Annotated in this window: 46 protein-coding genes and 2 pseudogenes (2 of these 48 only partly in view); 33 read left to right on the forward strand and 15 right to left on the reverse strand. The window is 68.9% G+C overall.

The genetic code is table 11. From position 1 onward, the window contains the following. Together KS03_RS11790 and KS03_RS11795 are read left to right on the forward strand one after the other, a co-directional pair. Positions 1-436, forward strand: partial view of a DUF2827 domain-containing protein gene (locus KS03_RS11790; protein ID WP_012733311.1) — the final stretch only. It extends 716 nt beyond the left edge of the window; only the last 436 of its 1,152 coding nucleotides appear in the window; its start codon lies beyond the left edge, outside the window; the stop codon is at positions 434-436. A gap of 51 nt (positions 437-487) precedes the next feature. Next, complete coding sequence (locus tag KS03_RS11795; protein WP_012733310.1) at positions 488-1,015, forward strand: DUF4019 domain-containing protein; 528 nt, start codon at positions 488-490, stop codon at positions 1,013-1,015. A gap of 48 nt (positions 1,016-1,063) precedes the next feature. Here KS03_RS11795 and KS03_RS11800 read toward each other — a convergent pair whose 3' ends face one another. After that, positions 1,064-1,717 carry a hypothetical protein gene (locus KS03_RS11800; protein WP_012733309.1) on the reverse strand — a complete coding sequence of 218 codons (654 nt, stop codon included), beginning with the start codon at positions 1,715-1,717 and terminating at the stop codon, positions 1,064-1,066. 744 nt (positions 1,718-2,461) lie between these two features. Between KS03_RS11800 and KS03_RS11805 the strand changes: the two genes are divergently transcribed. Continuing rightward, the gene (locus tag KS03_RS11805) at positions 2,462-3,508 is read left to right on the forward strand and encodes an aldo/keto reductase (RefSeq protein WP_012733308.1); all 1,047 of its coding nucleotides are present in this window, start codon (positions 2,462-2,464) and stop codon (positions 3,506-3,508) included. Between the two features lie 188 nt (positions 3,509-3,696). Here KS03_RS11805 and KS03_RS11810 read toward each other — a convergent pair whose 3' ends face one another. The 3 genes from KS03_RS11810 to KS03_RS11820 form a co-directional block, all read right to left on the reverse strand. Further along, positions 3,697-4,839: a DUF2827 domain-containing protein gene (locus tag KS03_RS11810; RefSeq protein ID WP_012733307.1), complete on the reverse strand. Its 1,143-nt coding sequence runs from the start codon at positions 4,837-4,839 to the stop codon at positions 3,697-3,699. A 170-nt stretch (positions 4,840-5,009) separates the two neighbouring features. After that, positions 5,010-5,240 (reverse strand): hypothetical protein, encoded by a 231-nt coding sequence (locus KS03_RS11815; protein WP_012733306.1) that lies wholly within the window; start codon positions 5,238-5,240, stop codon positions 5,010-5,012. A gap of 171 nt (positions 5,241-5,411) precedes the next feature. Beyond that, positions 5,412-6,317, reverse strand: coding sequence for a hypothetical protein (locus KS03_RS11820; RefSeq protein ID WP_012733305.1), 906 nt, complete (start codon positions 6,315-6,317; stop codon positions 5,412-5,414). A gap of 79 nt (positions 6,318-6,396) precedes the next feature. On the opposite strand from KS03_RS11820, the gene KS03_RS11825 reads away from it, so the two are divergent. Beyond that, positions 6,397-6,738, forward strand: coding sequence for a hypothetical protein (locus KS03_RS11825; RefSeq protein WP_012733304.1), 342 nt, complete (start codon positions 6,397-6,399; stop codon positions 6,736-6,738). A 118-nt stretch (positions 6,739-6,856) separates the two neighbouring features. On the opposite strand, the gene KS03_RS11830 is transcribed toward KS03_RS11825, so the two are convergent. After that, positions 6,857-8,272, reverse strand: a complete 1,416-nt coding sequence (locus tag KS03_RS11830) for an MFS transporter (protein ID WP_012733303.1) — start codon at positions 8,270-8,272, stop codon at positions 6,857-6,859. A 141-nt stretch (positions 8,273-8,413) separates the two neighbouring features. Further along, on the reverse strand, positions 8,414-8,725 hold the full coding sequence (locus KS03_RS11835) for a hypothetical protein (RefSeq protein ID WP_232252192.1): 312 nt from the start codon (positions 8,723-8,725) through the stop codon (positions 8,414-8,416). 35 nt (positions 8,726-8,760) lie between these two features. On the opposite strand from KS03_RS11835, the gene KS03_RS11840 reads away from it, so the two are divergent. Beyond that, entirely contained in the window at positions 8,761-10,344 is a 1,584-nt protein-coding gene (locus KS03_RS11840; RefSeq protein WP_012733302.1) for a methyl-accepting chemotaxis protein, read from the forward strand. A gap of 188 nt (positions 10,345-10,532) precedes the next feature. Continuing rightward, positions 10,533-10,961, forward strand: a complete 429-nt coding sequence (locus KS03_RS11845; protein WP_017433144.1) for a hypothetical protein — start codon at positions 10,533-10,535, stop codon at positions 10,959-10,961. Positions 10,962-11,399: 438 nt separating this feature from the next. Here KS03_RS11845 and KS03_RS31330 read toward each other — a convergent pair whose 3' ends face one another. Next, a complete protein-coding gene (locus KS03_RS31330) occupies positions 11,400-11,618 on the reverse strand; it encodes a hypothetical protein (RefSeq protein ID WP_144415946.1) in 219 nt (72 codons plus the stop codon). Between the two features lie 358 nt (positions 11,619-11,976). On the opposite strand from KS03_RS31330, the gene KS03_RS11850 reads away from it, so the two are divergent. The 21 genes and pseudogenes from KS03_RS11850 (at position 11,977) to KS03_RS11945 (ending at position 38,949) form a co-directional block, all read left to right on the forward strand. Beyond that, on the forward strand, positions 11,977-13,899 hold the full coding sequence (locus KS03_RS11850) for a methyl-accepting chemotaxis protein (RefSeq protein WP_039202937.1): 1,923 nt from the start codon (positions 11,977-11,979) through the stop codon (positions 13,897-13,899). A gap of 931 nt (positions 13,900-14,830) precedes the next feature. Continuing rightward, positions 14,831-15,799 carry an ABC transporter substrate-binding protein gene (locus tag KS03_RS11855; protein ID WP_012733300.1) on the forward strand — a complete coding sequence of 323 codons (969 nt, stop codon included), beginning with the start codon at positions 14,831-14,833 and terminating at the stop codon, positions 15,797-15,799. Between the two features lie 87 nt (positions 15,800-15,886). After that, positions 15,887-17,401: a sugar ABC transporter ATP-binding protein gene (locus tag KS03_RS11860; RefSeq protein WP_012733299.1), complete on the forward strand. Its 1,515-nt coding sequence runs from the start codon at positions 15,887-15,889 to the stop codon at positions 17,399-17,401. Then, positions 17,398-18,438, forward strand: coding sequence for an ABC transporter permease (locus KS03_RS11865; protein WP_012733298.1), 1,041 nt, complete (start codon positions 17,398-17,400; stop codon positions 18,436-18,438). The genes KS03_RS11860 and KS03_RS11865 overlap by 4 nt, the downstream gene beginning before the upstream one ends. Further along, complete coding sequence (yjfF, locus tag KS03_RS11870; protein WP_012733297.1) at positions 18,435-19,517, forward strand: galactofuranose ABC transporter, permease protein YjfF; 1,083 nt, start codon at positions 18,435-18,437, stop codon at positions 19,515-19,517. The genes KS03_RS11865 and yjfF overlap by 4 nt, the downstream gene beginning before the upstream one ends. Then, positions 19,514-20,524 carry an aldose epimerase family protein gene (locus KS03_RS11875; protein WP_012733296.1) on the forward strand — a complete coding sequence of 337 codons (1,011 nt, stop codon included), beginning with the start codon at positions 19,514-19,516 and terminating at the stop codon, positions 20,522-20,524. Before yjfF ends, KS03_RS11875 begins: the two co-directional genes overlap by 4 nt. A 119-nt stretch (positions 20,525-20,643) precedes the next feature. Then, positions 20,644-21,726 carry an aldose epimerase family protein gene (locus tag KS03_RS11880; RefSeq protein WP_012733295.1) on the forward strand — a complete coding sequence of 361 codons (1,083 nt, stop codon included), beginning with the start codon at positions 20,644-20,646 and terminating at the stop codon, positions 21,724-21,726. Positions 21,727-22,406: 680 nt separating this feature from the next. After that, positions 22,407-23,924, forward strand: coding sequence for a sensor domain-containing diguanylate cyclase (locus tag KS03_RS11885; protein WP_012733294.1), 1,518 nt, complete (start codon positions 22,407-22,409; stop codon positions 23,922-23,924). A 222-nt stretch (positions 23,925-24,146) separates the two neighbouring features. Beyond that, complete coding sequence (locus tag KS03_RS11890) at positions 24,147-25,892, forward strand: methyl-accepting chemotaxis protein (RefSeq protein ID WP_012733293.1); 1,746 nt, start codon at positions 24,147-24,149, stop codon at positions 25,890-25,892. A 350-nt stretch (positions 25,893-26,242) separates the two neighbouring features. Next, positions 26,243-26,799, forward strand: a pseudogene (locus KS03_RS33395) (IS6 family transposase). Further along, positions 26,789-26,965: pseudogene (locus KS03_RS33400) on the forward strand (NAD(P)H-dependent oxidoreductase); the annotation flags it as partial. The pseudogenes KS03_RS33395 and KS03_RS33400, both read left to right, overlap by 11 nt. Before the next feature lie 129 nt (positions 26,966-27,094). Then, positions 27,095-28,342 (forward strand): ROK family protein, encoded by a 1,248-nt coding sequence (locus tag KS03_RS11900; RefSeq protein ID WP_012733292.1) that lies wholly within the window; start codon positions 27,095-27,097, stop codon positions 28,340-28,342. Beyond that, positions 28,329-29,882: a sugar ABC transporter ATP-binding protein gene (locus tag KS03_RS11905; RefSeq protein ID WP_012733291.1), complete on the forward strand. Its 1,554-nt coding sequence runs from the start codon at positions 28,329-28,331 to the stop codon at positions 29,880-29,882. The genes KS03_RS11900 and KS03_RS11905 overlap by 14 nt, the downstream gene beginning before the upstream one ends. Before the next feature lie 40 nt (positions 29,883-29,922). Beyond that, positions 29,923-30,960, forward strand: coding sequence for an ABC transporter permease subunit (locus KS03_RS11910; RefSeq protein ID WP_012733290.1), 1,038 nt, complete (start codon positions 29,923-29,925; stop codon positions 30,958-30,960). 82 nt (positions 30,961-31,042) lie between these two features. Then, positions 31,043-31,984, forward strand: a complete 942-nt coding sequence (locus KS03_RS11915; RefSeq protein ID WP_012733289.1) for an ABC transporter substrate-binding protein — start codon at positions 31,043-31,045, stop codon at positions 31,982-31,984. Positions 31,985-32,737: 753 nt separating this feature from the next. Beyond that, on the forward strand, positions 32,738-33,082 hold the full coding sequence (locus tag KS03_RS11920) for a YXWGXW repeat-containing protein (protein WP_012733288.1): 345 nt from the start codon (positions 32,738-32,740) through the stop codon (positions 33,080-33,082). Positions 33,083-33,100: 18 nt separating this feature from the next. Continuing rightward, complete coding sequence (locus KS03_RS11925; protein ID WP_012733287.1) at positions 33,101-33,658, forward strand: RNA polymerase sigma factor; 558 nt, start codon at positions 33,101-33,103, stop codon at positions 33,656-33,658. Between the two features lie 13 nt (positions 33,659-33,671). Further along, positions 33,672-34,109 (forward strand): hypothetical protein, encoded by a 438-nt coding sequence (locus KS03_RS11930; protein WP_012733286.1) that lies wholly within the window; start codon positions 33,672-33,674, stop codon positions 34,107-34,109. Then, positions 34,106-34,588 carry a periplasmic heavy metal sensor gene (locus KS03_RS11935; protein ID WP_012733285.1) on the forward strand — a complete coding sequence of 161 codons (483 nt, stop codon included), beginning with the start codon at positions 34,106-34,108 and terminating at the stop codon, positions 34,586-34,588. The genes KS03_RS11930 and KS03_RS11935 overlap by 4 nt, the downstream gene beginning before the upstream one ends. Before the next feature lie 227 nt (positions 34,589-34,815). Next, positions 34,816-36,576 (forward strand): DUF3300 domain-containing protein, encoded by a 1,761-nt coding sequence (locus KS03_RS11940; protein ID WP_017433210.1) that lies wholly within the window; start codon positions 34,816-34,818, stop codon positions 36,574-36,576. Positions 36,577-37,035: 459 nt separating this feature from the next. Further along, a complete protein-coding gene (locus tag KS03_RS11945; protein ID WP_169511645.1) occupies positions 37,036-38,949 on the forward strand; it encodes an acid phosphatase in 1,914 nt (637 codons plus the stop codon). Positions 38,950-39,111: 162 nt separating this feature from the next. Here the strand turns inward: KS03_RS11945 and KS03_RS11950 are convergent, their stop codons facing one another. From KS03_RS11950 to amaB, 5 genes are all read right to left on the reverse strand, one after another. Then, positions 39,112-40,920 (reverse strand): methyl-accepting chemotaxis protein, encoded by a 1,809-nt coding sequence (locus KS03_RS11950; protein WP_012733282.1) that lies wholly within the window; start codon positions 40,918-40,920, stop codon positions 39,112-39,114. A gap of 177 nt (positions 40,921-41,097) precedes the next feature. Beyond that, positions 41,098-42,285, reverse strand: a complete 1,188-nt coding sequence (locus KS03_RS11955; RefSeq protein WP_012733281.1) for a porin — start codon at positions 42,283-42,285, stop codon at positions 41,098-41,100. A gap of 22 nt (positions 42,286-42,307) precedes the next feature. Further along, positions 42,308-44,728: a glycoside hydrolase family 31 protein gene (locus tag KS03_RS11960; protein WP_012733280.1), complete on the reverse strand. Its 2,421-nt coding sequence runs from the start codon at positions 44,726-44,728 to the stop codon at positions 42,308-42,310. A gap of 29 nt (positions 44,729-44,757) precedes the next feature. Continuing rightward, complete coding sequence (locus tag KS03_RS11965; RefSeq protein WP_012733279.1) at positions 44,758-46,065, reverse strand: MFS transporter; 1,308 nt, start codon at positions 46,063-46,065, stop codon at positions 44,758-44,760. Positions 46,066-46,682: 617 nt separating this feature from the next. Next, positions 46,683-48,218, reverse strand: a complete 1,536-nt coding sequence (gene amaB / locus KS03_RS11970) for an L-piperidine-6-carboxylate dehydrogenase (protein ID WP_039201506.1) — start codon at positions 48,216-48,218, stop codon at positions 46,683-46,685. 276 nt (positions 48,219-48,494) lie between these two features. Here amaB and KS03_RS11975 point away from each other — a divergent pair, with 276 nt between their 5' ends. Next, complete coding sequence (locus KS03_RS11975; RefSeq protein ID WP_012733277.1) at positions 48,495-49,184, forward strand: TetR/AcrR family transcriptional regulator; 690 nt, start codon at positions 48,495-48,497, stop codon at positions 49,182-49,184. Between the two features lie 38 nt (positions 49,185-49,222). Here KS03_RS11975 and KS03_RS11980 read toward each other — a convergent pair whose 3' ends face one another. Further along, positions 49,223-51,013: a phospholipase D-like domain-containing protein gene (locus KS03_RS11980; RefSeq protein WP_012733276.1), complete on the reverse strand. Its 1,791-nt coding sequence runs from the start codon at positions 51,011-51,013 to the stop codon at positions 49,223-49,225. Positions 51,014-51,269: 256 nt separating this feature from the next. Then, complete coding sequence (locus tag KS03_RS11985) at positions 51,270-52,031, reverse strand: DeoR/GlpR family DNA-binding transcription regulator (protein ID WP_012733275.1); 762 nt, start codon at positions 52,029-52,031, stop codon at positions 51,270-51,272. Between the two features lie 210 nt (positions 52,032-52,241). Here KS03_RS11985 and KS03_RS11990 point away from each other — a divergent pair, with 210 nt between their 5' ends. The 5 genes from KS03_RS11990 (at position 52,242) to KS03_RS12010 (ending at position 56,445) form a co-directional block, all read left to right on the forward strand. Next, the gene (locus tag KS03_RS11990; RefSeq protein ID WP_012733274.1) at positions 52,242-52,436 is read left to right on the forward strand and encodes a hypothetical protein; all 195 of its coding nucleotides are present in this window, start codon (positions 52,242-52,244) and stop codon (positions 52,434-52,436) included. A gap of 117 nt (positions 52,437-52,553) precedes the next feature. Continuing rightward, positions 52,554-53,417, forward strand: coding sequence for a DMT family transporter (locus tag KS03_RS11995; protein WP_012733273.1), 864 nt, complete (start codon positions 52,554-52,556; stop codon positions 53,415-53,417). A 59-nt stretch (positions 53,418-53,476) separates the two neighbouring features. Beyond that, positions 53,477-54,340 (forward strand): ammonia-dependent NAD(+) synthetase, encoded by an 864-nt coding sequence (nadE, locus tag KS03_RS12000; RefSeq protein ID WP_012733272.1) that lies wholly within the window; start codon positions 53,477-53,479, stop codon positions 54,338-54,340. 28 nt (positions 54,341-54,368) lie between these two features. Continuing rightward, entirely contained in the window at positions 54,369-54,992 is a 624-nt protein-coding gene (locus KS03_RS12005; RefSeq protein ID WP_012733271.1) for a LysE family translocator, read from the forward strand. A 280-nt stretch (positions 54,993-55,272) separates the two neighbouring features. Continuing rightward, positions 55,273-56,445, forward strand: a complete 1,173-nt coding sequence (locus KS03_RS12010) for a porin (RefSeq protein ID WP_012733270.1) — start codon at positions 55,273-55,275, stop codon at positions 56,443-56,445. A gap of 219 nt (positions 56,446-56,664) precedes the next feature. Here the strand turns inward: KS03_RS12010 and KS03_RS12015 are convergent, their stop codons facing one another. Further along, positions 56,665-57,671, reverse strand: the 3' portion of a protein-coding gene (locus tag KS03_RS12015) for a S10 family peptidase (protein ID WP_012733269.1). It continues 670 nt past the right edge of the window; the window shows 1,007 of its 1,677 coding nt (coding positions 671-1,677); its start codon lies beyond the right edge, outside the window; it ends in the stop codon at positions 56,665-56,667.

Genomic DNA, 57,671 nt, shown 5'->3' on the forward strand with positions numbered 1-57,671 from the left:
GTTCGTGCGGGTATGCAACACGCTGCACCTGAAGGACCACACCACCTTCGTGCATTTCGCGCGCAGCCTCGACCTCGTCAATCACGGCCTGGCCAGCTTCGAGGGCCGCTTCGCGATCTACGAATTCATGTCGCAATACGGCGACGCCGTGGTCTCCCACACGTGGGAGAACGCCCAGAACTACCTCTATTACGAGCTGCTGTATGGCGGCTATCCGCTCGTCCACAACTCGCCCTACCTGGGCGAATGCGGCTACTACTATCCGGACTTCGATTGCCAGGAAGGCGGCCGGCAGTTGCTGCGCGCGTACCGCGAGCACGACGCGAATCTCGATGCCTACCGCGAGCGCACCGCCCGTTTGCTGCACTCGGTCGACATCCACAACCCCGACAACGTGGCGGCCTACACCGAAGCGCTCGCCGCCGTCTATCGCTGACGCGCGGCCTTGCCACCCCTTTCACGCCTTTCGAACCAGCCAGGAGGCCTCTTGAAAGCGACTCTAGTACGATGCGCGGCCGCATGCTTGGCCGCCGGCGCGGCAAGCCTCGCGCACGCCCAGACGCCGGCGCCCGAACCCGCTGCCCCCGCTGCCCCCGCCGCACCGGCGCTCTCGCTGGCGCCCGTCAACGCCGGCGCCTCGGCCGACGAACTGCTGCGCGATGCCGACTATGCGCTGCGCCTGCTCGACACGGGCCGCTATCAGGACCTGTGGAACGACGCGGCGCCCTTCGTCAAGCAGCGCTACAATCCGCAGCGCTTCGCGAACGACACGCGGCTGTCGCGCGAGGCCGTGGGCGCGATCAAGAGCCGTGGCTGGGCCGCCGTCACGCGGATCATCTACAGCGGCGCGAAGGATGTGCCGGACGGCCTCTACGCGAACGTCGACTACGCAACCACGCAGGCCTCGGGCAAGGTCGTCTATGAAAAAATCAGCTTCCGGCTCGAAAACGACGGCCGCTGGCATCTGACGGGCTACCTGCCGCGCGTCGCGCAGGGCCCGATTCCGGGCAGTTGACGGCGCGCGCGGCGGCCGGTGCGGCACCGCACCGGCGCCGCCGCCGGCTCAGGCCTGGGCAGCGCTCAGGTTGCGCTCGCAGTCTTCCCAGTAGCGCAGCGGGTCCTGATGCTGCGGGAAGTGTAGGTTGAGCCAGCCGGAAAGCCGCGCCCAATCGGGATGACTGGCGCCCGAAAGCGACGACCAGATCGACGAGCGTTCGAGGATCTGCCCGCTCGCGCGATCGCGGATCAACAGGCTGCTCATGCCGGTCGAGCTGTTCGATTGGGTTTCGACCAGGTAGCGCGTCAGCAGCCGCACCTCGGCATCCTCGGCCCAGCCGTAGACGGCACGCACCACGTTCGACGGGTCGCGAAGCTCGATCGGCCCGGTGGCGGGGCGCACCGCCTTCCATCCCTCGGGAAATTCGGCCACGATTTCATGGCCGGACTCCCGCACCCACCTCACGCGCCAGGCCAGCACGATCGCCTTGCACAGCGCGGCCAGCGAGGCATACCCGGCCGGCACGACGAACGCGACCGGCAGCGTGATCAGGTTGTCCTTCCACAGGGTGGCCTTCTCATCGGGGCGGCGCGTCGTGTCGAACGGGCTGGCCTCGAACGGATTCACCGGCCGGCTGGCACTGCTGGTCCCCGCGGCCGGCAGCCCGGCAAACAGGCGCTCGGCGTCCTGACGGGTAAGTTTCGGTTTCCCTTGTTTCATGAGACCTTTCACCAACACATTTCCTTGAAGCCGATCGGGTCGGCACTGGTTGCCGGCCTGGGCCGGCATGGGTTTCTGTTCGTTCGGGCCGCGCCGTCCGCGGCGCGGCATCATGAGCCATGCGCGCATCCGGGCGGCGGGCGCCTTGAAAATCGGCCTGACGGAATACCCTGCCCGGCTGGCATGACCGGGCTGGCGCAGCGGCCAGGCCGCGGCACTCGCCGTCGATATTGCGCCGCCCGCAACCGGATAAGGTTTGAAAACGGCGGAATGATTTGGGCGCAAGCCACGCATGCGCGAACCGATCGGCGCATGCCTTTCGCAAAGCGGAATAAACCTTGATTCCCGTATCCGGTCGATGAAAGCCGGTGAGGCGCGCTGCAGTTGCCGCCCCGGTGCCGCACCTTGGCCGAATTAAATACCTGGCCCGGCGCTTCGAACCCGCGCGGGTTCGCCATTCGTTGCGCAATGATCCGTGAAACCGGCCGACGTGGCAATTGCCGTTTCGACATGCCCGGACCCAAGGCCAGGCCGCAATCGACACCGGTATTGCAATGATACGCCCGTGCGCCGGACTGCGAGCGCCGGCGAATCACCATCGGCGCGCTGGCAATCTGCCTTTCCCGCATTATGCCGCCGGGAAATAATAGTCCATTCAAACCAGCGCCCTTTATCGCGCGGCGCCGAAAGCGCATAGTACGCGATTCCTGGCCGGCGCCGCCGGCCCGTCGATGGAGATATCAGATGCGTTACAACCAGCTTGGCAACACCGGACTCTTCGTGTCCGAGATCTGTCTGGGCACCATGACCTTCGGCCACACGGAACAGGCCGGAATCTGGGGCGACATCGCGGGCGTGGACCAGACGACGGCCGACACGATCGTGCGGCGCAGCCTGGCGGCCGGCGTCAACTTCATCGATACGGCCAACGTCTATTCGTTCGGCGCATCGGAGCGGATGCTTGGCCAGTCGCTGAAAAACCTGGCGGTGCCGCGCCAGGAGGTGGTGCTCGCCACCAAGGTGTTCGCGCCGATGGGCAGCGGCCCGAACGATCGCGGTTCGTCGCGCGGCCACATCCTGGCGTCGGTGGAGGCCAGCCTGCAACGCCTGCAGACCGATTACATCGATCTTTACCAGGTCCACGCGAACGACCCGGTCACGCCGATCGACGAGACGCTGCGCGCGCTCGACGATCTGGTTTCGCGCGGCCTGGTGCGCTATATCGGCGTGTCGAACTGGCAGGCCTGGCGCATCGCCAAGGCGCTCGGCATCGCCGAACGGCGCGGCTTCGCGCGTTTCGAAACGGTGCAGGCCTATTACTCGATCGCGGGCCGCGACCTCGAACGCGAGCTGGTGCCGATGATGCAGGAGGAAAAGGTCGGGCTGATGGTGTGGTCGCCGCTCGCGGGCGGCCTGCTGTCGGGCAAGTACGGCCCCGGCTCGACCGAGGCGGGCGGGCGCCGCACCAGCTTCGATTTCCCGCCCGTCGACAAGGATCGCGCCTGGGCCTGCGTGGCGGCGATGCGGCCGATCGCGCAGAAGCACGGCACGAGCGTGGCCGCGATCGCGCTCGCCTACGTGCTCGCCAAGCCGTTCGTGACGACGGTGATCATCGGCGGCAAGCGCCTCGAGCAGATCGAGCAGAACCTGGGCGCGGTCGGCCTGAAGCTCGATGCCGACGATCTCGAGACGCTCGATGCCGTCAGCGCGCTGGCGCCGGAGTACCCGGGCTGGATGCTGAGCCGGCAATCGGCCGGCCGCGTACCGCAGCCGTTCGAGCCGAAGGCCTAGCAAGCCGCGCGCCGCCGGCCCGGCGCGCTCGCCCCGCCCCAGCACCAGCACCAGCACCAGCCGCGCCGGTTCGTGGCCCAAGCCCATCGAACATGCCGTGATCCACCCGCCTCGCGCGTTCCTCACCGCCGCGCCTTGCGGGCACCGGCCCGGCAGCCCGGGCCGGCATGGCGGCCGGTCGGCCTGCGTCACCCGGCGCCGCGCACCAGGTTTTCGACCAGCAGATCGTAGTCGGCCACCAGCGCCGGATTCTCCGACGTATAGCGGCGCAGCAGCTCGCGCTGCCGGCTGGTGTACTGCTCCCAGCCGGCGTCGTGTTCGCGCAGCACGCGCGCCAGCAGGTCGGCGCCGGCCTGCACGTCGTTCTCCGGGTAGTAGTAACCGAGGTCGGCGGCGAGATGCGCGTTGTGGACCAGCGGATAGCCCTGCCAGCAGACGTCGAAATAGAAATAGTTGAGCGGGTTCTCCCACTGGTGCGAGACCACCACGTCGGTGAACTCGGACAGGAACACCGGCGTGTCGTAGCGGCCGACGAAGCTGGCCTTGCCGGCGCGCACGATGTCGAGGTAGTTCATCAGCAGCACGAACTCGCGGCTGTGATGCGCGAGATGCTCCGCGTTCGTCACGTGCGCGAACGCGATCGTGTCGGGCTCGCGGCGGAACACCTCGTCGATGATCAGCATCGGATAGACGCAGAACTTCACGACATCGTGGTTCGGCTCCATCACGGTGAGCCGCCTGCCCGGCTGCCCGTTGGGACGGTACTCGCCGTTCTCGCGCAGCGCCTGCGCGCGCGCGGTCAGGAACATCGGGTCCCAGACGAACGGCACCACGCGGCCCGGGCAGCGCCGCAGCGACTGCAGGAACGGCAGCGAGGACGGCGCGATCTGCGGGATGGCCCAGATCTCGTCGTAGCCGCGGTTGATGAACAGCGTGTCCCACAGCCTGCGGCCGAACAGGATCGACTGCGTGGCGTGGATGTACTCGAAGCCGCAGCAATAGCTGACGATCTTCACGCCGCGCGACTTCAGATAGGCCGTCTGCTCGCCGTCGATCTGGCCGCCCAGCTCGATCAGCACGTCGAGCGAATCCTTGGCCTCGGCGAACGGGCGCGTGTCGAAGCGGCGGCGGTCCCAGGGCAGCGCGTCGGTGAGCGGCGTGGCGGTGGTATTGACGAGCGTTACCCGGTAGGCGCGCGGCGAGCTCATCAGCAGCTTCGCGAGGAACAGCGCGTTCTGCTTGATGCCGTTGATCCAGAGGCTTTCGTTCGGCTCGTGCAGGCCGATGGTGATGCCGATACGCAGACCGTTCAAATCGACAGGGGCAGTCATCGTGGGCAGGCAAGGAGAAACCGGAAGCACACCGGGGCGCCGCCGAAGCGAGGGTCGGCCGCGCGGAGGGCATGAGTCATCGGCCGCAGTCTACCCGACCTGCCGCGCCGGATGGTGATGGCCGGCCACGCACGGCGCGCCGGCGAGCCCGGCCGCGCCGCACGCCCGATTCAGTAATGCCGCGTGCCGCGCACGCTGACGGCGGTATCGAACAATTCCTGTGCCCGCGCCAGTTCGTCGAGCGCATGGTCGAGCCGCGATTGGGCGGCCGCGCGCTCGGCGGAATCGACGCTCTCGTCATGGTCGCCGCGCACCGCGCGAAACGCGCGATCGACCTTGCGCGTCGCCTCGAAGAAGCGCTGGGCGGCGAGCGCCTCGCGTGAATGACCGATGTTTGCCATGCACCTTCCTCCTCGGGCCTGCCACCCGGCCCGCCAGGGGCGAGCGCTCCCTCGCGGGAACGCTCGCGGACAAGAATCGCGTCCGCCGCCGCGCCATCTCACGTGGCGCGGCGGCGGACGCCCTCCGGGCCGGACCGCAAGCCGAGCGGGCGGCCAGCGCGCCGCCCTTGGCTACGGCAGCAGGCTGCCCTGTGGATCGCCTGCCGTGCCGAGCACCGGCACCGGCTCGAGCGCGGAAAAATCGAACAGGTCGCGCGTGAGCCCGCGCGCGTGTTCCGCCGGCGGCCGGCCGCGCAGCCGCTTCACGAAATCCGTGTACACGGCCGCCGGCTCGACCGCCGGCAAGTCGAACAGGTCGCGCGTGAAGCCGCGCGACTGGGTGCCGGCCGAGCGCCCGCGCAGGCGTTCGACCAGTTCGACATAGGCTTCGAAATCGCCCTCGCGCGCGGCCTTGCCGATCCGCGCCAGCTCGCGCAGCTTCAGCACCGACGGCTGCGCGAGCCGCACCGTGTAGGGCGCGTCCAGCTCGACCGCGAGCGCCACCGGATAGCTGCGCGCACCCGGCTGCGCCGCGCGCGCCACGCAGTCGACCACCGCCGCCGCCTGGGCCGCGCCGAGCGGCCTGCCGGTGCCGGCGCTGCGCAGGTGGGCGGGCGTGACGCGCAGGCGCGTGCCCACCCCGAGCGGCGCCGGCGACGCGCAGACCAGCGCGTAGTGCTGCTCGCGCCGCCGCCCCGAGGGCAGCGTGGCGCGGCTCGTGATGAAGGTGTACGGCGGCAGTTGCCGCACCTGCCCGAGCGCATCCACCCAGGCGTTCCAGAGCAGCATGCCGCGCGATCCGGGCTCCAGCGCACGCGCGCGGCCGGCCGGCGGCGTGAACAGCGCCATCAGCGAGCCCGCCCGGTGCGCGGCCATCTGCACGCTGCTGCCGAGCGACTGCCCGATGCCCCACAGGAACCGCCCGCCGCCGAGCCGCCGCTCCCACTCCTTGCGCAGCACGGTGGTCGACAGATCCTCGCCGGCTTCGGCGCCGATCCTGGTCCAGCAAAACGTCGGGGGCAGGTGTTTCAGTGTCATCAACTCTCTCTCGGGCGTGGCCACCCGATCTTGCGAGGGGCATTTCAATAACCGCTACTGTATAGTTATAATGCATGACATGGAAGCCCCGAACGCCAATTTTTCAGTTCAGGAGCTGCTCGACAGGCTGCGGGCAGATCCGCGCTCGTCCAGCGAAATAGCAAGGCTTTGCGGCGTAAGCCAGCCTACCGTGTCGCGTCTTCGGCTGTCCGGCGGGCAGCGTCTCAGGCGCAGCGATCCATTCATCAAGCTATGCAATTTCTACGGAATGGAAGCCCCCGCCGCGGGGGCGCGCGGCGGCAGCTACGACGAGCGCCTGCGTGACGCGATCGTCGACGCCTGGGACGGCTCGGACGAGCACGGCCGTGCGCTGATGGTGGTGATCCAGGGGCTCAAGGGCCTCAGCTCGAAGCCCGGATGACGGCCGCGCGGCGGCACGAATGCGGCGGCCAACGACGACGCGCCCGGGGCTGGCCCCGGGCGCGTCGTCGTTGGCGAAGCGAAACCGCGCGAAGGCAGCGGGCGGCGCCCGCCCGCTTTCAGTGCGAGATCCTTTCCAGCGCGATGCCGCGCGTGCGCGGCCCCATCAGCCCGATCGACGCCATCACGATCAGCATCGCGGCCGAGATGAACGCGAACACGCCCGCCGTGCCGAAGCCGTTCAGCACCGCGGCGATCACGAACGACGTGAAGATCGCCGAGAAGCGGCTCCACGAATAGACGAAGCCGATCGCGCGCGCGCGGATCGCGGTGGGAAACAGCTCGGCCTGATAGGCGTGGAAGCTGTACGACATGATGTTGTTGGCGAGCGTGAGGCCGATGCCGAGCAGCACCAGCGGCGCGGCCGAACCGCTGCGGCTGAACGCCAGCCCGCAGACGATCGCCGCGCCCGCCATCGCCACGATCACGCTCTTGCGCTCGAAGCGGTCGCCGATCGCGAGGCCGATCAGCGGGCCGACCGGCGCGGCCAGCGCGATCACCCCCGAGTACATCAGGCTGGTGGTGATGGTGATGCCCTGCTTGATCAGCAGCGTCGGCACCCAGTTCGCAAAGCCGTAGAAGCCGACCGTCTGGAACACGTTGAAGACCGTCAGCATCACGGTGCGCTTGCGGTACGGCGCCACCCACATGTCGGCGAAGCGGCCGCGCGCCGCCACCGGCTCGGCCGGCCCCGGCGGCGGCAGCGGCCGGCCGTATTCGGCGGCCACCTGCGCCTCGAGCGCGCGCATCACGCGATCCGCCTCGTCGAGCCGGCCCTGCTGCGCGAGCCAGCGCGGGCTCTCCGGCAGCGCGCGGCGAATCCACCAGACGAAGATCGCGCCGTGCGCGCCGATCAGCACCACCCAGCGCCAGCCGTCCAGGCCGAACGGCGCGCGCGGCACCAGCAGGTAGGCGAGGAACGCGACCACCGGCACCGCGCAGAAGCCCACCGCCTGCTCGCAGGCGAACGCGCGGCCGCGGATCTGCTTGGGCACCAGCTCCGAGATGTAGGTGCCGATGGTCACCATCTCGACGCCGAGCCCGAGGCCCACCATGAAGCGCCAGAAGTTGAGGCCGCCCGCCGTGTCCTGAAACGCCATCACGAGGTTGGCCGCCGTGTACCAGAGCAGCGACCAGGTGAACACGCCGCGCCGCCCGAAACGGTCGGCGAGGAAGCCGCAGGCGAGCGTGCCGATGAACAGCCCCGCGAACAGCGCGGCGATGAAGCTCGCCACGCCGGTGGTGCCGAACAGCCCGTGCGTGGCCGGGCTCAGGATGCCGCCCTTCACGAGGCCCGGCGCCACGTAGCCGCTGTAGAGCAGATCGTAGAGTTCGAAGAAGAAGCCGAGGCTCAGCAGCACCACGAGCTTCCAGACGGTGCGGGTCGGCGGCAGGCGGTCGAGGCGCGCCGCGATCGCGCCGGCATCGGGCGGCGCGGCGTCGGCGACGGTCGCGTGTCGGTGTTCGGTGGCCATGCCGGTCGTCTCCATCGGTCTTGTCGTGAGGTCCTGTCGTCGCGCGCCGGCCGCCGCGTGGCAGCGCGGCCGGTGCGTCGCGCATTGTACCGGGCCGGCCGGCCCGCAAGGCCGCGGCCGCGGCCGCGAGGATGCCGAGGACTATGCCGCCGCGGTCTCGACGGCCGGCGTGCGCAGCCGGTCCAGCAGCGCGCGGCGTGTCGAACGCTTGGCTCTGATCGCCGGCGCGCGGCAGCGCCTCGCGGCCCTCCGGCCATACAGCCATGCACGCAGCCACAACCAGGCGCGCTCGCGAACCAGGCCGCTCGCGCCGGCGAAGGCTTGCACATCGCGCGCGTTGATACGGCCCATCGATTGATGGCCCGGCCTGCCGTTCGCGATCGCCCGGAGCCGACCATTTTTCCTGCGGCATAGTGCGCGCAAAACTTCAGTAACCAAAACAGTTGCCGACATTACCGATACAGACCACCACAATCGGGGAGAAAACCATGAAAAACATGACCGTAGGCCAGAAGCTCACTGGCGCGTTCGGAATCGTCATACTGATTTCGCTGATCGGCAGCGCGATCTCCATCGTCAATTTCCTGCGCCTGAACGACGCCAACGGATGGAACATTCATAGCTATCGCGTGCTGCGAGCGAACGACGAGATGTTGGCCAACATGGTCAACATGGAGACGGGAGTACGCGGCTACGTGATTTCCGGGGACGACAAATTTCTCGATCCCTATGTGGCCGGCCAAGGCCAGTTCACCAAATCGTACGAGCTCATCCACGGCCTCACCTCGGACAACGCCGCCCAGCAACAGCGCCTGGAGGAGCTGCTGCAGCTGCGCAACAAGGTGGGCAGCGTCGCCGAGAAGCTGATCGCGCTGAGGCGCGACGTCAACGCGGGAACCCAGCCGCTGAGCGCGCTCACGGATGAATTCAAGCTCGGCAAGGACAAGCAGTTCATGGATCGCTACCGTGCGGTGTCTGCCGATGTCGGCAATGCCGAACAGGCCCTGCTCGACCAGCGCTCCGGCCAGGTCGCCACGATGACCAACGCCACCATGTTCACCTTGACGGCCGCCGGCCTGGTCACGATCACCCTCGCGATCGTGTTGGGCATCGTCATTACGCGCGGCATCCTGCGGGCGCTGGGCGGCGAGCCCGCCGCGGCCGCGAGCGTGGCCAGCCGCATCGCGCAGGGCGACCTCTCGGTGGCGGCGCCGGTTCGCGACAAGGATCAGAGCAGCCTGATGGCGTCGCTGGAGGGCATGCGGCAGCAACTGAGGGGCATCGTCGCGGGCATCCAGTCGTCCGCCGAGTCGATCAAGTCGGCCGCGGGTGAAATCGCCCAAGGCAATCTGGACCTGTCGCAACGCACCGAAGAGCAAGCCGCCTCGCTGGAGGAAACCGCCGCGAGCATGGAGCAGTTGACCTCGACCGTCCGGCAGAACACCGATAGCGCGAAGCAGGCCAACATGCTCGCCACCAATGCGTGCGACGTGGCGGTGCGCGGCGGTAACGTCGTGGACCAGGTCGTCGAATCGATGAAGTCGATCTCGGAAAGCTCCGGCAAGGTATCGCAAATCATCACGGTGATCGAGGGCATTGCCTTCCAGACCAACATCCTGGCACTCAACGCCGCGGTGGAAGCCGCGCGCGCGGGCGAACAGGGCCGAGGGTTCGCCGTCGTGGCAGGCGAGGTGCGCACGCTCGCCCAGCGCAGTGCCAGCGCCGCCAAGGAAATCAAGGATCTCATCGAAAGCTCGGTCGATCACGTGGCAACCGGCGGCGAGCAGGTCAATCGGGCGGGCACCACCATGTCCGAGATCGTCAAGTCGGTGCGCCAGGTGACCGACATCATGGGCGAGATCGCCTCGGCATCCGACGAGCAGGGCACGGGCATCGAACAGGTCAACACCGCGGTCAGCCAGATGGACGCGGTGACCCAGCAAAACGCGGCGCTGGTGGAACAGGCCTCGGCCGCGGCGCAGGCCATGGCCGAACAGGCCGCCACGCTTCGCGACGCGGTGGCCTTCTTCCGGATCGGCACGGCCGACGGCAGAGGCGCGGCCTGGCACTAAGCCGGCGCCACCGGGTGGCAAAAGCCGCCCGCTGGCGCGACCCGGCGCGGCGGCCCGAGCGGCCGCAGCCAAGCGGCACCGCGAAGGTCGCCGCGCCCGGCTTGCGGTGGAAGTTGACACTTTCGGCACATTGTTAAATTGCAAAGCGCCAAGAATGGCGCTGACAGCATCGACATGCAGGAGACGTGATGAACGACACCCGGACTGAGCCGCCTCCGTTCGACATCTGGGAGTGGTGCGCGCTGCTGTTCGCACTCGAGCCGATTGCCGACGAGCTTGCCCGCACGTATGTGAGGTGTTACCCGCACAAGCCGATGACGTGGTCCACGCTGCGCCGGCTCGAACTCGAAGCGCTGGACCGTCTCGACTGTTTTCCTCGGCAGAATCCCGGCCTGCTCGCATCGCTGCGTAGCGACATCGTCACGATGTGCCTTCCTGCCACCGACACGCCCGTGGACCTGGACAACGACCATTTCGTCCCCGTGGTTGCCGCGCAGCTGTGGAGCGCCTATCTTCGCCTGAAAGAGCGGCGGCAGCCGGTGCCGGTGGCCTGGCGATCGCGTGCCGAGCGCGCCGATTACACGGCAAGCCCGGCGATCGCGGGCGCGCTGGCGTAGCGAAGCCGCAGCCGGCTGCTCGTCGTCCCGATTCGTCGAATCATTCGGATACCCAACCAAATCGGCGTATCCGCCGCGTTGCCGCCAGATTGCGCGGCCGGCAACGTGTTCGCCGGCGTCCGGCGCTGCCGGGCTGGACCCGGCTGCCGCCGTCATCGGCCCGCGGCCTGCCGGCCACTGGCTTGGCCGCGCCCGTTCCGGGCGCTCGACTCGGGTGCTCGACTCGGGTGCTCGCACGAGCCCTTGACCCGGGCCGATTCCCCGCTCTGCGCATGAGCCAGGCCGCCGGTGCCGCAGCCTCGCCCGGCAACCGCACAGGCGGCTCGCGCGCGACCGCGACGGCTGCCGACCTCGGCCAGCCGGCCCCCTCGGCGGGCCCGACGACATCGAACCATGCGGACCGGCGCGTCCTGCCCGGTCCGATGCGGCCGTTCGCCCTCAAGATATGTTCGGCCTTGCCGATATCCCCATAGCGCCCGTCTCCGAAGCCGATTCAAAAATCCCGTTCAGCATGTCTGAAGCAATTTCATCAGACATATATTTCATCAGACAAGTGGGCAGCCGGGTTTTTAGAAATGCTTCGTGAATGTCCGCGCGATTAACACAACGAATGTGCGGACGACGCAAATTGCGGAGGTCGAGAGTGGTGGCGTTCAAGGCCCTGACGATACGTGACGTGTGCGCCTCGCGATTGGGCGTTCACGGTCGCGATGCCGCGCTCGCGCGGCGCTCGCCGATGTCGCTCGAAGTCGTGGCGCGCGTCGGCGCAGACCATGCCGGCTTGCCGGAGCGCCCGGCCACGCGCGCCTCGAAACGGAATCGAATCCACTGCCAACAGCCGTTGCGCGACGCGCGGGCGCCCCGAAGGGGCGCGTCGCGCCGAACGTCACGCCCGTCCCGAGTCCACCAATCGTCGAGGAAATAAACCGCCCCCCCCACGGGGCTCTTGAGTTGGCAGCTTAGCCATGCCGTTCGCAATGGCTCGTCCGATACCGTCACTATCTCGATACCACCCATGCCTTCCTACTCGAATCTATCAATCCAGGCACGCTTCACGTTGATTATCGTGGCCGTCTTCATCGGGCTGCTGATCGCAACGTTCGCCGTCATCCGTCTGGTGGTCACGCCGAATCTCGCCATTCTCGAGGGGCACGTCGTCTCCGGCGAGGTCGACGAGATTTCCGTGCTCGTCAGCGAACAGCTGCGCAAGGTGGAAGCCCAGCAGCGCACCATCACCGAGACGGTTCCGCTGCTGTCGAGCGACCAGATCGACACCCTGCTGCCGGTGCTGGTGAATCAATACGGCGACCCGAACGTCTTCGGCGGCGGTATCTGGCCGCTGCCGAAAAAGCGCGATGCGACGCGCGACCGGTTCAGCACCTTCTACGCCCGCGATGCATCGGGTACGCTGGTGGTCAACACGCACTGGAACCAGCCCGACTCCCTCAAGTACTGGGAGCAACCCTGGTACAAGAACGGCGAGGATGCGCCGAAAGGCCATTGCCTCTGGGCCAAGGCGTATCAGGACGATGCGAGCCCGCAGCCGCGCACCAATTGCGCCATGGGCATCTACAAGGACGGCCAGCTGTACGGCGTCGCCACCATCGACGTCACGCTGGGATTCTTCAACCGTCTCGTCTCGCAGATGGAGCAGAAGATCCAAGGCCAGGTCCTGATCGTCGAGCGCGACGGCAAAATCGTCAGCAACAGCGCCGGCACGCCGGCGAACAGCATCCTGAAGAATCTCTCCGAGATCCAGGCCGACAGCCCGATGGCCGCGGAAATCCTGCGCCAGCTGTCGCAGGGCAATATCGAACGCAGCGGCAAGTATCTGGCCGACGGCGTCTCTCGCACGCTGTTCCTGCAGCCGATTCCCGATAGCCCCTGGCTGATCGCCACCAGCGTGCCGACCGCGTTGCTGATGAAAAACAGCACGCGGATCCTGCAGCAGCTGGCCGCCGTGCAGATTCCGCTGGCCCTGGCCCTGCTGATCGTCGTGCTGCTCGGCATCCGGACGCTGATGAAGCGGCTCGGCATGCTGCGCGAGAAGATCGACGATCTCTCCTCGGGCGATGCCGACCTGACGCGCCGGTTGCCGGAGACGGGCGGCAAGGAATTCGCCGCGGTGGCGGCCAGCCTGAACCGTTTCGTCGATCGCCTGCACGACATCGTGGTGCAGGTGGTGGCGGGCACGCAGTCGGTCACGCTCGGCGCGCGCGAGATCGCGAACGGGAATCGCGATTTGTCGGCGCGCACGGAGCAGCAGGCCGCAGCGCTCGAGCAAAGCGCGGCAAGCATGACCCAGCTGACCCAGACGGTGCGCCAGAACGCCGACAACGCCCGGCAGGCCAACACGCTGGCCAGCGGGGCGACCGACGTGGCCAATAACGGCAACGAGGCCGTCCAGGGCATGGTGCAGACGATCGACCGCATCAGCGACAGCTCGGGCCGGATCTCCGAGATCACCGGCGTGATCGAGGGCATCGCGTTCCAGACCAACATCCTCGCGCTGAACGCGGCGGTGGAGGCCGCGCGCGCCGGCGAACAGGGCCGGGGCTTCGCGGTGGTGGCGAGCGAGGTGCGCAGCCTGGCGCAGCGCTCCGCGGCCGCGGCCAAGGAGATCAAGGAGCTGATTTCCTCGTCGGTGGCGATGATCGGCGACAGCACCCGGCAGGCCTCGCAGGTCGGCGAAACGGTGGCCGAGGTCAAGCAGTCGATCCGGCGCGTGGCCGACCTGGTCGGTGAAATTACCGCGGCGTCGGCGGAGCAGGCGCGCGGCATCGAGCAGGTCAGCGAGGCGGTCGGGCAGATGGACGGCGTGACGCAGCAGAATGCGGCCCTGGTCGAGCAGGTCACGGAGGCGGCGAAGTCGCTGGAGGATCAGGCCGAAAACCTGATGCGCGTGGTCGGCGTGTTCAAGATCCGCGCGCAGCGCTGATCCGCCCGCGCCCTGAGCTTCCCCCTCTGCATGCATGCAGCGGCGCCGGGCGTTCGCGTCCGGCTGTCGTGAAGCGCGATTTCCTCCCGCCGCAGCATGCGCTGAGGCGGGCCAGGCGCTGCCGGGTTCCACCGGATTTCGCGCGCCCTTCCCCTCTGCACCAGTCTCACGCGCTCCGGCATCCTCGCGATCCGCTCCGGCGCAAATGGCGCGCACCCAGGCCAGGAGGCCCGCCGGGCGGGTTTCGGTGTTTACGCGGATACGGGAAACGATATCGGAAGCGCTTGATATTTCATTTGTAGGCTATGAAGCTTCTCTTTAGACTGCACGCAAATCGAGCCACTCTCACGGACGAGCGATGTCGGACACGCAATCCAATCTGCGATCCCAACAACGATGGTTCGGCAGCACGGACAACAGCGGCTTCCTCTATCGAAGCCGGGTGAACCGTGCGGGTATTCCCGACCATGCAGCCGGTGACGGGCCGATCCTGCGCGATACGCGACCGGCACCGACGCATAGGCCAAGGACGCGATCGTGACAGTGCCGCTGAGCGCCGGGCTGCTGATCGGCACCGCCGGACTCCAGAACGAACCCCTCTCCGATACGCCGCCGCCGGGCCGGCGCCCGGCCCCTGGCCAGCGGGCGCACCGCGCCCGGAAGGCGGCGGCCGTGCCGGGAGCCGGGCGCGCATGAGGCGCGCCGCGCCCCGGCCAGCGGTTGGCCGCGCGCCGCCGGGCCCGAGTTCGCCGGGCAGACGGCCGTTCATCCAGTTCCGATCCGCGGCGGCCTGGTGCTGCCGTCGGCCCGGTTCGACCCGTTGCGGCGCGGCAGGCAGGCGGTATGACCGTCGCGGGCGCCCGGAAGACGCGCTGTCGGCAGCGCGGGCATGACCAGTAAGAAATACAAACCCAATCAACAGGAGACGACGATGAAACTGATCAGAAAGTTTGCGGTGGGTACGCTGGTGGGCGCGGTGTTGGCGCTGGCCGCGGGCACCAACGCCTCGGCCGAGGACAAGCCGATCACGCTGGGATTCTCGCAGGTCGGCGCGGAAAGCGCCTGGCGCACCGCCAATACCATGTCGATCAAGAGCGCCGCTAAGGAAGCCGGCATCAATCTCAAGTTTTCCGACGCACAGCAGAAGCAGGAAAACCAGATCCGGGCGATACGCTCCTACATCGCGCAGAAGGTCGACGTGATCGCGTTTTCGCCGGTCGTCGAATCCGGATGGGGGCCGGTGCTGGATGAAGCCAAGCGCGCCAAGATCCCCGTCATCCTCACCGACCGCGGCGTCGACGTGAAGGACCCGTCGCTGTACGTGACGATGATCGGCTCCGACTTCATGGAGGAAGGACGGCGCGCCGGACGCTGGCTCGAGGAACGCTACAAGAACGAGCCGGGCCCGATCAACATCGCCGAGCTGCAGGGCACGGTGGGCTCCGCGCCGGCCAACGACCGCCATGCCGGCCTGATGGAAATCATCAAGAACGATCCGAAGTTCAAGATCATCGCGTCGCAAAGCGGCGATTTCACGCTGGCGGGCGGCAAGCAGGTGATGGAAGCGTTCGCCAAGACCTACGGCAAGCAGATCAACGTCGTGTACGCCCATAACGACGACATGGCGCTGGGTGCCATTCAGGCCATGGAGGAAGCCGGCATCAAGCCCGGCAAGGACGTGACGGTCGTCTCGTTCGACGCCACGAAGGCCGGCTTCGAGGCGATGAAGGCGGGCAAGATCAACGTGGACGTCGAATGCAGCCCGCTGCTCGGACCGCAGCTGATGAGCGCGGTGAAAGACGTGGTGGCCCACAAGCCGGTTCCGCGGCGCATCGTGACCAACGAAACCATTTTCCCGATGGACGTCGCGGCGAAGCTGCTGCCGACCCGGAAATACTGAGGCGCGTGTCACGCGGCCCGGCGCGCGGCGCCGGGCCGTGTTCGGCTATTTCCACTATCTGGCGGACACTGACGTGCGGTGAACACAATGATGCAGACCCCCATGCTGGAAATGACCGGGATCGACAAGACGTTCCCGGGCGTGAAGGCGTTGCAGCAGGTGAATTTCCGATTGTTCCCCGGCGAGGTCCACACGCTGATGGGCCAGAACGGCGCGGGTAAATCGACGCTCATCAACGTGCTGACCGGCGTGCTCTCGCACGACGGCGGCGAGATCCGGCTGGGCGGCGAAGCGGTGCGATTCGCCGCGCCGATCGAGGCCGAGGCGGCCGGGATACAGACGATCTATCAGGAAGTCAATCTGTGTCCGAACCTCTCGGTTGCCGAGAACATCTTCGCCGGGCGGCAGCCGGTCAAGCGCGGCGCGATCGACTGGCGGACGATCCGCACGCGCGCCCGCGAGATTCTCGCCGGCCTGAACCTGACCATCGACGTGACGCGCTCGCTCGAGGCCTATCCGATCGCCGTCCAGCAGATGGTGGCGATCGCGCGGGCCGTCTCGGTGGAGGCGCGCGTGCTGATCCTCGACGAGCCGACCTCGAGCCTCGACGACGGCGAGGTCGAGCGGCTGTTCGCGGTGCTGCGCCAATTGAAGGCCTCGGGCATGGCGATCCTGTTCGTGACGCACTTCCTTGAGCAGACCTACGCGGTGTCGGACCGGATCACGGTGATGCGCAACGGCGAGCGGGAAGGCGAATACCTGGCCAAGGATCTGCCGATGGACGAGCTCGTCGCCAGAATGACCGGGCATGTGCGGATGAGCGAGCGCCTGAAGGACGGCGGCGCCGCCGGCGCGCGGGCCGAGCACACGGCGGCGCCGTTCCTCGCGATGCAGGGTGTGGGCCGCCGCGGCCTGATGAATCCGGTCGATCTGACCATCCGGCCCGGTGAAATCCTGGGCCTGGCGGGGCTGCTCGGCTCGGGCCGCACCGAGACCGCGCGGCTGGTGTTCGGCGCGGAGCGCGCCGACAGCGGCTCGATGACGGTGGGCGGCGACACGGTGAAGCTTTCGTCGCCGCGCGACGGCGTTCGACACGGCATCGCCTATTGTCCCGAGGACCGCAAGAAGGAAGGCATCGTCGCGGCGCTGTCGATCCGCGAGAACATCGTGCTCGCGCTGCAGGCCCGGCTCGGCTGGTGGCGCATGATGAGCCTCGCGCGCCAGCGCGAGCTGGCGCAGCGCTACATCGCGCAGCTCGGCATCAAGGCGCGCGACGCGGAGCAGCCGATCGGGCTGCTCTCGGGCGGCAACCAGCAGAAGGTGCTGCTGGCCCGCTGGCTTGCCACCGAGCCGAAGCTGCTGATTCTCGACGAACCCACGCGCGGCATCGACGTGGCCGCGAAATTCGACATCATGGATCGCGTGCTCGCGCTCTGCGCCAAGGGCCTCTCGATTCTCTTCATCTCCTCGGACGTCAGCGAGGTAGTGCGCGTCAGCCATCGGATCGCGGTGCTGCGCGACCGGCACAAGGTGGCCGAGGTGACGGGCGAATCGCTGTCGGAGGACGAGGTCTATCGGTTCATCGCAGGAGGCCAGTCATGAAACGCATTCTCGGGCGGCTCGACCACCCGCTCGTCTGGCCGGCGCTGACGCTGGCACTTCTGCTCGCCCTGGACGTCGTCTATCGGCCCAGCTTCCTGGCGGTGACGATGCTCGACGGCCATCTGTTCGGCGCGCCGATCGACATCCTGAACCGCGCGGCGCCGCTCGTCATCGTGTCGCTCGGCATGACGCTCGTGATCGCCACGCGCGGCATCGACATCTCGGTGGGCGCGATCGTCGCCATCGCCGGCGCGACCGCGGCGGTGATCCTGCAGGCGGACCCGTCCCACCTCGCCCAGGCGCTCATCGCGGCGGCCGGCGTGGGGCTGCTGGCAGGCTTCTGGAACGGCTTGCTGGTGGCCTTCGTCGGCATGCAGCCGATCATCGCCACGCTCATCCTGATGGTGGCCGGGCGGGGCGTGGCGCAACTGCTCACCGACGGCCAGATCATTCCGATCGGCGTCAGCGGCTATCTGCGGCTCGGCGACGGCTATCTCGCGACGATCCCGTGTTCCGTCTGGATCGCGGCCGCCGTGGTGACGCTCTCGGCGCTGCTCGTCAATCGCACGGCGCTCGGCCTCTTCATCCGCGCCATCGGCGTGAACCCGGTGGCGACGCGTCTGGTCGGCCTGCGATCCGGCATGATCGTGTTCAGCGTCTATGCGTTCTCGGGGCTCACGGCGGCCATCGCCGGCATCATCGCCAGCTCGAACGTGCGCAGCGCGGACGGCAACAACGCCGGCCTGCTGCTCGAGCTCGACGCGATCCTGGCCGTGACGCTCGGCGGCACGTCGCTGATGGGCGGCCGCTTCAGCATGGCAGGCACCGTGCTCGGCGCACTCACCATCCAGACCCTGACGTACACCACCTACTCGATCGGCGTGCCGCCCGAGGCGACGCTGGTCGTGAAGGCCGTGGTCGTGATCCTGGTCAGCGTGATCCAGTCCGACGCCGCGCGAGGGCTGCTGATGCGGCCGATCCGAAAAGCGCTTCATGGCGCGCGCGCGCGCCTCATCAACGGTTCGACGACATCATGAAAACGTTGACTCGCTACCTGGGCGATCCCCGTACCCTGCCGATCGTCGTGACGATCGTGCTGTTCGCCGCGCTGTTCGGCTTCGGCTCCGTGATGTACACGGGCTTCTTCTCCATGCAGGTGCTGACGGGCCTGCTGGTCGACAATGCCTTTCTGCTGATCGTCGCGATCGGCATGACGTTCGTGATCCTGTCCGGCGGCATCGATCTGTCGGTCGGCGCGGTGGTGGCCTTGACCACGATCCTGTGCGCGGTGGGCGCCGAGTGGATGCATTGGCCGTTCTGGGTCATCGTGCCGCTCGTGCTCGCCTTCGGCGCGCTGTACGGCGCGGCGATGGGCGCGCTGATCCACTACTGCCGGCTTCAGCCGTTCATCGTCACGCTTGCCGGGATGTTTCTGGCGCGCGGCGTCTGCTTCCTGATCACGACGCAGTCGATCACGATCGACGAGCCGACGTTTCGCGCCATCGCGCGCCTGAGCGTGCCGGTGGGCGGGGGAACGCTGAACGCCGGCGCGCTGATCGCCCTCGCCACGCTCGGGCTGGCGATTTACGTCGCCCATTTCACGCGCTTCGGGCGCAACGTCTATGCCGTCGGCGGGAACGAGCGCTCCGCGCTGCTGATGGGCCTGCCGGTGGCGCGCACGAAGGTCGGCGTCTATGCGATAAGCGGGCTGTGCTCGGCGCTCGGCGGCGTCGTGTTCACGCTCTACGTGCTGTCGGGCTACGGGCTGCAGGCGCAGGGCATGGAACTGGACGCGATCGCGGCCACCGTGATCGGCGGTACGCTGCTGACGGGCGGCGTCGGCTACGTGATCGGCTCGTTGTTCGGGGTCGGCATTCTCGGCACCATCCAGACGCTGATTATTTTCGACGGCACGCTCAGTTCGTGGTGGACCCGGATCGTGATCGGCGCCCTGCTCTGTATTTTCTGCCTGCTGCAGCGGATCATCGAGCGTCATGCGCGGCGGCGGCAGTCGGGCGGCTCCGGAACGGACGCGAAAGCGGCCCGCCCGGCGACGCATCCGGCCCGCGGAGACGACGAGGGCAAGCAAACCGCCCTGGTCGGCACGGGGCCGTGACCTTGTACGGCAGCGACACCGCCGGCGGACGCGGCGCGAGCCTGGCAGCCGACCCGGCCGGCTCGCGCAAGGCGGTGGCGGCGGAGGGCGCAACGGCGGCGGCGCGCTCGCGGCCCGGCCGGGCGGCAGCGGCCGAGCGGCGCCTGAGCGTGGCCAACGCCTGCCTGAGGCTGGAAGCCGTGGCCGGCGCGCGGGGCGGCCTGACACGCTTCGATTGGAATGATCGCGGTGCCTGGACGCCCGTGTTCGACGGCACGCCGCCTGCGGCAGCCGACGCCGGCGCACCGGCGCTCGCCTGCTATCCGGTGTGCCACGTGCGAGGCCACTCGCGCCCGGGCACGCGCAGCCAGCGGCCGCGACCCGCCGGCCCGGCGGGCCCTGCCCTGCCCGGCCCCGCCACCGGGGCGACATGGCAGGTCGAACGGCTGGCCGGGGCCGGATTGCGGCTCGCCATGCGCAACCTCGCGGAGCTGCCCTACGCCCTCGTCCAGGAGTTCGAGCTCGACGGGCCGACGCTCACCGTGCGCATCGAGTTCGAGAACGCGGCCAGCACGCCGGTAAGGGTCGCCACCGGCCTCTGCACCTCGCTGGTTCGCGATGCCGACACCTCGATGTGCGCGCCTGCCAGCGGGCTATGGTTGCCATCCGGCAGCGGCGCCGGGCGGCACCACGTGCCGACGCCGCCGGCCTGGCAATTCGGCGTGAGTTATCCGCTGCCGCCGGCGCGGGTCGAGCATCTTTTCACGGGCTGGGGCGGACGGGCCGTATTCGCCTGGCCGGCCCGCCACTACGCGCTCGAGGTCGCCGCGGACGCGCGCGCCTATTGGCTGCATGCGAGCGCGCAGCCGGCGCGTTTCTGCTTTCACGCGCTCGGCGGCCCCGCCGAGGGGGCCGGCCTTGCCGATCGCGACGACGATGCCGTGTGGGTCGATGCCGGCGCGACGCTGTCCCGCCGCTTCCGGTTCACCGTCGAGCGCACCGGCACGCTGACCCGGACCCCGCGGTAACAAGCGCGGGGCCGGCGCGACCGCTCCGGGGCGGACCGGCGGACCGGCGAATCGACGCCAGCCGCGCAGCGAGCGGCCGGCGCATCGCGAATGAACGTTCAACCTGAAGGAGACGAGCCGTGTCGACCGAAAACCCGAACGCCGCGCAACGCGTGACCGCCAGCGACAGCAGTTCACTGAGCGACGGCAGGACCGTGCAGACTTTCGTGCTGCGCAATGCGAAGGGCGCCAGCGTGCGAATCAGCGAACTGGGCGGGACGCTCTTGTCGTGGATCGCGCCCGACCGGCACGGCAACCCGGGGGAGATCCTGCTCGGCCACGATACGCTCGACGATTATCTGAGCTCGCGCGCGTACCTGGGGGCGCTGGTCGGGCGGTGGGCCAACCGGATCGAGTCGGCGCGCTTCCGGCTGGACGGGGTGGACTACCAGTTGCCCCCGAACGAAGGCGACAACCTGCTTCACGGCGGGCAAGCCGGTTTTCACCAGCGGCTCTGGCATGCCCGGCCGGCCGGCGACTCGTTGCTGATGCGGCTCGATTCGCCGGACGGCGAAGGCGGTTTCCCGGGCCAGTTGCAAGTCGAGGTGCGCTACCGGCTGAGCGACGACGGCACGCTGGAAATCGACTATCTGGCGCAGGCCGACCGGCTGACGCCGGTGAACCTGACCAATCATGCGTATTTCAATCTGACGGGGCAGCCGGATCGGGACGTCCGCGACCATCGGCTGACGATCCATGCCGATTCGTATTTCGCGGTCGACGGCGCGCTGATTCCGCAGCAACGCGAGCCGGTCGAGCGCAGCCCCTTCGACTTCCGCCGCGCCGCGCCGATCGGCCCGGGGCTGGACGTCGAGCACGCCCAGATCCGGCTGGCGGGCGGCTTCGACCATTGCTACGTGCTCCACGCCGCCGGCCCCTCGGCGGGAACGCCCGCCGTGCGCGAAGTGGCGCGTCTCGAGGAGCCGGAAAGCGGACGCGTGCTGACCGTGTCGACGGATCAGCCCGGCTTGCAGTTCTACAGCGGCAACTTCCTCGAAGGCGTGGCCGCACGCGGCGGAAAGGCGTATCGCCGGCATGCCGGCTTGTGTCTCGAAACCGGCGGATTCCCGAACCAGATCAACATGGCGGACCGGGACGCGGTACTGGTGATGCCGGGACGGCCGTATCGCCAGCTCACCCGATACCAGGTCAGTGCCGGCTAGCGGATCGCGGCAAGCGCGCGCCCGGCGGCCCGGCCCGCTGTTGCCATGCAAGCTGGCGAAATCGGGCCGTGCCGTGGCGCGCCCATCCCGTGCCGCGAAAGACAAGGCCATCGCCCGTCGAATCGCTGCGGCGGCGGGCCGTTTCATACTCGGCACATACGAGTGTGGTATTGATCCTGGTTAGGAACCGCGCCGGCGCCGTGCCCCGCAGCGAACGGCGGAGCCATCGCATGAGTCCGCGCCGCAGCGCGACGGACCCGGTGGCGCCTGTCAGATATCGAAGCCGCCGGCAGGCCGGAGCTTTTGTCTGACCTAATCGATTGGGCAAGCCAATGAGCCATCGCCGAGCCCAATGGATCATCAGCAGTTCACGCCGCCGCCACGTCGCCCCGATGCTCCCCGGTATCGCCACGCGGCCCTCGTCGGTGGCCCGGCCTCGTTCGGCCGGCTTCGATCCCTCCCCCCCATTGGCCCGGCCATGCGCCCGCGCGCGCCAGCGCGGCTGGCTCCCTGCCGCCGCGGCCGTTCGGCCCGCGCCGCGCGTCAGACGCGGCCACCCGCTGCGACGACCACTCATTCGGTCGGGATTGCATATATTAATTTCATGCCGGCTCGGCCGTTAACACCGCCTGCCGCGTCAGTGCCGCGCGTCGATTCGTTGGCTTTCATCTGAAGAGAGTATGTCCGCCTCAACCTCACTAGGTAAGATCGCCGACTGGGCCGGAAGGAATTTTCTCGTCATCGGCGTGCTGGGCACGTTGATGTCGGTCGCGACATCGGCAATCAGTGTCATGACGCTTTGGGCCGCGCACGACGAAGTCATCACCCATGCTCACGAGAACTCACGCAACGTGACGGCAGTGCTGGCCAGCGAAATAGCAAGGACGGTAGAAACCTCGAACATGGCGCTGATGAGCCTGGCCACGAATCTCAGCAATCCTGCGTTCCGCAACATGGACCCCCGCCTGCGGCACGACCTTCTGTTCGACAGGACCGCCGCGCAACACATCACCGGGATGGGCGTGACCGATGCCGAAGGCCGGGTGATCGACGGCTGCTGCAGTCCCACGCATCGGTGGGATCTGAGCGACCGTGATTACTTCAAGGCGCCGCGCGACAAGCCCGACATCGGGCTTTACGTGTCGGAGCCCTATGAAGCGCGTTCACGCGGCGGCACGCGCTCGATCGCGCTGTCGCGCCGCATCGACGGAGCCGGCCATGCTTTCAACGGCATCGCGGTGGTCGCCATCGATCTGGCCTACTTCAGCCAACTCCTCGAGCGTTTGGATGTGGGCGCTCATGGCATCAGCGCCATCGTGCGCTCCGACGGCATCATTCTCGCGAGAAATCCGCCCGTCAGCGCGAGCCAGATGGCCAGCTTGCGCCGCTCCAACACGTTCGCGGGGATGACCCAGCACGATTCGGGTTTCTATGTCGCGCGTTCGAGCGTCGACGGCACGATACGGCTCTATACGTACCAGCGCGTGCCCGGCACCCCGCTGATCGCCGTCGTCGCGCCCGCGCAAAGCGACGTGCTGGCGGGAATCACCCGTATGGCCTGGAAGGTCGGGGTCTCCGCCGGGACCATCAGCGCGCTGTTCTGTGCGGCGGTCTGGCTGCTCGCCTTCGTACTGCGTGACAATCTGAACAAGCAGCGAAAGCTGACCGAACTGAGCCGCACCGACGCGCTGACGGGCCTGCTGAACCGCCGGGCCCTGGATGCCGTGCTGGCCGACGAGTGGCAGCGGGTCCAGCGCGGCAATACCTGCATGTCGGTGCTGTTCATCGACGCCGACCATTTCAAGCAGTACAACGACATCCATGGCCATGCCAAGGGCGACACCGCCCTGCGCTTCCTGGCGGCATGCATCAGCCGGCATGTCCGGCGCCATGGCGACATCGCCGCGCGCTACGGCGGCGAAGAATTCGTCGCCGTGCTGGTCAATACCGATACGCATGGCGCATTGACGGTGTCCGAAGCCATTCGAGAGGATATCGAAAGAAACCGGCTTGCCGATTTTCCCGAACCGATTCCCGCCCTGACCGTCAGCATAGGCTGCGCCACCGGCCGCCGGGGGAAGCCGGCGTCGGTCGAGGCGCTCTGCCGCCAGGCCGACCTGGCGCTCTACCAGGCCAAGCGAAGCGGACGAAACCGGGTGGGCGCGGCCCCGGCGGAGGATGGCGAGGCACGCGCCTGAGCAGACGCACGCGGTCTGCCCGGGCGCGGCGCCCGGGCGTGCCGGCATGCGGCCTCGGCGGGAGGGCGCGCAGCGTCGGGGAACCGGGGTTAACCGCAAATTCGGCCCGCAAACCTCAAGAAACCGCGCCGGCTGCCGTTAGCACGACTTGCGACAGACGCCCCGAATACCGACAACGTAAGGTCGGCTTCTCCCAACCCCTCACGATAGGCTTATCCAAAGATGCAATGGCTTTCCAATCTCAAGCTTAGCCAGAAGCTGGTCGGCGCGTTGGTGCTTTGCGCACTCGTCACCGCCATCGTGGGCGCGGTCGGTCTGGTCAAGGTGCGCGAAGTCGCGACCATGCAGACCGACATGTACAACCTCGAATTCGTCCCGGTACGTCAGGACGGCACGGCCGCATGGCAGGCCGCTTCGCATTTCCGCCGCCTATATTCCTACATTTTGAACCCGGACCCGGCTGGCCGGGCCGACACGCTCCGGCTGAACCGCGCTGGCGAAGCGGCGATCCTCGCCGCGTTCGATTACGAACGCGCGCACGCGAGCTCCGACGCGCAAAAGCAGCTGATCAGCGATTTCGACACCACCTGGCCGGCCTACATGAGTTCCGTCGCCAAGGTCGAGGCGCTCGCCGACCAGGCCGACCAGACCGGCGCCCTGGCCGAATTGAAATCGACCACCGACCCGCTGCACGTCAAGCTGCGCACGCTGCTGATCAAGCTGTCGGACTTGCGCGACGAACTCGCGCGCGCGCGCGTCGCCGACGGCGCCGCCCTGGTCACGTCGGTGACCTGGTGGATCCTGGGCTGCGCGCTCGTCGGCGTGGCGGTGGCGATCGGCCTCGGGCTGATGGTGACGCGCACCGTGCTGCAACAGATCGGCAGCGAACCGGCCGCGGTCGCGCAGGTGGTCGAGCAGATCGCGAACGGCGATCTGAGCAAGCGCATCGAGACCGACAACGTCCACCGCCACAGCATTCTCTACGCGGTGGCGCGCATGCAGGAGCAGCTCGCGACGACGATCGGCTCGGTTCGCGAAGGTGCCGAGTCGGTCAGCGTCGCCTCCAAGCAGATTGCGAGCGGCAACATCGATTTGTCGTCGCGGACCGAGGAACAGGCGGCATCGCTCGAGCAGACTGCCGCGAGCATGCTGGAGCTGACCCAGACGGTTGGCCAGAACAGCGAAAGCGCGCGCCATGCGAATACGCTCGCCGTGCAGGCCGCGAGCGTCGCCGATACGGGCCACCACTCCGTCGAAAGCATGGTGCGCACGATCAGCGAGATCAGCAGCAATTCGACGAAAATCTCCGAGATCACCGGCGTCATCGAAGGCATTGCATTCCAGACCAACATCCTGGCGCTGAACGCGGCGGTGGAGGCCGCGCGCGCCGGCGAGCAGGGGCGCGGGTTCGCGGTCGTCGCAAGCGAGGTGCGCAGCCTCGCGCAGCGCTCGGCCAGCGCGGCCAAGGAAATCAAGGAGGTGATCTCGACCTCGGTCGCGATGATCCAGAGCGGCACCGAGCAGGCGTCGGAAGTCAGCAAGACGATGGCCGACGTCAAGGAAGCGATTCGCCGCGTGTCCAATATCGTCGGCGAGATCACAGCGGCCTCGGAGCAGCAGAACCAGAGTATTCATCAGGTCAGCCAGGCCGTGACGCAAATGGACGAGACCACGCAGCAGAACGCGGCGCTCGTCGAAGAGGCGGCGGCGGCCGCGCAGTCGCTCGAAGCGCAGGCCGCCAAGATGAAGCAGACCGTCTCGGTATTCCATGTCGGCGACAAGCGAACCTCGGTGCCCGCTCCGACGCCTGCAGCGGCGCCTGCACCGGCGCGCGCGACGGTGCCGCCTGCGGCACGCGTGACCAAGGCGCCGCCGCCGAAGCGCGCGGCCGCGCTACCGAGACCCGTCGCCATCGCGCCGTCGAAGCCGGTGGCCCAGGCAGCCGATGGCGACTGGGATACGTTCTGACGCGGCAGCCGCCGCAGCGTCCTATCGCGAAAGCATGTCGGGGCGCCGCGCCGAGTTCGGGCTCACGCCCGGCCGGCCTCGCCCGCCGCGTGCCGCGGCGCGCCCGGGGCGCGCTGCGATGAGCCGGCGCGGCTTGGTGGCTCGCATACCGGGACGGCTGCCACTTCTCCATGCAGGGCCGCCTCCGTTGGCGCCTTCGCGCTGGGTGGGCGAACCCGCCACCGGCGATATCCGTTGCGCGAAACGCCCAGAATCCGGCCTGGCCGGGTGACGCCGGACTGGCCGCGGTGATCGGCGCTCCCTGCGTACGGCGCTGTCACGTTGGCGGGTATGGCCGGATAGATGGGGCGATGAAACCAAAATCGCTCTACCTCGGCCATCGATTCCGCGCAGCGATCATCAGCCAGGCGGTGCGCTGGTATTTCCGCTTCCAGCTGAGCCTACGCGACATCGAGGAACTGCTATTCGAGCGCGGCGTGAGCGTCAGCCACGAGACGATCCGCAGATGGCGCGACAAATTCGGTGCGGCCTTCGCCCGCCGCGCAAGATCGTCATCGTCCCGTTACGCAGCTACCCGGCTGCCAAGGCTGGCATCCCGGAACTCGCCAACCTCAAGCATGAGTTCGTAAAGGCCGCTGCCCGCGTGAACAAGCGCGCCGAGAGCCGCCGTCAGCCGTCAGCCGTCAGCCGTCAGCCGTCAGCCGACCCGCGAACGCGAGCAACGCATGCGGGAATTGCGCGACCCGGCGTGCTCGCGGGCTTTCCTCGCGAGCTTCGGGCTGATCCGCCAGCACTTCGCCCTGAAGCGGCATCTGCTGCGTGCTTCGCCGTATCGCCAACACCTTGCTGTACGCTTCTCGGCGTGGCGTGAATTGGCCGAAGCACCCAGAATCCGTCTGCCGCATGAAACAGGCAGGTCGAAGTCGCGCTCCTGGTGGACATACTCCGCTAACGTGACAAAGCCGCAGAAAGTGCTGGCGGCGGATGCGCTGATTTTGCTGTTTCCGCTCTGGTGGTACGGCATGCCCGCCATCATGAAAGGCTGGATTGGCCGGGTGTGGGCCTATGGCTACCGGCGCGCCGGCAACGCCTGCCGCCACGCAGGGTTTACCAAGATTGACGCCAGCACGCTTCATTGTTTAAATAAATCAACTTGATTTATTTAATGAGCCATCGGCCCCTACCCCATGGAAGGAGACACCATGAGACGCCCGCACATCGGCCAAGGCAGCAATTCGGCCAATGTGCGTCGCTACAACGAGCGTCTGCTGCTGCAGATGCTGCGTCGCACGGGCAGCGCCTCGAAAGCCGACCTCGCGCGGCGCGCGAACATGACGGGCACGGCCGTCGGCAGCATCGTCGCGTCGCTGGCGGACGCGAAGCTCATCGAGTTTGCCGGCCGTACCGAAGGCCAGCGCGGCCAGCCGGCGTCGCTGATCCGCCTGGACCCGAACGGCGCGTTCGGAATCGGCGTGCGGGTGGACCGCATGCGCATCGAAACCGCGCTGGTCAACTTCACGGGCGACGTGATCAGCTGCCGCTCGCACGACATCTTTCTTCCGCCGCCCGCAACCGTGCTGGAAACCGTGCGCGGCGATATCGAGGAACTGCAGCGCCAGTTGCCCGCCCAGGCCCGGGACCGGCTCACGGGCGTCGGCGTGGCGCATCCGTTCAACCTCAGCAGCTGGCTGCGCGAACTGGGCCTGCCGGCCGAAGCGTTCCGCGCCTGGGCCGAAATCGATCTCGCCCGCGAGCTGGCCAGCCTCACGCCGCTGCCGGTCTTCAGCGAGAACGACGGCAACGCCGCCGCCATCGCGGAGCTATTCTACGGCCGCGGCCGGCAGCGCGACCATTTTGTCTATCTGTTCCTCGGGCCGGTGATCGGCGGCGGCATCGCGATCGACGGCGACTGCCTGCACGGCCGCACCGGCAACGCCGGTGATTTCGCCGTGATGCCGGTGCAGCCGAGCCGCCTGCGCTCGGCACCGGCCCCGCACGGCCCGTGGGACATGCTGCTCACGCGCGCGTCGCTGAGCGCGCTGATCCGGCATCTGCGCCATTGCGGCGAGACCGTGGACAGCCGCGCCGCGCTGAACGACTGCATCGCGCGCGGCGTGCCCGCCGTCGACGAATGGATCGACGACTGCGTGGACGCGCTCGCGTTCGCGCTGCGCTCGGTGCTGTCGGTGCTCGATCTGCCGGTGGTGGTGCTCGATTCGGACGTCGACGCCGGCCTGCTCGACCGGCTCATCCCACGCCTGAGCGAGGCACTCGCCGCGATCACGCCGGAGGCGCGCAGCGCCCCCGAACTCGTGCGCGGTTCCTTCGGCGCGGACGCCGGCGCGATCGGCGCGGCCACCCTGCCGATGTTCTTCAACTTCTCACCCCGCTCCGGCATCCTGCGCGGGGCGGGTCCGGACAAGCAAGAGGTCGCCTATGTCTCTTTCTAAGTCGTCCCAGCCGCTGCTCGAGATGCGCGGCATCAGCAAGACGTTCGCCGCCGTGCGCGCGCTCGACAATGTCGGGCTGACCGTCTACCCCGGCGAAATTCATTCGCTGATGGGCGAGAACGGCGCCGGCAAGTCGACCCTGATGAAGATCCTGTCCGGCGCGTATCGCGCCGACCCCGGCGGCGAGATCCTGATCGACGGCCGGCCGATCGACATCGACGGCACACTCGCCGCGCGCGATGCCGGCATCGCGGTGATCTACCAGGAGCTGTGCCTGTCGCCGAACCTGACGGTGGCCGAAAACATCTATATCGGCCGCGAACTGCGGCGCGGCAACCGTCGCTGGGGCACCATCGACCGCGCCGCGATGGCGCGCGGCTGCCAGGACGTGCTCGCGCGGCTCGGCGCGCCGTTCGGCCCCGACGCGCTGGTGGGCACGCTGTCCATCGCCGAGCAGCAACTGGTCGAAATCGCGCGCGCCGTGCATACGCGCGCGCGCATCCTGGTGATGGACGAGCCCACCACGCCGCTGTCGTCGCGCGAGACCGAGCACCTGTTCGCGCTGATCCGCCAGCTGCGCGAGGAAGGCTTCGCGATCATCTACATCAGCCATCGGATGGCGGAGATCTACGAACTGTCGGATCGCGTCTCGGTGCTGCGCGACGGCACCTATGTCGGCACGCTCGAACGCGAGGCGCTGTCGGCCGACCGGCTCGTCTCGATGATGGTGGGCCGCGACATCTCGGGCTTCTACAAGAAGGCGCACGCGCCTTACGATCCCGGCCACCTGCTGCTGTCCGTGCGCGACGTGGCCGACGGCGGCCGCGTGCGCGGCTGCAGCCTCGATCTGCACGCAGGCGAGGTGCTCGGCATCGCGGGGCTGGTCGGCGCGGGCCGCACCGAGCTGGCGCGGCTGATCTTCGGCGCGGAGCCGCGCACGCGCGGCGAGGTGAAGCTCGGCGACCACCGCTTCGGCGCGCACTCGCCGCGCGAATCGATCGACGCCGGCCTGGTCTACCTGACCGAGGACCGCAAGCGCCAGGGCCTGTTCCTCGACATGAGCGTGCGCGACAACATCAACATCGCGGTGTGCAACCGCGATGCGCGGCTCGGCACGCTCGATCTGTCGCGCGGCGCGGCGCGGGCGCGCGACGCGATCGCCGCGCTGTCGATCCGCGTGCCGCACGCGAACATCAACGTCGGCGCGCTGTCGGGCGGCAACCAGCAGAAAGTGCTGCTGTCGCGCCTGCTCGAGACCAAACCGCGCGTGCTGATCCTCGACGAGCCGACGCGCGGCGTCGATATCGGCGCGAAATCCGAGATCTATCGCATCATCAACGATCTGGCCCGCGCCGGCGTCGGCGTGATCGTGATCTCGAGCGAGCTGCCGGAAATCATCGGCGTGGCCGACCGCGTGCTGGTGATGCACGAAGGCGAAATCGCCGGCGAACTCGGCGGCCACACCAATACGCCCATCACGCAGGAAGCGATCATCGCCCTCGCCGCCGGCTCCCAGGCCGAGCCGGCCGAGGCGCATTGATCGCGCCTGCTCCCTCTTCCCCTTGCCTTCAGATACCGACATGATCAACCCGACCAAGCAGCGGAACCTCGCTTCCGCGACGGCCCATTCGGTGGCCGACCGTACGCCCCCGACGCGCGGCGCCGACCGCCGCGCGCGCATGCAGTCGCTGATGCGCACCGCCGGCATGCTGCCGGTGCTGCTGGTGCTCTGCCTCGGCTTCGGCTTGCTGACCGACGGCTTCTTCACGCTGCAGAACCTGTCGATCGTCACGCAGCAGGCCTCGATCAACATCGTGCTGGCCGCCGGCATGACCTTCGTGATCCTGACGGGCGGCATCGACCTGTCGGTCGGCTCGGTGCTGGCCGCGTCGGCCGTCGCCGCCCTGCTGGCCTCGACGATTCCAGGCTGGGGCTGGCTGGGCGTGCCGATCGCGCTCGGCGTCGGCCTCGCGTTCGGCGCGGCCAACGGCGTGCTGATCGCGTTCCTGCGCCTGCCGCCCTTCATCGTCACGCTCGGCGCGATGACCGCGGTGCGCGGCGTGGCCCGCCTGATCGGCAACGACACGACCGTGTTCAATCCGCAGCTGCCGTTCGCCTTCATCGGCAACGGCACGGTGTTCGGCCTGCCGTGGCTGGTGGTGATCGCGTGCGCCGTCATTGCGCTGTCGTGGTTCATCCTGCGCCGCACCGTGCTCGGCATGCGCATCTACTCGGTGGGCGGCAATCCCGAAGCGGCCCGGCTGTCCGGCATCAACGTGCGGGCCATCAACCTGTTCGTCTATGCCGCGTCGGGGCTGCTCGCCGGGCTCGGCGCGGTGATGTCGGCCGCCCGGCTCTACGCCGCCAACGGCCTGCAGCTCGGCCAGTCCTACGAACTCGATGCGATCGCCGCGGTGATTCTCGGCGGCACCAGCTTCGTCGGCGGCGTCGGCTCGATCGTCGGCACGCTGATCGGCGCACTCATCATCGCGGTGCTGACCAACGGCCTGGTGCTGCTCGGCGTGTCGGACGTCTGGCAGTACATCATCAAGGGGCTCGTCATCATCGGCGCGGTCGCGCTCGACCGCTACCGCCAACGCGAATCGGCCCGCACCTGAGCGGCCGCCACCGCTCCACGCAAGGGTGCGGGCAGGTCCTCCCGCACCCCGCCGCCAACGGACCTTCCGGAGACACAACGACATGTTCAAGCAAAACGCCACGCTGACCGTCCTCGCCTGCGCACTCGCCTTCGGCGCAGGCGCCGCCCATGCCGCCGACAAGCCGCTGAAATCGATCGGCGTCACGGTGGGCTCGCTCGGCAACCCGTACTTCGTGACGATCGTCAAGGGCGCCGAAGCACGCGCCAGGCAGATCAACCCGAACGCGAAAGTCATCGCGGTTTCGGCCGATTACGATCTCAACAAGCAGTTCACCCAGATCGACAACTTCATCTCCGCGCATGTCGACATGATCCTGCTCAACGCCACCGATCCGAAGGCGATCGAGCCGGCGGTGAAGAAGGCGCAGGCGGCCGGCATCACGGTGGTGGCGGTGGACGTCTCGGCCGCGGGCGCGAACGCGACCGTGCAGACCAACAACGTGAAGGCCGGCGAGCTGGCCTGCGATTACCTGGCGAAGAAGCTCAACGGCAAGGGCAACGTCGTCATCGAGAACGGCCCGCAGGTGTCGGCCGTGATCGACCGCGTCAACGGCTGCAAGACCGAGCTGGCGAAGCACCCCGGCATCAAGCTGCTGTCGAGCGACCAGGACGGCAAGGGCTCGCGTGAAGGCGGCATGAACGCGATGCAGGGCTACCTGACGCGCTTCCCGAAGCTCGACGGCGTGTTCACCATCAACGACCCGCAGGCAATCGGCAGCGACCTCGCGGCCAAGCAGCTGAACCGCCCGAACATCGTGATCACGTCGGTGGACGGCGCGCCCGACATGGAAGTGGCGCTGAAGACGAACACGCTGATCCAGGCGTCGTCGAGCCAGGACCCGTGGGCGATGGCGCAGCAGGCCGTGACGGTCGGCTACGGGATCATGAACGGCAAGCCGCCGGCCAACCCGATGATCCTGATCGAGCCGACGCTGGTCACGCGCGACAACGTGAAGGACTACAAGGGCTGGAGCTCGCACTGAGCGACGCCGGCGCGGCGCCCGCCGCACCGCCGGTCGCGCGCATCGCGCGCGTGACGCCGCCGGCGGGCGCCCGCTCGGGGGCCGCGCCCGCCGCCGCGCAGCGGGCCATTTCGCCGGCCTGCTGACGCCTGCTGAAGCCTGCTGAAGCCTGCTGAGCTGGCGGCCCGGTGGTTCCGGTTTGCCGCCGAGGCGGCCGATCGCGCCAGTGCCTGGCGCACATGGCGGGAACTCCGGTCCGCGCGCGCTTGGCGTACTCGCCAGGCGCGACGCCGATACCGCAGGCTGCGCCGCGCAGCTCGCCGGGCCAGCCGGCGAGCTGCGCGGCTTCCCCACCCGCACCGCGGCGCGGCCCAGGCGCCGCCCCTGTCACCGAATCCTCTGCCCACGGCGCGCCGACGACGCGGCCAGCCGGCGGCGCCCGGCCGCATTCCCGTCTCGCCCATGCGTGGCTGCGGCGCCCGAGCCGGCCGGCCGCCGTGCGAAGGCAGGCCCCTCCGGGGCCGTTCGATCGCCTCATGCAGACCTGCCGCGCGCCGGCGCGGCCCACCCCGCGTCCGCCTGCGGCCATTGCCGCCGCGCGGCTTCGGGAAGGCCGAGCACCAGCAGGCCGCCGGCCGCCGCGTGAAAAAATATTTCGAAATATGCGACGGATTCTGCCGGGCAAATCGGTTTAAGCGGTGTGTGGCCGCCCGAGCGGCGACACCTCCCTCGACTCCGGATCAACCTGACAATTCCATGACGCCAAACCGGCTTATGCTCCGCGCGATGACACCTTCCTCAACCCGCGCGCCCCTGCGCGCAAGCTTGCGCGCCTGCGCCGCCGCCCTGCTGCTGGGCAGCGCGCTGTCTGCCTGCGTGGTGGCCGAGCCCGCGCCCGAGGTGGTGCGCGTCGCGCCGCCGCCGCCGCGCGTCGAAGTCGTGCCGGCGCCGCGCGTCGGCTACGTCTGGGATGCCGGCCACTGGGTCTGGAGACACGGCGCCTATGTCTGGGAGCCCGGCCACTGGCAGGCGGTGCGGGTCGGTTATCACTGGCAGCCGGGCCACTGGGCACCGCGCGGCGACGGCTGGGTCTGGATTCGCGGCCACTGGGTTGCGTGAGCCTTCCCGTCCGCTCGCGTGCTCTTCAAGACCGACCCGGACGCCTCGCTGATCGGGCGAATCGCGCAGGGCGACGACAAGGCGGCAGCCGCACTGGTGTCACGCAAGCTGCATCGCATCGTCGCGCTCGCCTATCGCCTGCTCGGCGACGTGGCGGAAGCCGAGGACGTCGCGCAGGAGGTGTTCGTGCGCGTGTGGAAGTACGCGCGCTCGTGGCGCGAGGAGCGTGCGCGGGTCGACACCTGGCTGCATCGCATCGCGCTGAACGTCTGCCACGACCGGCTCGAGCTGCGCGCGCGCCGCCGCGAGACGGACGCGCTCGACCCCGACCTGCAGGCCGATGCCGGCCCGACGCCGGAGGCGCAGTGGCTCGCGAAATCGATGCGCGAACGCGTGCGGGAGGCCCTGGCCGCGCTGCCCGTGCGCCAGCGCGAGGCGCTGGTGCTGACCTACTACCAGGAACTGAGCAATGCCGAGGCGGCCACGGCGATGGCGCTCAGCGTCGAGGCGATCGAAAGCCTGCTGGCGCGGGCCCGCAAAGCGCTGCGCCAGCGCCTGCAAGATATCCACGGATGAAGGAGCCCGCACCATGACTGCCGACCAATTTCGCGATCTGATCGACCGGCACGGCGCGAACCCGCGGCGCTGGCCGGCGCCGTGCCGTGAAGCCGCCTGGCGCCATGCCGACGCGCTCGGCGACGCACTGCGCGACACGCTCGCGCCGGCCCGCCTGCTCGACGCGCTGCTCGACGCGGCCGACGCGCCGCCGCCCAGCGAGGCCCTGCAGCGCCGCATACTGGCTTCGTTCCCACGCCGGCCGCCGCGCTGGATCGCACGTCATCCATGGTGGTCGGGCGCGGGCCTGATCGGTATCGCGGCGGCCGGCTGCACCGCCGGCTTCATGCTGATGTCGATGCTGATGAGCGTGCCGCCCGGCCGCCACCCCGCGCCGGGCTCGCCTTATGACGCGGGCACCTTCCGCGAGAATGCTTTCGATTGGCCGACATCAGGTAAGGATAGCGAATGAAATGGCCGTCATGCCGAACGCTGCTCGCGCTGTCGCTGGTCTTCAACGTCTTCCTGCTGGGCGGGATCGGTGGCGCGCTGTATCGCTGGCTCGGCGACGAGCACGCGATCCTCGCGCAGCGCAGCCGCAATCTGCGCTTCGCCGCGGACGGCCTGCCGGCGGCGCACCGGCAGGCCTTCGCGGCACTGCTCAAGGCCCAGCATCAGCAGGCCAGGCCGCTCGCCCAGGCCGCCAGGGACGGCCGCCGCAGCGTCGCGCAACTGCTGGTGGCGCCCGGTTTCGATCGCGCCGCGATCGACGCGGCGCTGGCCCGCACGCGCGACGCCGATTTCGAGCAGCGCCGCCGCCTGGAAGAGAGCATCGTGAGCTTTGCCGAGGCGCTGCCGCCCACGGAACGCGCGAGCCTGGCCCAGGGCCTGCAGCGGCGCGGCTCGTTCCAGCTGCCGGCAGCGGCCTCGACGGCCCGGGCCGCGCATTGATCGCACAGACTGTTACACAAACCGGCCGAGCCATCGTGCACGAAGCTTCGGCGCGCACCGTTACTGTGAGTGTGACCATCGCAACGGCTTTCACTCCCGTCAGCCCGGCATGGTAAGCACGCCGTAATGGATGCCTTCTTCCCACGGCGCGAAGCTGATCGAGCGAAGCCTGTCGAATCGTGCCGGTTCCACATCGCTCCGCCGACGCCAGCCCTGAGCCCCTCCTGATGAACGACACGCACCAGATCATGAAACCTACCCTGCCGCCTCGTCACCACTCCGTCCGCGCGCTCGTCGCGTCCTCGCTCGTGATCGCCCTGCTGGGCCTGGCCGCCTGCAACAAGAAGAGCGACGACACGCCGCCCGCTGCCAGCGAGGCCAGCGCCGCGAGCGCGCCGGCCGCCTCCGACGCGCAGCCGGCGCCGGCGGCCTACACGCCGCCGAGCGCCGACCAGCTCTATCAGATGGTCGCGCCGATCGCGCTGTTCCCGGACAAGCTGGTGGCCCTGGTGCTGGCCGGCTCGACCTATCCCGACCAGATCACGGCCGCCAACACCTGGATCGGCCAGAATCCGACGCTCAAGGGCGCGGACCTGACCGCGGCCGCCGATGCGCAGTCCTGGGATCCGTCGGTCAAGGCACTGACCGCGTTCCCGGCCGTGCTCTCGCAGATGGCCGGCAATATCGCCTGGACCACCGCGCTCGGCCAAGCCTATTTCCATGATCCGAACGACGTGCTGAACGCAATCCAGGTGATGCGCCAGCGCGCGCAGAAGGCCGGGCACCTCAGCTCGGGCAGCAAGCTGCACGTGACGCAAGTGACGCAGGCCGCGCCGCCGCCGTCCTACACGCCGGCGCCGAGCGGCCCGGCGATCTACGAAGGCCCGCCGATCGTACCGCCGCCGCCGCAGACCATCGTGATCGAACCGGCCCAGCCCGATACGGTCTACGTGCCCACCTACAACCCGGCCGTGGTGTACGGCGCGCCGGTGGTCTACCCCGGCTACGTCTACCGGCCGAGCTACGACACCGGCGCGGTGGTGACCGCCGGCGTGCTGTCGTTCGGCGTGGGCATCGCGGTCGGCGCGCTGTTCAGCCATCACGACTGGGGCTGGCATGCGTGGGGCGTCAACTGGGGCGCGCCGCATCCGGACGGCCCGGCCTGGGGCAACTGGCAGCGGCCGGCGGTGGTGTACAACCACACCACCTATATCTCGAAGTCGACCACCGTGATCAACAACGTCAACAATATCCATAACACCCGGATCACGAACAACGTCACCAACAATTACGGCAATACCACCAACAACGTCGGCAACCTGATCAATCGCGGCGCGCCGCCGGCCGGCATGGCCGCCGCGCAGCAGATGCGCGAGCAGCAGATGCGCGAGCAGCAGATGCGCGCGCAACAGATGCGCGAGCAGCAGGCCGCGCGTGCGAATCCGGGCGCGCCGCATCCGGTCCCGTCGGCGATGTCGATGCCGCATTTCGGCGCCAACGATGCGCGGCCCGGCGAGCGGCCCGGACTGCATCCGGGCGAGAGCCGCCCGAACCAGTTTGCCGCGCACACCGGCACGGGTGCCTCGCATCCCGGCGCCGAGATGCACGCCGGGCACAACGAGCCGGGCGCGCATGCGCCCGTGGCGGGCCGCGCCGAGGAAAGCGTGCCGCACCCGCCGGCCGAGGCAACGCACGGCCAGAGCCACCAGAACGAGATGCGCGAGATGTCCGGCATGCAGCCGCATCAGCAGGCCGAGACGCGGCACGCGCCCGAGGCCGAAGCGTCGCGTCCGCAGCACGAGGCACCGCCCCAGCAGCACCAGGCCTTCCCGCAGCAGCAGCAGCAGCACGAGGCCGAGGCGCACCGCGAGGCACCGCAGTCCCATCCGGCCGAACATGGGCAACATGCGCCGCAAGCGCATCCCCAGTCGCATCCTCAGCATTCGGCGCCGCATCCGCAGCAGCACGAACGGCGCGAGCATCGCTGACGCGCAGCCGGGCCGGCGTCGACGCAACCAGGGCCGGCCTCGCCCGGCCCTGGTTGCGATATCCGCGCGGCCCCTTCCTGCCGCCGCGCCGGTTCGCGTACCCGACCGATCGACTTGCCGGCCGCTTGCCTGCCCCGCCGGCCGGCAGGCCGGCTGCGGCCTGCCGGATCGCCGCGGCCACCGGCCTGCCCGGCTCGGCCGGTTTCCGCCCCGCCTCCCTGCGCCCCGGTCGCAACGCGCTGGCGTTTCGTGGCCAGCCATGCCCCGCCTCGGGCGGCGCCTACCGCCAAGATCGCTCGGCCCGGATCGATCCGCGACGGCTCGAACGCCTCAATCTCGACGTAAGCCTGTAACAAAACAAACGTATGGTTCAGTCTCCGAAAAATACAGGGAAACACTCAAGTGTTCGCGTCCGTGCCTCGTTTCGTCCGTCTTCACGCCATCGCGTCCGCCGTCACGATGTCGTTCCTGCTGACCGCCTGCGGCGGCGGCGACGACACCAGCAATAGCTCGCCCGCGGTGGTCTCGCAGGTGCCCGCGCCGCCCGCCGATCCCGGCTATACCGACAGCGCGCCGGTGCCCTCGGTTGCGGCCTTCGTCGACACGGCCTATACCAACCAGCGCGGCGACGCCCGCTATGCCACGATGAGCACCAATGCCGGGGTGCGCGTGCTGGCCGGCTTCCGCGGCCTCTGGCAACCGCTCAGCGAGATCGTCGACGCCGGGGTGAACGCGCCGGCGGCAGGCGGCTTCCCGGCGGTGGTCGCCTCGACCTGGACCGGCCTGCCGACCGACGGCACGCCCAACGGCACGGCGCTGAATCCGGCCGTGCTCAGTGCCAACGTGCAGTACGTGGTATCGGCCACCACCGCGCGCTCCGCCGCGCAGGCCGACGCCGCCTACTACGACGACCGCCGGGGCAAGGGCTACAGCGTCACCGACGGCCTGGGCCCCTTGACGGCGGCCTGGCGCAACGCGGCCCAGCAAACCACCTCCATCACCTCGGTCCCGGCGGACGCCACCGTCACGCTCTACAACGACAGCGGCAACAACACCGGGGTGGGCGGCACGGCCAATCCGACCTTCGGCAGCGTGGTGGATTTCGTCAACGCGATGGGCAACAACGCATCGACGGAGCCGGCCAAGCGCTTCTACAAATACGAACGGCCGTTCCGCTGGAGCAGCAGCGTCGTCGTCGTCCCTGCGCTGGTGCCGGCCGAAAGCGCCACGCCGGCCACCGACGGCGGCTTTCCCAGCGGCCACTCGGCCGAGGCGATGCGCGATGCCATCGCCATGGCTTATGTCGTGCCGGAGCGCTTCCAGGAAATGCTGGCCCGTGGCCTCGAACTCGGCGAAAACCGGATTCTGGCCGGCATGCACTCGCCGCTCGACGTGATGGGCGGGCGCATCCTCGGCGAAGCCGCGGTGGCGGCCAACCTCGCGGACCCGGCCAACGCCGCGCTGAAGGCAGCGGCCTTCGCCCAGGCCCACGCCGCGCTGTACGCCGCGACCAATACCAATGCAGCGAGCTTCCCGGCGCTCGCCCATTCCGCGCCCGCCTCGAGCGACCGCTTCGCGGACTACGCGACCAATAAGGCGAACTTCCTGCGCCGCCTCACCTTCGGTTTCGGCCAGATCAACCCGGCAACCGCCCCTGCCGTGGTGCCCAAGGGCGCCGAGGCGCTGCTCGAGACGCGCCTGCCGTACCTGAGCGCAGAGCAGCGCCGCGTGGTGCTGAAGACCACGGCGCTGGCGTCGGGCTATCCGGTGCTGGACGACGCCGAAGGATGGGGCAGGCTGAACCTGTTCTCCGCGGCCGACGGCTACGGCCAGTTCAACGGCAACGTGGTGATCTCGATGGATGCGTCCAAGGGCGGCTTCAGCGCGTCCGATACCTGGCGCAACGACATCGGCGGCAGCGGAAAGCTCAGCTTCGCCGGCACCGGCACCCTGACGCTGGCGGGCAACAACACGTATGGCGGCGGCACCCAGGTGACGGGCGGCACCCTGGCGGCCGCGGCCCCGAACGCGTTCGGCAGCGGCGACGTCTACCTGGGCGCGGGCACGGTGGTGATCGCGGCGCCGTCGCGCGCGGTCATTGCCGGCAGGTTCACCCAACTGGCGGGCAGCACGCTGGAACTCGATCGCGGCACCGGCGACGCCGGCCGCGTCGCGGTGGGCGGCCCCGTCGCGATCGTCGGCGGCACCCTGCATGTGAAGTTCGCGCAAGGCTATGCTCCCAGGCCCGGCGACACGATCAGCCTGATCGACAGCGGCAGCTTCGCGGGCCGCTTCGACGCCGTCACGGTCGACGGCTACAAGGTGACGCCCCTGTACGGCACCTCCGGGGTCCAGGTCCACATCGACGGCTGAACCGCGGCAGGCCCGTGGGCGGGCTCGCCCACGGCGCTCGAAGCCGCCGGCTCGGCCCGCGGCGTCCGCCGCCGGCCGGCCTGGCACGCGGCGGCGCCATGACCGGCCCGGCTCCGGCGGCGTTGTCGCCCCGCCTGCGCCGGACCTCCCGCCGCCGCGGCCTTACGCAGTCGCGAGCTTGAATTCGCCCACCGCGTCGGCGAGCTTTTCGGCCTGCTCGCGCAACAGCACCGCCGAGGCCGCCGATTGCTCCACCAGCGCGGCATTTTGCTGGGTCGAATGATCGAGCTGTGACAGCGCCTGATTCACTTGCTCCAGGCCCGTGCTCTGCTCGTGAGCCCCCACGCCGATCTCGCCGATGGCATTGGTGATGCCGCGCACGCCTCCGACGATTTCGTCCATCGTCAAGCCCGCGGTCTGCACCAGCTGCGAGCCCTGTTCGATTTTCGACACCGACGATTCGATCAGCGCTTTGATTTCGCGCGCCGCCTGTGCGCTGCGCTGGGCCAGCGCGCGCACTTCGCCAGCCACCACGGCGAAACCGCGGCCGTGCTCGCTCGCGCGTGCCGCCTCCACGGCGGCATTGAGCGCGAGGATGTTGGTCTGGAACGCGATGCCGTCGATCACGCCGATGATGTCCGAGATTTCCGCCGAGGCCTGGGTGATTTGGTGCATGGTGGTCACCACCTCCCGCACCGTGTCGCCGCCGCGGATCGCAACGCTCGACGCCTTCTCGGCGAGCTGGCTCATCTGCGTGACCGCGTCGGCGGAATTGCGCGCCGTGCCGGCGATCTCCTCGAGCGCCGCCGCGGTTTCCTGCAGGCTGGAGGCGGTGAGTTCGGTGCGGCCGGACAAATCCTGGTTTCCTTGCGCGATCTCCGAGCTGGCCAGACGCACCGATTCGCTGCTTTCGCGGATCTTCAGCAAGGTTTCACTGATCTTCGCCGTGAACAGGTTGAACGCGCGCGCGATCTGCGCGGCTTCGTCGCCACCTTCGGCGGGCAGGCGCCGCGAGAGGTCGCCGCTGCCGCTGCTGACATCGTTGAGTGCGTCACGCACGAGCAGTATGCGGCGGAACGCCGTGGTCGTGAGCGCCCCGATCACCAGGGCGGCGAGCAATGCCACGACGATCACGCATACCAGCGTGGTCGTGGCCACGGCGCGTATCCCCGCTGTCACGTCGGCCTTGTCGAGCGCCAGCACCAGATGCCAGTCCGTGCCGTCGATCGGCTCGGATCGCAGCAATTTGTCCGCGCCGTCGATCTTGATTTCCAGGGGCCGGTCGGCCGTCTTCAGCGCCTCGAGCAGCGCGGGCGTGAGGTCGGCCGACAGATCGGACGCCGGCTTCATGATGAGCGCGGTATTGCCGAGCGCGAGCAAATCGCCTTTCTGGTTGACCAGGAACGCGAGGCTCGACGGCGTGGGACGAATCGCGGCGACGATGCCGCTTACCTTTTCGAGCAGCATCCCGGCGGCGATGGCGCCTTTCATGGTGCCGTCGCGCATGACCGGGGAGACGAACGAGAAGGTGGGCTTGCCCGTCGCGGCATCGCGGTAGACGCTCGTGACGAGCGCGTGGCCGGATGCGGCCGCCTGCTTGTACCATGGCCGCGCCGTCGGATCGTAGCCGGCCGGCAGCGGCGTGGGCGAATAGGCCGTCTTGTCGGCCAGGCCCAGCGTCACGGCGACGAAGCCGCCGGACTGCATGACCAGCCGCAGCGACGGGAGCACCTCAGCGCTCGAGCCAAGCGGCGCCGAATCCGCCAGCACGGCCACCTGCTTGGCGCAGCTTGCGATCCACTGGTTGATGGCCAGCGTCTGGCCGGCGAGCGTCGACTTCAGATTGCTGTTGATCATCTCGTCGTTGTGTTGCTCGACGACGTAATAGATGATGCCCCCGGTGGCAATCAGCGCGGTCGCGACTATGCCGACGCAGGTTGCAAGAATCCGCGCGCGTATCGATGAGAACATCCTACGATATCCTTATTATTGGTAACGTAATAGATTTGTAACATTCAGCGTTTCATAGCAGGATATCGGCAGGCGCGACGAAAACTTGCGCCCCATCTGCGCTTCTTTATCATCTTGCGCGCCCGCCTGCGTGAGCAGGCGGGCGGCGGGTCCGAATCGGGCGCCGGTAAGCGCGCTTCAGAATGCGTGCCGGATTCCGAGCATGCAGACGATCTGCGACGGCCCGGACGAGGGCGTCGTATTCTGCGAATCGCCGACCGATGCGACGGCCGAGACGATGCCGGGGGCACCCGATCCCGTCGCGATGAGGGTCTTGCCCCGGGCGTGCTGGTAAGCCTGCAGCGCGTAGAGCGTCGTGCGCTTGGACAGGCTGTAAGTCTCCTCGAGCGAAATCTGGTGATAGCGCGCGGGGTCGTCGATGCCGTTCGCCTTGCTCGCGGCCGTGAAGCTGTAGCCGGCGCCCACGGTCAGCGCCGGCGTGAAGCTGTAGGTTGCAATCGCCCCGTAAGTGTTGAACACGCCCGCGCCGGTGAAGCGCGAACCCGAGCCGGGTGAATATTCCACGTTCGAGTAATTGACGCCCAGCATCAGGTCGCCCAGCTTGTAGCGCGCCGCGGCCCCGACGATCTGCGCGCTGCCTGCGGTCGCGTAGCCGCTGTTGACGGGGGAATTGATCGCGAAGCTGCCCAGCGCGGGGCTGGTGGCGCCGTCCCGCAGCCGGACATAGCCGGCTGCCGCGGCGAACGCCTTGAAGTCGTAGCGCAGCGCGGCGCTGAACATGCCGCCGGCTCCGATGCTGCCCGGCACGCCGCCGATGCCGTACTGCGCGCCGAACTGCAGGCCGGCGATGACGGGCGACGCGTAGGCGACTGAGTTGTTCAAGCGCAGCGTCGTGTCCAGCGCGTCGAGATCGCCGGGATGCGCGCCGGTGGCGCCGGTCAGCACGCCGGTCGGCCCGAGCGCGCCGACCAGGTTGAAATACGGCGTGTATTGGCGGCCGAGGCTCAGGGTACCCAGCCGGTCGTCGGCGAGCCCCACGTATGCCTGCCGGTTGAATATCAGCCCCGCGCTGCTTTGCGCACCGGTCAGCGAATTGAAGCCGCTTTCGAGTCGAAAGATCGCGCGGCTGCCGCCGCCCAGATCCTCGCTGCCCAACAGGCCGAATTTGCTCGCCTGCAGGTTCCCCTGGCTCAGGTAGAAGTTGGAATGCCCGCCCTGATTGCTGGAGTAGGCAAACGCATTGTCGACCACACCGTAGAGGCTGACGCTCGACTGCGCGGCCGCGGCACCGGACATCGCGACGCCGCACAGCGGAATCATTACCTGCAGCAGCGCACGGGTGCGCGGTGTGTTTGCTTCGTTCACGGCTGGATCTCCTCTTTTCAATTTATATGACACGCACGGTCAGGCATCGCCACCCGGCGCTCAGCACATCGCCCACGACCTCCGCGCCGGCGCAGGTCACCTCGCGCGTGTCGGCGGCGGGAATCATCAGGGTCACGGCCGCCTGCGCCGCGCGGGCCGCCGGCATCCGGCCCGCGCGTGCGATCGACACGGTGAGTCGCGCAGGCGTGGAACGGATCGACAGGTTCCAGCGCCCTGGCTCGCCGGCGCGGCCAGCCTCGCTCTCACCGTCGTCCTCGATGCAATGCCCGCTCAGTTCGCCGTCTCCCGCATAGGGCACCGCCATGAAGGCGCGTTCGTCGGCGGCCCGCGCGAAATGCTGCTCGGCGACGTTGAGCGGCACGCAGCCGCCTTCGCGGATCAGGAACACCGGGCATTCCATCGGCGCGGGCAGGCGCACGGTCTGACCGCCCTCGAACACCTCGCCGCTCCAGTACGATGCCCAACGCGCACCGGCTGGCAGGTACACGTCGCGCGTGGTCTGCCCCGGCTCCACCACGGGTGCGACGAGCATCGAGGAGCCGAGCATCATGTCGTCACCGTCGGCCAGACAGGCGGGATCGTGCGGGAACTCGGCGAACATCGGGCGCAGCACCGGTTCGTAGCAGGCATGCGACTGCCAGAGCAGTTCGTAGAGGTACGGAATCAGGCGATAACGAAGCTTGATGAGATCGGCCACGAGCCGGGTCAGCTCGGGATACATCCAGGGCTCGTTGACGGTACCGTCGTCGTTCCATGAATGGATCGAAAAACGCGGCAGGAACACCCCAAACGCGACCCAGCGCGCGAACAGTTCCGGTTCGGGCGCCGGCCCCGAAAAGCCGCCGATGTCGTGTCCGCTGTTCGACACGCCCGACATGGCGAGCCCAAGCCCCATTTTCAGGTTGAAGCGCAGCGTCTCCCAGGACGTGAAGTTGTCACCCGACCAGGTCTGCACGTAGCGCTGCATGCCCACTCCGCCGGAGCGGGACACCAGGAACGGCCGCTTGCCCGGCGCGTGCTCGCGCTGCGCATCGCGCGAGGCGCGCATCATCAACAGCGTTTGCAGCGGCTTCGCCTGCTGCGCGGCAAACGGCGTGCCGAAGCCCTGCGCGATCGCGTTCGGCGTCCAGATCTCGAACTCGTTGTTGTCGTTCCAGGTGGCCGCGATGCCGTAGGCAAGCAGGCTGCCCTTGACGCGCGCCTTCCACCAGTCGTAGGCCGCCGGGTTGGTGAAATCGAGATATGCGCCCACCTCGTCCCAGAACTGGACCCACGCAGGTGTGCCGTCCGCGGCGCGGATCAGCAGGCCGGCGCGCTCGACCTCCTCGAATGCCGGATGATCCTGCAGCAGACACGGCTTGATATTCGCGCAGAGCCGCACGCCGCTGCGCAGATAGCCGTCGACAAAGCCGTCGATGTCCGGGAATTTCTCGCGATTCCAGTTGAACACGTAGCGCTTCGGCCCGATCGAGGTATACCCCGACGAAAGGTGAAACGAGTCGCACAGGATGTCGTGCGCCTCGCATCGCACGAGGAATTCCGCCATGCGGCTCTGGGCGTCGTCCGCGTCGGTGTAGCTCATGGTCGAGCCGGAATAGCCGAGGCCCCACTTGGGCGTCCAGGCCGGGCGGCCGGTCAGCCAGGTGAAGCGGCGCACGGCGGCGAGCGGCGTGTCGGCAGAGGCGATGAAGTAGTAGTCGAGATCCCCATGTTCCGCGACGAAATGGCGGTAATGCCCGTGATAGTTGTCCAGTTCGCGGCCCATGTCGAACCGGCAATCGGCCAGCGTATCGTAGAAGAGGCCGTAGCCCGTCGAGGTTTCGGGCCGCCAGGTCACGTAGAACGGGATGTGCTTGTATAGCGGATCGGTGGTGCGCGCATCGTAGCCCATCGCATCGATGTTGCGCATTTCATAGCACTGGCCGGCACGATTCAGCGCGCCGGCCCGCTCGCCGAGGCCCACGTAGATTTCGCCGCGCTCGCGCTCGACATAGTGATAGACACGCGCATCCCACCAGCCGAAGTTGTAGGCCTGCGTCCGGCGATCCCTGAGCACGGCATGCCACGCGCCGGCCTGGCGCACTTCCCACGAGCAGAAGCCGCCATCGTATTCGACCGTCAGGCGCACCGAGCCGGTCTCCAGCACGATGCCTCGCTCATGCTCCGCCAGTGTGTACGGCGTGGCCTCGAAGCCGCCGAGGTCGCGCCGATCGCGGCCCTCGAGCGCCGTATCCTCCAAGCCGGGCGCAATCGCCCAGGTGCGAGGGGCACGCAGCGTGCCGTCGGGCAGAACCAGCACGCGCACGATGTCGTCCGCCAGGACGAATACCTCGATGCGTGCGCCGCAGTCTGCGCCCAGCACCAGATGCGCGCCCGACCGGGTGGCAAGCGCGAAGCGGGGACGGTTGTTGAGTGATGCCATGTCCAGCCTTTGACTGAGGTTGATCGACGTTAAGCGGCGGGGCGCGTGCCGCGCGTCGCCGCGTCCGGGCGCGGGCGAGTCACGCCGCGCATCAGGATGATCAGGAGCGTCGCGCCGATCAGATCGAACGCGCCGAGTGCCACGAACAGCGGCTTGTAGCCGATGGAATCGGCAAGCGCGCCCACCAGCAGCGAAAAACCGAGTCCGCCGATCCACGCGGCCATGCCGGCGAAGCCGCTCGCCGTGCCGACTTCGCTGGAATCGAAAACATCGGCCGACAGCGTGTTGACCAGGGCCGAGATCATCTGATGGGCGAAGCCGCCCACGCAGAAGAGCGCGATGGCCTCGTAAGGCGAAGCGACGAATCCGATGCAGGCGGGGCCGATCATCATGAACGCGCCGAGCACGACGCCGGCGACGCGCGACCAGATCAGCGGGATGCGCAGATACTTGATCAGGAACGGAGACAGGTAGCCGCCGAACAGGCCGCCCAGATCGGCCGCGAGAAACGGCAGCCAGGCAAAAATGGCGATTTGCTTCAAATCCATGTGGCGCTCGGTTGCCAGGTAGAGCGGAATCCAGAAGCTGAACGTCTGCCAGGCCGGCTCGGCGAAGAAGCGCGCCTGCGCGATGGCCCAGAAGCGTCGCGTCGCGATCACGTCGCGCACACGGCGCCGGCCGCCGGCGGCGGACCCGCTCGGCTCCTTTCCGGCCACGATCTTTTCATACTCCTTGGCCGATATCTTCCGGTGATTGTCAGGAGAACGATAAAAGACGTACCAGATTGCCGCCCACGCGAAGCCGAGCGCGCCAGTGACGGCAAACGCGGCCTGCCATCCGTACCGCAAGGAGATGAAGATCACCAGCGGCGGGGCGAGCAGCGAACCGAGCGAGGTGCCGGCGTTGAAATAGCCCACGGCCACCGAGCGTTCCTTGTTCGGGAACCATTCGGCGACCACCTTCATCCCGGCGGGAATCGCCACCGCCTCCGTGAGCCCCATCAGCCCGCGCAGCGCGGCAAGCGATGCCCAGCCGCTCGCCAGGCCGTGCAGGCAGCCGACGGCCGACCACAGCATGGCGAAGATCGCAAAGCCCGCGCGCAGTCCGATGATGTCGATGACGAGCCCGCATACCGGCTGCATCAGCGTGTAGCCGACCTGAAATGCCCCCACCACGTAGGAGTACTGCTGCGTGCTCATGCTCAGGAGCGTCTTGAGCTGCGGCGCGAGCACCCCCAGCGCGTTGCGCGACAGGTAGTTGACGATGGTCCCCAGGCACACGAGGGCAATGATCCACCAGCGCAGGCCAGCTATGGTTTTCAAGTCCTTCTCCTTCATGTCTCCAGACCCGATCGCATCGGTCGGAATTTTCGAGTTATGTTCGATTCGGTACGCATTCGAACCATCACGGCAGTCATCGTACCACTTGGAAATGCCCGAAAAATAGGTGTAAATGCGGATAAAGCCAATATCCGCTGCGTCATGTTCGACGCTTTTCCCCATCTCGTCAGACAACGTCGGACATGAATTCGAAAGACTATGTTCGTTTTCGATCAGGCTCGCCGCTGCTGCCATGCGCGCGCCGGCTCGGGGGCGTCGAGCCATCGTCGGCCACAGTGAATCGGCGGCGCCGCAGCGAACCGCCGTGGAAAGCGCCGGCCGACGCGCGGCCAGGCACCGGCATCGGCCCGGGCCGGCGTGGTTGCGGCTGCGTAGTGATCGCGTCGACCGCTTCGCGGCAGCGCGCGATTCGCCGGCTGCCGCGCCAGCTCGGCGCGCATCGGCCCGAGCCCTGGCCGAGACGGGGCCGAGCCCGGATCGGCAGCAACCACGAGGTGGCGTGCGTTCCCGGGGCGAGCGCGGCAGCCAAGCGGAGCGGCGAAGCGCGCCGGCGGCCCTGCTCCGCGCTTGCGCGACCGCGTGCAGGCGGCCGCGCGGCCAGCCCCGGGGGCCGCTCAGACGTCGAACTTCACGCCCTGCGCGAGCGGCAGCTCGCGGCTGTAGTTGATGGTGTTGGTGGCGCGGCGCATGTAGTTCTTCCAGGCATCGGAGCCGGATTCGCGCCCGCCGCCCGTTTCCTTCTCGCCGCCGAACGCGCCGCCGATCTCGGCGCCGCTGGTGCCGATGTTGACGTTGACGATCCCGCAGTCGCTGCCGGCCGCCGACATGAACTGCTCGGCCTCGCGCAGGTCGTTGGTGAAGATCGCCGACGAGAGCCCCTGCGGCACGCCGTTGTGCAATGCGATCGCCTCGTCGAGCGTGTCGTATTCGAGCACGTAGAGAATCGGCGCGAAGGTCTCGCGCGTCACCACCGCCGTCTGCGCGGGCATCCTCACGATGGCCGGACGCACGTAGAACGCCTGCGCGCCGCCGGCCGCCACGCGCTCGCCGCCCGTCACCGCCCCGCCCTGGGCGCGCGCGTCGGCCAGCGCGGCCTGCATCGCCTCGAAGGCCGCGCGGTCGATCAGCGGGCCCACCAGCGTGTCGGCCGCCAGCGGATCGCCGACCTTCACCGAGGCGAACGCCTTCTCCAGGCGCGGCAGCAGCGCCGCGCTCACGCCGCGCTGCACGATCAGCCGGCGCAGCGTGGTGCAGCGCTGGCCGGCCGTGCCCACCGCCGCGAACGTGACGGCGCGCACCACCAGGTCGAGATCGGCGCTCGGCGCGACCACCATGCCGTTGTTGCCGCCCAGTTCGAGGATGCCGCGCGCGAGCCGCGCGCCGAGCACCTTCGCCACCTCGACGCCCATCCGCACGCTGCCCGTCGCGCTGACGAGCGGCACCCGCGGCGACGCGGCCAGCGCCTCGCCCAGCTCGCGCCCGCCGATCAGCAGCTGGTTCAACTCGGCCGGCGCCACGCCAGGATGGGCCGCGTCGAACGCGCGGATCGCCTTGGCGAGCAGCGCATCGCAGGCGAGCGCCGTGAGCGGCGTCTTCTCGGACGGCTTCCACACCACCGGATCGCCGCACACCAGGGCGAGCGCCGCGTTCCATGCCCACACCGCCACCGGAAAATTGAACGCCGAGATCACGCCGCACACGCCGAGCGGATGCCAGGTTTCCATCATCCGGTGGCCGGGGCGCTCGGACGCGATGGTCAGGCCGTACAGCTGACGCGACAGGCCCACCGCGAAATCGCAGATGTCGATCATCTCCTGCACTTCGCCGAGGCCCTCGGAGGCGATCTTGCCGGCCTCCAGCGTGACGAGGCGGCCGAGCGCCGCCTTGTGCTCGCGCAGCACCTTGCCGAAGCCGCGCACCAGTTCGCCGCGCAGCGGCGCGGGCACCGTGCGCCAGCGCAGGAACGCGGCCTGGGCGGCGTCGATCTTGCGCGCCGCGTCGGCGGCGCTGTCGGTCGCGAGCGTGGCGAGCACGGCGCCGTCGAGCGGCGAGCGCGCGGCGAGCGCCTCGCCGCGCCGGGCGGCGAGATCGACGCCGAGTTCGGCGAGCAGGGAGGAGACGGATTGCGCGGAAGTCACCGGGGAAGTCATGATGGGTTGGCCATGAATGAAGGTTCGCGAAGGACCGCGCGGCGCCGCGCGGGCGGCCCGGGTGGCGCGGCCTGCCGGCAGACGATACCAGAGCCGGCGCGATCGGGCCTGAAGCGGCGCGCGCGCCCTCGGCGCGCCGCACAACAAGCCGTATGGTGTCCCGAGGATCGCCCGCCGCCGCGGCCGCCCGGCACGGCCGGCATGCTCCCAAAACGGCGCCCGGAGGCACCGGACCCACATGCTAGAATGCGCCGATCCAGCCGCCGACATGACCCCATGAAACAAGGTAGCAACGCCGATGCGCCCGACGGCGCGACGCCGGCCCGAGGCAGCCGCCGCGACGAATCACGCCGCAAGTACGACCCGGAGCAGACCAAGCGCAACATCCTGGAGGTCGCGACCCAGGAGTTTTCCGCGATGGGCCTCGCGGGCGCGCGCGTCGACGCGATCGCCGAGCGCACCAACACCACCAAGCGGATGCTCTATTACTACTTCGACAGCAAGGAAGGGCTGTACGAGGCGGTGCTGGAGAAGGTCTACGGCGACATCCGCACGCTCGAGCTCGAGCTCAACATCGGCGAGCTGACGCCCACCGAGGGCATGCGCCGCCTCGTCGAATTCACCTTCGACTACCACGACAAGCATCGCGACTTCGTGCGCCTCGTCTCGATCGAGAACATCCACGGCGCGAAATACCTCGAACAGCTGAAGTCGTTCAAGAACCGCAACCTCAGCATCATCAAGACGATCGAGGACCTGCTCGTGCGCGGCGCCGAGGCCGGCGAATTCCGCACCGGCATCGACGCGTTCGACCTGCACCTGATGATCAGCTCGTTCTGTTTCCACCGCGTGTCCAACCGCTACACGTTCGGTGCCGCGTTCGGCCGCGATCCGTCGGCGCCGCGGCTGCGCGTGCGCCACCGGACCATGATCGCCGACAGCGTGCTCGGCTACATCGCGCGCTGAACGGCACCGGGCGCGGGACCCCGTCCCGCACCCTCGGCTCAGCCCGGCGGCGGCGCCGCCAGCGCGATGCGCGCCTTCTCCTCGGGGCTGCCCGCCACGAAATACTTCTTCGTCCAGCGCGAATCGGGCTGCAGCGCAAGCGTCGGATGCGCGTCGGCATGCAGCTTGCCGCCGCGCGCGGCCCCGATCGCCAGCGCTCGCGCGCGATAGTGCTCGTAGAGCCGCAGGAACTCGGCGAGATAGGTGCCGGCGACGCGCCGGTCGCGGATCTCGAGCAGGTTCTCGTCGTTGTAGTGCTCGGAATTCGCGCTCATGTTCGCCGAGCCCGTGTAGACGATCGGGTTCTCGCCTTCCGCATCGATCACGATGAACTTGTGGTGGATCACGACGGGCGGATAGGCCGGCGCGGGCTCGCCCGGAAACAGGCGCAGCTCGGGCTCGAAGCCCTCGGGCACGGTGGCCGGCGAGAAGTACTCGGCATCGATCAGATCGCGGTGGTCGCGGCTGCGGTGATAGAGCTCGAGGTTCGCCAGCTGCATGGTGCCGATCGGCTTGCCGTCGCGCTGGGCCGCGTCGGCCTGCTCGGCCCCCTTCACGCTGATCCGGTTCACCAGCCCGAACATCATGCGCCCGGCGTCGCCGGCCGCGAAGCAGGCCTCGCGCAACTCGGCGTCGGTCGGCATGAACAGGCAGAACACCACCGAATGCCGGGCCGCCCGGATCGCCGCGACGATCGTGTCGATCTCGATGCGCGTCTTGCCGGGCTCGGGCGAGAACGCCACGCGCACGCTGGCGCTGCCGACCTGCGCCGGTGCCGACCAGCCGCTCGCGAGCTTCGCGGTATCGGCGATCGACGGGTTCGCGGCCAGCGCGCGGGCGCGCTCGTTGTAGAGTCCCGCGAGGATCGCCGAGTCGAAGCTGTGCAGCACGTTCGCCTGCTCGGTGAGGCCCTCGGTCGTGAAGTTCGCCGAACCCGTCAGCAGCACGGCCGGATGCGGACCGGCGGCGCGGCCGTCGGTCACGATGAACTTGTCGTGCATGATCCGCGTGCGGTCGCGCGGCGCGAGCGTGGCGAGGCCCCGCAGCGCGTCCACCGCCGGCTGGTTCGGCGAGGGCAGCGGCGGCTTGCCGGTGCGCTCGATCTCGTGCGAGTCGTAGACGATCGCCAGCGCAGCGGCGCCGTGCCGCCTGCCGAACGCCTCGAAGGCCGGCAGCGCCCACCGCGTGTCGGTCAGATGGTAGACGGCCGACACCGCGCGCGTGGCCGGCCCGAGCATCAGGTCGAACACCTGCTGCAGATCGTTGGCGAGCCAGGTGCGCAGCGCGAGCGCCTGTGCGTCGGTCGGCGTGTCGTGCTCGCCGATGCCGAGCGCCGCCACCTGTCGCGCGAACGCCTGCGAGCTGACCACGGCGCGGTTGAACCAGGTGCCCACGCCGTCCACCACGTGATCGGGCAGCGTCAGCGCGCAATGGCCGGCCTCGGCATCGAGCAGCTCGAGCGCGTCGGGGTGGCCCACCACCGGGAACACGTCGTAGCGAAACGACTGGCCGCGATCGGGCGGATCGATGCGCGCGTCCCACCACATGAACTTCTGGATCGGCGCCTGATCGGTGGGCGCGTCGCGCTGCGGGTCGGCCACCGGGCCGTCGAAGCTCAGCCGGTTCGGCAGCCAGCTGCTGGCCGCGCGCGTCTTGCCGTCGGCGCCGTGGAAGCCCGGCGTGCGGCGGATCGCGAAGCCGAGGAAATCGTCTCGGCTCGCCGCCGGCGGCCAGTCGAACGCCAGCAGGACCAGGGTCGGTGACAGGTAACTGCGCACGGTGACGGACATCGGCTCGCTCCTCGGCTCGGGTGGAGCGTCCAGTGTCGGCGGCGCGCTTGCCAGCGCAATGACACCGGCGTGACGATTTCGTGTCGGCGGCATGAAGGCCCGCCGCGATCCGGGGCGCGGCCGCCCTGCCCGCCTGCCTGCCCGCCCGCCCGCCCGCCTGCCTGCCCGCCTGCCTGCCCGCCTGCCTGCCCGCCTGCCTGCCCGCCTGCCTGCCCGCCGCCGGGCGCGCGCCGGCCGCCTGTCCGGCCCGGGCGGCTCAGGCCTCGCAGACGATCAGCTCGATCCCGCGCGAGGCCACGGCGCGGCGCACGGTCTTCTCGGGCATGCGGTCGGTGACGAGGTAGCGCGTGTGCTCGATGCCGTTGATGCGCACCGGCGTGACGCGGCCGAACTTCGAGTGGTCGGCCACCACCACCGCCGTCGCGGCCGACGCCAGCATCCGGCTGCGCACCTCGGCGGCGATCCGCGTGTAGTCGGTCAGGTCGCCGTCCTGCGTCACGCCGCCGGCGCCCACGAACGCGAAATCGACGTGGTATTGGGCCAGCTGCTGGATCGTGTCGAGGCCGAACGTGGCATCCTCGTCGTCGGACAGCTCGCCGCCCAGCAGCGTCACGCGGTTCTCGTTGCGGCGCGCGAGCGCGAACGCGATGCGCCAGTCGTTGGTGTAGACGGTCAGACGGTGGCGATCCGTCAGCGCCAACGCGACGGCATGGGTCGTGCTGCCCGAATCGAGCAGCAGCGACGCGCCGTCGGGCACCAGGTCGGCCGCGCGCCGGCCGATCGACTGCTTGGCGTCGGCGTTGGCGGCCTCGCGCTCGGACAGGCTCGGCTCGCGGCGATCGGCGGCCAGCGCGCCGCCGTGGGTGGTGACGACCAGCCCGCGCGTGGCGAGCGCGTTCAGGTCGCGCCGGACGGTTTCGCGCGACACGCCGAGCGTGCGCACCAGTTCGGCGACCGACAGCGCGCCCGAGCGGGACAGTTCAGACAGGATGTACTGGTGGCGTTGTTCTGCGAGCATGAAGCGATCCGAAGTGCGTCGAAGGCACGGGCGGCCTATTGTAGTACGGCGACTTGACAGCGCCGCGAGCATTCGGCAAGGGCCGGCGCCGCCCTGCCCGCGCCCGGCGGCCATGCGCGTAATGATCTGTTGCGCGCGCCGGCCTCAATCGCACGCCGCGCCGTTGCTACACTCGCGGCTCGTCAGCAACCGCAGCCGTGGAGCCCCGCGATGTCCGAAGCCAGCACCGCCCTCGAAATCCGCTTTTCCGCCAGCCGTCTCAACGACGGCGCCGGCGACCCGTACTGGATCGACCTGACGCTCGAGGAGGCGCGCCGGTTGCACGCGCAACTGGCCGCGCGGCTCGACGAGGCGGCCGGCCGCTTCGCGGCGGTGGCCTCGCGCGAGACCTTCGTGCTGGGCTGAAGCGGACGGGGCGCCGCTGCACCGGCGCCGGCGAGTGCAGGTTTTGACAAGACGCGCGGCCACGCCGCCCCGATACTGCGCGCATTGCCGTTTCGCCGCCGTCGCGGCCTGTCCCGCATGCCCGCCCTGCTCGCCGCCGCCGCGTTCGTCGCGCTCTGGTCCACCGGCTTCGTGGTCGCCCGCGCGATCCCCCCCTACGCCGATCCCAATCTCTACCTGCTGGCCCGCTTCGGCGGCACCGCGCTGCTGTTCGGCGCGATCGCACTGGCCACGCGCGCGCGCTGGCCGGCCGGCCGCGAGTGGGGCCGCCATCTGCTGGCGGGCGCGCTGCTGCAGGGCTGCTATCTCGGCGCGAGCTACTGGGCCGTCGCGCAGGGCCTGCCGGCCGGCGTGATGGCGCTGCTGGGCGCGCTGCAGCCGCTCGCCACCGCCGCGCTGGCGGTGCCGCTGTTCGGCGAGCGGCTGCCCGCGCGCGGCTGGGCCGGCATGGCGCTCGGCCTGGCCGGCGTCGCGCTGGTGCTCGCGCCGAAGCTGGCCGCGCCGGCGGCGGCGGCGGGGCTGTCGGCCTTCACGGTGCTCGTCGCGCTGCTGGCGATCGCCTCGATCACGGCCGGCTCGCTCTACCAGAAAACCGCCGTCGCGAGGACCGACCTGCGCACCACCGTGGCCGTGCAGAATGCCGGCGCCGCGGCGGTGGCGGCCGGCTTCGCGCTCGCGCTCGGCGAGACGCGCTGGATCGCCTCGCCCACGCTGTGGTTCTCGCTGGCCTGGGGCGTGACGATGCTCTCGGGCGGCGCGATCGTGCTGCTGGTCTGGCTGCTGCGCCGCGGCGGCGCCGCGCGCGCCACCTCGTTGATGTTCCTCGCGCCGCCGCTGGCCGCGCTGCAGGGCTACCTGCTGTTCGGCGAGACGCTCGGCGCGCCGCAACTGGCCGGCTTCGCGCTGGCGCTGGCCGGGGTCGTGCTGGCGCGGGCGCGCTGAGCCGCGCGTTTGCGCTTATGATGCCCGATCTGACCTGACCCGTTCCGGAGCAACCCGAGATGACCCGTCCCGACTACGCCGCGCGGCAACGCGCGATCGCCGCCGAACTGCTGGTGGCACCGAGCTTCGACGCCGCCGCCGAGGCCGAGCGCCGCGTCGCCTTCCTGGCCGACTATCTGCGCTCGACCGGCCTGGCCACCTACGTGCTCGGCATCAGCGGCGGGGTCGATTCGTCGACCGCCGGCCGGCTCGCGCAACTGGCCGTCGAGCGGCTGCGCGCGAGCGGCTACGATGCGCGCTTCATCGCCGTGCGGCTGCCCTACGGCGTGCAGCGCGACGAGGAAGACGCGCAGCGCGCGCTGGCCTTCGTGGCCGCCGACGAGAACCTGACGATCGACGTCAAGCCCGCCGCCGACGCCATGCTCGGCGCCCTGGTGGCCGCCGGCCAGAGGTTTCGCGACGAGGCCCAGCAGGATTTCGTCCACGGCAACGTCAAGGCGCGCGAGCGGATGATCGCGCAGTACGCGGTGGCCGGCGCGCGCCGCGGCATCGTGATCGGCACCGATCACGCGGCCGAATCGGTGATGGGCTTCTTCACCAAGTTCGGCGACGGCGGCGCCGACCTCCTGCCGCTCGCCGGCCTGACCAAGCGCCGCGTGCGCGCGGTGGCGCGCCACCTGGGCGGCGCCGAAGCGCTCGTCATGAAGGTGCCGACCGCCGACCTCGAGGCGCTGCGTCCGCTGCTGCCCGACGAGACCGCCTACGGCGTGACCTACGATCAGATCGACGATTTCCTCGAAGGCAAGCCGGTGGACGATCACGTCTACGAAACCGTGCTGCGCTTCTACGAGATGACGCGCCACAAGCGCGCGCTGCCCTACACGCCGTTCGACTGGCCGCATCAGCCAGGCGGCGTGGTATGAGCACCGCGCCGCTCGGGGAGGCGCCGTCATGCTGATCGACTGGCAGGCCATCGTCGCCGTGTTGTCCGTCTACGTGGTCGGCGTGGTCGCGCCCGGCCCGAACTTCGTCGCGGTCGCGCACAAGGCCGCCTCGTCCACGCGCCCGGCCGCGCTCGCGCTGGTGGGCGGAATCGTCTCGGTCAACCTGTTCTGGGCGAGCTGCGCGATCCTCGGCGTCGGCATCGTGTTCACCGCGTTCCCGTGGATCGCGCTGGTGGTGAAGCTGGCCGGCGCCGGCTACCTGGTCTGGTTCGGCTCGCGGCTGATCGTCAAGGCGAAGGCCGCGCCGTCGGTGTCGCCGGCCGCCGGCGCCACCGACGCGAACCACCGCCGCGCCTACATGCAGGGCGTGGCCACCAATATCGCCAACCCGAAATCGATGGCGTTCTTCGCGGCCGTGTTCGCCTCGGCCACGCCCGCGCACGTCGCGTGGCCGACCTTCGGCGCGATGCTGTCGGTGGTGCTGGTGGTGTCGTCGTCGTGGTACGGCTGCGTCGCGCTGGTGCTCTCGCATCCGGAGGTGGCCGGCGCCTACCGGCGCGGCAAGGCCTGGATCGATCGCGCCTGCGGCGGCGTGATCATCGCGCTCGGCGTGCGCCAGCTGGTGCGCTGAGGCACGCGCGCCCCAAGGTGGGGGGCGCGCCGCCGGGCGCCCCGCCCGCGCGAAGAAAAATCCGGCCGTCAAGCGCCGCGAAACACAAATACAACGAAACACCCGCGCCGGCCGTTTCGCGATCTGCTCGAATCGCGCGCCACCGGGCGCGCCGCGCGCTCTTGCGAAGGCCGGAACTCTGAATTTCACGGTTCCATTCCGACACGTTTTTTCCTCTCCCTACACTGCGTCATCCGTCGCGTGACGGCCCCATCACGACCACCTTCAGGAAGGGAAAAACATGAAGACCACCTCGCGGCGGCACGCCGCGCTCGGCATCGCCGCCGCCGTCTCTGCGCTGTTCGCCGGTGCCGCGCACGCGCAGTCGAGCGTCACGCTCTACGGCCTGATCGACGAAGGCCTGAACTTCACGAGCAACGCCGGCGGCCACTCGGCCTACCAGCTTGCCAGCGGCGACACCGCGGGCAGCCGCTGGGGGCTGAAGGGCAACGAGGACCTGGGCGGCGGCAATCATGCGGTGTTCCTGCTCGAGAACGGCTTCAACCTCGACACCGGCAGGCTCGGCCAGGACGGCGGCGAATTCGGCCGGCAGGCCTACGTCGGGCTCGCGAGCGACCGCTACGGCACCGTCACGCTCGGCCGCCAGTACGACATCACCGTCGATCCGCTCGGCTTCGCGTCGCTGACCGCCGCGGGCAACTGGGCCGGCGACATCGCCACCGTGCCGTTCGACAACAACAACGAGGACTGGGATTTCCGCGTCAACAACTCGATCAAGTACGTGAGCCCGACCTGGAACGGGCTGACCGTGGAGGCGATGTACGGCTTCTCGAACCAGGCCGGCTTCTCGAACAACCGCCTGTGGGGCGCCACCGTCAACTACCAGCAGGGCGGCCTGACGGCGGCGGCTTCGTACCTGCGCATGAACAACCAGGGCGCGACGGCGGGCGGCGCGGTCACGGCGGGCGACCTGTTCGACGGCACCTCGCAGCAAAACATCGGCGCGGCGCTGTCCTATCGCTTCACGAAGGTGCAGGTGGCGGCCGCGTACTCGCACGTCGACGTCTACGATCCGACCAGCAGCGCCTGGCTCGCCAACGGCACGCCGTCGAACGGCGCGGCCTGGAACGCCTGGAAGTTCGACAACCTCGAGTTCAATTCGCAGTACTACTTCAACTCGGCGTTCTGGCTCGGCGCGTCGTACACGTTCACGATCGCGCACCTGCACTCGCAGCAGGGCGACTACGCGCCGAAGTACCACCAGCTCGCGCTGATGCTCGACTACGATCTGAGCAAGCGCACCTCGCTCTACCTCCAGACCGCCTACCAGCACGCCGTCAGCGCGCACACCGGCACCGGCTTCGACGATGCGCAGATCATCGACGCGTCCGCAGGGCCTTCGTCGGGCGTCAACCAGACGGTGGTGCGGCTCGGGATGATGCACCGGTTCTAAGGCACGGGAGGCGCCGCCTCTGCGGCGGGCGGCCCCGACGCTCCGGCACGCTCATGCCGCGTGCGCGTCGCAACGGCCTTGCCGGCGAAGCGGCGCGCGCCCGCCTAGAGGCGCGCCGGAGGCCGCCCCGCCATGTCGGACACCCCGAACGCGGGATCGATGTCCGAGCTTCGGGGTGCGGTTCACCGGGCCGGGCGTTGCGGCTTTCGCGCGCCGCGCTCAACCGCCCCGCTTCTTCGCCTGCAGCGCGCGAATCCGCATCACCGCGCCGGTATCGGCCACGGTCCGCTCGTAGAGCGCCGCGACGTCGCGCTTGAGCGCGGTGCGCGAGCCGCCGTCGAGATAGACCATGTGCCCCGACGGATAGAAGCGCGCCGACAGGTTCTTGCGCACCTTCGCGTCCTCCAGCGGCATCTGCTGCAGATCGAGCACGGTCTGGTAGAACGGCGTGACGAAATCGTAGAAGCCGTTGGCCGACAGCACCTTCAGGTCGGGGTTGAGCGCCATCACGGCGGCCAGGTCGCCCGCCGTGTAGAGGATCACGTTGCCCTTCGCGTCGAGGCCCACCTCCTTGCCGGTCGGGTCCGTGTGCTTGAAGTCCCAGTTCGCGAAGGCCTGGTCGTTGAGGTCGGTGAATGCCGAGTTCGAGGTGTATTTCAGCTGCTCGTTCAGATACGAATTCCACATCGCCGTGTAGACGCCCGACACGGCCGTCATGGTCGGATCGTTGCCGCCCGAGTTCGGATCGATATTGCCGGCGATACCGCTCGAGATCGCCGTGACGCGGCCGTCGTACGAGCCGAGCGAGAGCCCGCGCGCGCGCAGCAGCGTGGTCAGGAACACCGAGTTGCCGCGCGCGTCGTAGCTGGCCACGTCGAGGCTCCACGACAGCAGCGTGGTGGTGTCGATGCCGGTGTAATCGGACAGCTTCTGCACCACCGCCGCGTCGGTCTGGGGGAACTTGCGCAGCGCGTCGAGATAGTCGGTGCGCGCGAACTGCGCGACTTCCTCGCTGAACGCGCCGAGATCGGTCGGCGTGGGCATCACGCCGAGCCGCTTGTGATACCAGGCATCGGCCGCCGCGGTCGGCAGCACGCCCACCGGATTGCCGGCCTGCCGGTAGTCGAGGATCGACGACTGCAGCGTGATGCCGTTCAGGTCCACGCCGTCCTCGTGCAGCTTGTAGGCCAGCACGCAGCTGCGCGCCGTGCCGTAGGACTCGCCGT

The sequence above is a fragment of the Burkholderia glumae LMG 2196 = ATCC 33617 genome, assembly GCF_000960995.1.
Lineage (GTDB): Bacteria > Pseudomonadota > Gammaproteobacteria > Burkholderiales > Burkholderiaceae > Burkholderia > Burkholderia glumae.

Bases quoted from the DNA above. Each gene is read 5' to 3' on its own strand.
- KS03_RS11990 (WP_012733274.1), top strand. From the start codon at position 52,242: ATGTCCGAAGCCAGCACCGCCCTCGAAATCCGCTTTTCCGCCAGCCGT.
- KS03_RS11900 (WP_012733292.1), top strand. From the start codon at position 27,095: ATGAGACGCCCGCACATCGGCCAAGGCAGCAATTCGGCCAATGTGCGT.
- KS03_RS11885 (WP_012733294.1), top strand. From the start codon at position 22,407: ATGTCCGCCTCAACCTCACTAGGTAAGATCGCCGACTGGGCCGGAAGG.
- KS03_RS11805 (WP_012733308.1), top strand. From the start codon at position 2,462: ATGCGTTACAACCAGCTTGGCAACACCGGACTCTTCGTGTCCGAGATC.
- KS03_RS11810 (WP_012733307.1), bottom strand. From the start codon at position 4,839: ATGACTGCCCCTGTCGATTTGAACGGTCTGCGTATCGGCATCACCATC.
- KS03_RS11825 (WP_012733304.1), top strand. From the start codon at position 6,397: ATGGAAGCCCCGAACGCCAATTTTTCAGTTCAGGAGCTGCTCGACAGG.
- KS03_RS11860 (WP_012733299.1), top strand. From the start codon at position 15,887: ATGATGCAGACCCCCATGCTGGAAATGACCGGGATCGACAAGACGTTC.
- KS03_RS11915 (WP_012733289.1), top strand. From the start codon at position 31,043: ATGTTCAAGCAAAACGCCACGCTGACCGTCCTCGCCTGCGCACTCGCC.
- KS03_RS11960 (WP_012733280.1), bottom strand. From the start codon at position 44,728: ATGGCATCACTCAACAACCGTCCCCGCTTCGCGCTTGCCACCCGGTCG.
- KS03_RS11985 (WP_012733275.1), bottom strand. From the start codon at position 52,031: ATGCTCGCAGAACAACGCCACCAGTACATCCTGTCTGAACTGTCCCGC.
- KS03_RS11920 (WP_012733288.1), top strand. From the start codon at position 32,738: ATGCTCCGCGCGATGACACCTTCCTCAACCCGCGCGCCCCTGCGCGCA.
- KS03_RS12010 (WP_012733270.1), top strand. From the start codon at position 55,273: ATGAAGACCACCTCGCGGCGGCACGCCGCGCTCGGCATCGCCGCCGCC.
- KS03_RS11835 (WP_232252192.1), bottom strand. From the start codon at position 8,725: ATGTCGGCAACTGTTTTGGTTACTGAAGTTTTGCGCGCACTATGCCGC.
- KS03_RS11840 (WP_012733302.1), top strand. From the start codon at position 8,761: ATGAAAAACATGACCGTAGGCCAGAAGCTCACTGGCGCGTTCGGAATC.
- KS03_RS11940 (WP_017433210.1), top strand. From the start codon at position 34,816: ATGAACGACACGCACCAGATCATGAAACCTACCCTGCCGCCTCGTCAC.
- amaB (WP_039201506.1), bottom strand. From the start codon at position 48,218: ATGACTTCCCCGGTGACTTCCGCGCAATCCGTCTCCTCCCTGCTCGCC.
- KS03_RS11930 (WP_012733286.1), top strand. From the start codon at position 33,672: ATGACTGCCGACCAATTTCGCGATCTGATCGACCGGCACGGCGCGAAC.
- nadE (WP_012733272.1), top strand. From the start codon at position 53,477: ATGACCCGTCCCGACTACGCCGCGCGGCAACGCGCGATCGCCGCCGAA.
- KS03_RS11980 (WP_012733276.1), bottom strand. From the start codon at position 51,013: ATGTCCGTCACCGTGCGCAGTTACCTGTCACCGACCCTGGTCCTGCTG.
- KS03_RS11890 (WP_012733293.1), top strand. From the start codon at position 24,147: ATGCAATGGCTTTCCAATCTCAAGCTTAGCCAGAAGCTGGTCGGCGCG.
- KS03_RS11945 (WP_169511645.1), top strand. From the start codon at position 37,036: ATGTCGTTCCTGCTGACCGCCTGCGGCGGCGGCGACGACACCAGCAAT.
- KS03_RS11965 (WP_012733279.1), bottom strand. From the start codon at position 46,065: ATGAAGGAGAAGGACTTGAAAACCATAGCTGGCCTGCGCTGGTGGATC.
- KS03_RS12005 (WP_012733271.1), top strand. From the start codon at position 54,369: ATGCTGATCGACTGGCAGGCCATCGTCGCCGTGTTGTCCGTCTACGTG.
- KS03_RS11995 (WP_012733273.1), top strand. From the start codon at position 52,554: ATGCCCGCCCTGCTCGCCGCCGCCGCGTTCGTCGCGCTCTGGTCCACC.
- KS03_RS11855 (WP_012733300.1), top strand. From the start codon at position 14,831: ATGAAACTGATCAGAAAGTTTGCGGTGGGTACGCTGGTGGGCGCGGTG.
- KS03_RS11975 (WP_012733277.1), top strand. From the start codon at position 48,495: ATGAAACAAGGTAGCAACGCCGATGCGCCCGACGGCGCGACGCCGGCC.
- KS03_RS11845 (WP_017433144.1), top strand. From the start codon at position 10,533: ATGAACGACACCCGGACTGAGCCGCCTCCGTTCGACATCTGGGAGTGG.
- KS03_RS11935 (WP_012733285.1), top strand. From the start codon at position 34,106: ATGAAATGGCCGTCATGCCGAACGCTGCTCGCGCTGTCGCTGGTCTTC.
- yjfF (WP_012733297.1), top strand. From the start codon at position 18,435: ATGAAAACGTTGACTCGCTACCTGGGCGATCCCCGTACCCTGCCGATC.
- KS03_RS11830 (WP_012733303.1), bottom strand. From the start codon at position 8,272: ATGGCCACCGAACACCGACACGCGACCGTCGCCGACGCCGCGCCGCCC.
- KS03_RS11950 (WP_012733282.1), bottom strand. From the start codon at position 40,920: ATGTTCTCATCGATACGCGCGCGGATTCTTGCAACCTGCGTCGGCATA.
- KS03_RS11800 (WP_012733309.1), bottom strand. From the start codon at position 1,717: ATGAAACAAGGGAAACCGAAACTTACCCGTCAGGACGCCGAGCGCCTG.
- KS03_RS11815 (WP_012733306.1), bottom strand. From the start codon at position 5,240: ATGGCAAACATCGGTCATTCACGCGAGGCGCTCGCCGCCCAGCGCTTC.
- KS03_RS11820 (WP_012733305.1), bottom strand. From the start codon at position 6,317: ATGACACTGAAACACCTGCCCCCGACGTTTTGCTGGACCAGGATCGGC.
- KS03_RS11905 (WP_012733291.1), top strand. From the start codon at position 28,329: ATGTCTCTTTCTAAGTCGTCCCAGCCGCTGCTCGAGATGCGCGGCATC.
- KS03_RS11865 (WP_012733298.1), top strand. From the start codon at position 17,398: ATGAAACGCATTCTCGGGCGGCTCGACCACCCGCTCGTCTGGCCGGCG.
- KS03_RS11910 (WP_012733290.1), top strand. From the start codon at position 29,923: ATGATCAACCCGACCAAGCAGCGGAACCTCGCTTCCGCGACGGCCCAT.
- KS03_RS11850 (WP_039202937.1), top strand. From the start codon at position 11,977: ATGCCTTCCTACTCGAATCTATCAATCCAGGCACGCTTCACGTTGATT.